Source organism: Aquimarina amphilecti, assembly GCF_900109375.1.
Classification (GTDB): Bacteria; Bacteroidota; Bacteroidia; order Flavobacteriales; family Flavobacteriaceae; genus Aquimarina; species Aquimarina amphilecti.
Map to the genome: position 1 here is coordinate 173,015 of NZ_FOAB01000007.1, position 57,671 is coordinate 230,685.

The window sequence follows — 57,671 nt, forward strand, 5'->3', positions numbered from 1 at the left end:
CTGCTTACAGCATCAAATCTAGCATGAGCATCATCCCTCACCAAACTCACTTTTTTTACCGCAATTTCTTTTGGAAGAAGAGAATTAAGCTTATATTTAAATTGAGTGGCATCCACCTCGCATTCACTATCAAAATGAGCCATTATTTGTTTTGCATGAACTCCTGCATCTGTTCTACCAGCTCCTACTACATCTATTTTAGATTTTAACAATAATGACAAGGAATCTTCCAAAACTTCTTGTACGGAAATTGCATTAGGCTGTCGTTGCCATCCATGATAAGGTGTTCCATTATATGAAAGTTCTAAAAAATATCTCAAAGCTTTATTATATTTTTGTTCTAAATTTAATCGCAAATATACTTTATAATATAGAGATGAATTATACAGTATCACTTCGGTTTATTTATTACATTATAAATCTTTCTTATTCAATAATTTGAAAAAAATACTTTTACTAAGCGACACACATAGTTATATTGACGATCGTATTTTACATTACGTCCATGAAGCAGACGAAGTTTGGCATGCTGGAGACATTGGTGATTTAAAAGTTACTGATAAAATCGAAGCAATTAAACCACTTCGTGCTGTATATGGCAACATAGATGATGATAAAGCTAGAGTTTGTTTTCCTTTGCACCAACGGTTCTCTTGCGAAGAAGTTTCTGTCTGGATTACTCACATAGGAGGATATCCTCCAAAATATAATCGCAACACGATCGAGGAAATAAAAACTAATCCCCCACAATTATTTATTTGTGGACATTCACATATTTTAAAAGTAATTCCTGATAAAAATAATAATGTATTACATATGAATCCAGGAGCTGCAGGAAAACATGGATTTCACAAAGTAAGAACAATGCTAAGATTTACATTAAGTAAAGGAAAAATAGAAAACTTAGAAGTAATTGAACTTGGTAAAAAATAAGACCCGAAGTTGGCATACTCCGGGTCTTAACGCACTAATACTACTAAGATTTTAGGTTTATCGTAATCGATCTACAGATTTTACGAGATTTTCATCCTTTTTTATAGCCTTATTGGCTATAACTAATAAAACGATAGAAATAACAGGAATCAACATCCCAATACCTTTCTCCGAAACCAAAGTTTCTCCAGATAATGTTAGTGACCAATAAACAAATACTCCTAGTAAAATAAAGTTTAATAAGATATTGATACGCCCCAAAACGAATTGAAGCTGTCTATTTTTAAACAAAAAAATACTCACTAAAGCCAAGATAGCGGATCCACTGAACATTCCCAAAACCAAAAAATTATCTTGAGGCAATAAATCGTCTCCATTTTGATTAAGTCCATATGGCAGTACATTAGATAAACCACCGGATATCAAAACTACTAAAAACAAATAAATTGATTGGATTCTTTGTATCATTCCCCCTTGTTCTTTTGGAAAAGCAAAAATAGGAGTTTCTTTTTATAATTATATGTAAAAATCAAAAATAAAGTCGTATACTTGCATCACAATTTATGTAACCCATTCTATTTAGGTTACTTACCTTCAAAATAAAATTTTCCTAGAATTCTTCTTTAGAAAATTTAATACCAGAACCTTAAATTATATAACAAATTTAAATGTTAGAGATTTCTGAATTAAAAGCGAAAAAGCTTCCTGAGCTACAGGAAATTGCGAAAAGTTTAAACGTACCTAAATTTCGCACCATGAAAAAATTAGACTTGGTATACCAAATACTTGATTACCAAGCTGCAAACCCTAACAAGGTGAAAGAGGTTATTATAGAAGATTCTTCTGCTAAGACAGAAAAGAAAACTGAAAAACCTCAGTCAAAACAAGCGCCAAGACAAAGAAGACCGCGCAAAACAACTAACACTCAAAACCCTCAGGCTAAAAAAGACACAAATCCTCCTGCAGAAAAAAGCAACCCTGCCAAACAAGAACCAAAGGAGAATACTCAACCTGTAAAAGAGGTCAAAGAAAATAAGAGACCTCAAAAAAAGCAAGAGGACAAAAAAGAGGATCGTAAGGACGATAGAAAAGAAAATCGTAATAGAAACAACGATAAACCCCAGAACAAAAACCGTAATAACAACAATAAAAAAGATAATAACGGAAACAGGGATAACGGAAACAGAGACAATAGAAATCGATACAAAGAACCTGATTACGAATTTGATGCAATTATCCAAAGTGAAGGAGTACTTGACATCATGCAAGATGGTTATGGATTTTTAAGATCAAGTGACTATAATTACCTTTCTTCTCCTGATGACATATATGTTTCACAATCGCAAATAAGATTATTTGGACTTAAAACAGGAGATACAGTTCTTGGACAAGTAAGACCTCCAAAAGAAGGAGAAAAATATTTTCCTTTAATAAAAGTAAATAAGATCAACGGTCTAGATCCCCAAGTAGTAAGAGACAGGGTTTCTTTTGAACACCTTACACCACTTTTCCCTCAAGAAAAATTTAAGTTAGCAGAAAGACAAAGCACTATATCCACAAGAATAATGGACTTGTTTTCTCCTATCGGTAAAGGACAACGTGGTATGATTGTGTCTCAACCAAAAACAGGAAAGACAATGTTACTTAAGGATGTAGCAAACGCAATCGCCGCTAATCATCCCGAAGTATACCAAATGATCCTCTTAATTGACGAACGTCCTGAAGAGGTTACGGATATGCAACGTAATGTTCGAGGAGAAGTTATTGCTTCCACATTTGACAAAGAAGCTCATGAGCACGTTAAAATAGCCAATATAGTTTTAGAAAAAGCAAAAAGATTAGTAGAATGCGGTCATGATGTAGTAATATTACTAGACTCTATTACCCGTCTAGCAAGAGCATACAACACCGTACAACCTGCTTCTGGTAAAATTCTTAGTGGTGGTGTTGATGCAAATGCATTACACAAACCAAAACGTTTCTTTGGAGCAGCACGTAATATAGAAAATGGAGGATCCCTTACTATTATCGCTACAGCCTTAACAGAAACCGGCTCTAAGATGGACGAAGTTATTTTTGAAGAGTTCAAAGGAACAGGTAACATGGAATTACAATTAGATCGTAAAATATCCAATCGTAGAATTTTCCCTGCAATCGACCTTACATCTTCAAGTACACGTCGTGATGATATCTTATTGGACGAAAACACAATACAAAGAATGTGGGTAATGAGAAAATACCTAGCAGATATGAATCCTGTTGAAGCTATGGAGTTTATCAACGAACGTTTCAAACAAACAAGAAATAATGATGAATTCTTGATTTCTATGAACGGATAACCAAACACCTTATATATAAGGACTAACAAAAAGGCTGTCAAAAAAATGACAGCCTTTTTGTTATTTAAAGTTTTTTTAAGAATCGTCTTTATAATATCTAAGTAATTTTGAAATAAAAACCACACCGTGAAAGGTTTAACAACAAACAAAGACTACTACAAAAAAACTTTTTTTATGAAAACCATTATATACAGCTTACTTATCATTCTTATTTCACTAACAAGTTGTCAAGGAAATAGTCAAACTAACAACAAAAAAAACGAAACCTCCCAAAACCAAAATATAACTCCAATCCAGACTGAACCAATTAACGGAATGGAACGAGCATATTTTGCCAGTGGTTGTTTTTGGTGTGTAGAAGCTGTATATGAGAGTGTAACAGGAGTGCAAGAAGTAATCTCTGGATACTCGGGAGGCCACACAGAAAACCCAACCTATGAATCAAGCAATACAGGTCGTACAGGTCACGCAGAAGCGGTAGAAGTTTTATACGATCCGAAAACAATCTCCTTTGCCTCATTAGTTGACGTATATTTCGGATCACAAAACCCTACACAAATAAATGGACAAGGACCTGATCAAGGGTCACAATACAGATCTATTATATTTTATCAAAATGAAAATCAAAAAAACATTATTCTAAAAAAGAAAGATTTTCTTAGTAAAAGTTTAAACAGAAGAATTGCTGCAGAGGTAACTCCATTTCAAAAATTCTGGAAAGCAGAAGACTATCATCAAGATTACGAAAAAAGAAACCCTTATAACAGATATATTCAAAATGTATCAATCCCAAGATTAAAGCGTTTTCAGAAAAAATTCCCTGAACTAATCAAAAACAATCACTAAATCGTTTTCTCGATACCCACGAACAGATTCTCTCAAATAATAATCATATTCTCAATATAATCTTACACTAAAAAAACGGTCAGCTATTTCTGACGGAAGTAAAAACCACACTCAAAACTCAAGAAAAAAAAGAGAACCTTATCTTAAATATCTAACTTATTTTAAGAAAAAAACACTCCACAAAACACTTAAGCAAATATTCCTATTTTCAAAAAATACAGAAAACACAAAAAATATAAACACCTTAATATCAAAAGAATATACAAGAACTTGTAAGAAGCAATCTATTGAAAGATTAAAAAAATACTATGCATGCATAATTAAAAATGTTAAAGTATTGTGAAAAATAAGAGGTTACAATAAAAATTTAGTCTTGACAAAATGCCAAATTTAAATCCATTACAACTTAAAAAATTCACACCGACTTAAAGCCCAATAAACACAGTGTAAATCAGTTGTAATACACAAAATAATCGTTGAAAAACACAAATTGATTAAAAAAAAAGTAGATTTTTATACAAATAAAGTCGAAACAAGTTGTGTTTTTCATATTAATAACTTACTTTTGTTTATAGTTTAAGAGTTTTCAACTCAGCTGATTAATAAATAAGTTTAAACTTGTACTCAAGGAAAACATGTTTAAAAAGCTGAAAAACAACGAATTAAGCTTAAAAAAAGTTCTTTAAAAATCTGAATTCTTAACAATAAATAAACTTTTGTTAATAATTTAAAAACGTCAACAGAAATAGTTTGGCATGTTTTTTGAGAACGACATTTTGAACAATAACTTTTAAAAATTATTTAAAAGAGTATAAAAAAAGCAACTAAAGATTAACATCTTAGATTAAAGAACCCTAATCTGCTTTATTTTTGAATTTTAATTATGTAAACACAGAAAGATTATGAAATCAATTTTTACATTTATTTTGCTATTGGTGATGACTTCCTCGACTTTCGCTCAAATAAAGTCGCTGGATCGTTATTTAATGTCCACCGCCAAATTAGAACTAAGAACTGGACCAGGAGCTAACTTTGATATTATCGGTGAAATCCCACAAGGAACACAAGTATATGTTATTAGTTCTGGTTATGGAGACTGGAGTACAGTTCAATACAAAAACGGAAACGGTTTTGTACTAACAAAATTACTAGCAGAAGATAGTAGTATTGCAGAAGCTGAAAGAGCTGCAAAAGCTGCTGAAGCTAGAAGAAACGCTGCTAGACTTGCTGCTGAAGAAGCTATCAGGAAAGCTGAACAAGCAAAAATTGCTGCTGCTGAGGCTGCAAGAAAAGCAATTGCTGAGGCAGAAAGATTAACAAGACAAGCTGAAGCTGATGCTGCTGCTGCAGAAGCTGCTGCTGCTGCTGCGAAACAAAATCAGACCGCTGCAGAAAGAAGAAGATTAGCTGAATTAGCTGAAACTCAAAAAGCAGTGGAAGCAGCTAACAGAAGAACATTAGGTAGCACAGAAACCGCATACACACCAATAGAGTCAAAAACGGCTTCTGGTGGCAGTAATGCAAGTACCTCAAGAACTGCTGCTGCTCCAACAAAGGTAACAAGAGAAAATAAATACTCTAGTTGGGAAAAGAAGACTTATAAATCAGGTGCTACTCCTAAGTCATTTAACTTCAAAGGGAAATTTGAATATAAGTTAGATAATTACTTAAAAGTAGAAGTGGGTAAAAACACTGAAGTTGTAGTTAAGCTTGTGAAAATGGGTAAAACTGCTAATGATGATGAAACAATTAGAATTGTATACATCAACAGTAATCAAACTCAGTTCATTAGAAATATTCCTGAAGGAGAATACTACTGTGTTATCGCTTACGGAAAAGAATGGAAAGAATCTCCTAGTAAGAACGGAAAGAAACAAGGTACTTTTACTAAAAATGCTTTGTATGAAAAAGGACAAGATATCTTAGATTTTAACACAATCAAGACTGATGAAGGAATTAATGTACCATCTTATAGTCTTTCTTTAGACCTTCAAGCTAATGGAACATTATACAATGATGTAGAGGATCAAGACAATATTGATTCTGGTGCATTCAACTCTTTTTAATAGAAAAGTAAACTATTAAAATAAACAAAATACATATTTTATTATCACCAATAATAAATGTAAAATAATAAAAGCGCCTTATTCAAGGCGCTTTTGTTGTATTTATACTAACCAAAGAATCATCAAGCATATTCACTCAACTCCAAGTACAAAGTAGATAAAATAGATCCCGCTTTTTTTGCTTTAGAAAAACATTTCTCCACAAATAAAAGCATCAACTCACACATACACACCTAACACATCAGTTATACAACAAAAAAACCTTGGATTTTAGTCCAAGGCTTCAATATATATATGATTATACTATAAATTAAATTTCACTTACAAAATAGAGATGAAACCTAGCCATTATTGCGATGTCTCTCTCTAGCAAGTAATGTATTTTTAAGAAGCATAGCAATCGTCATTGGACCAACTCCACCTGGAACTGGTGTAATAAATGAAGCTTTCTTACTAACATTTTCAAAATCTACATCTCCTACAATCCTATATCCCCTTTCTCTAGAGTCATCAACTACTCTAGTAATACCAACATCAATAATAACCGCATCATCTTTTACCATTTCAGCTTTAAGAAAATTAGGTACACCCAAAGCGGATATAACGATATCAGCTTGAGAAATAATTTGCGTAATATTTTTTGTATGGCTATGCGTTAATGTTACTGTAGAGTTACCTGGCCACCCTTTTCTACCCATCAAAATACTCATTGGTCTACCAACTATATGACTTCTTCCTATAACTACAGTATGTTTCCCCTTTGTATCAACATTATACCGCTCTAAAAGCTCTAAAATCCCAAATGGTGTTGCAGGAATAAAGGTAGACATATCCAAAGCCATTTTTCCAAAATTCATTGGATGAAACCCATCTACATCCTTATCTGGATCCACAGCCAATAAAACTTTTTGGGTATCAATTTGTGGAGGTAAGGGTAATTGAACTATAAATCCATCAATATTAGAATCTTCGTTCAACTCTTTAATTTTAGCTAACAGCTCAACTTCGCTGGTAGTACTTGGCATTTTTACCAAGGTAGATTCGAAACCTATTCTTTCGCACGCTTTTACTTTACTACCAACATAAGTAAGACTTGCTCCATCATTACCAACTAATACAGCTGCTAGGTGTGGAACTTTCTCGCCACGATCTTTCATTTTTTGAACCTCGTCAGCGATTTCATTTTTAATGTCGTTACTTACTTTTTTTCCGTCTAAAACTTCCATATTGAGCCCCTACTCTATTTTTTATTATATATTAGTAATACAAATTTATTTCATTTTACCCATCATTTGCATCATACGCTTTCCACCGCCACCTTGCATCATTTTCATCATCTTGCTCATCTGATCAAATTGTTTAAGCAATTGATTAACCTGCTGCACCGAAGTACCAGATCCTTTACCAATACGCTTTTTTCGACTTGCATTTATAATTTGCGGTTTTGTGCGCTCTGCGGGTGTCATAGAATGAATTATCGCTTCTATATGTTTAAAAGCATCATCATCTATATCTACGTTCTTCATCATTTTACCAGCTCCAGGAATCATCCCCACTAAATCCTTCATATTACCCATCTTCTTAACCTGCTGAATTTGCTTTAAGAAGTCATCAAAACCAAATTGATTTTTGGCAATTTTTTTCTGTAATTTTCGTGCTTCTTCTTCATCAAACTGTTCCTGAGCTCTCTCCACAAGGGATACTACATCTCCCATTCCCAAAATACGATCCGCCATACGAGATGGATAGAAAACGTCAATCGCTTCCATCTTCTCTCCAGTACCAATAAATTTTATTGGTTTATTGACAACAGATTTTATAGATATTGCAGCTCCACCTCTAGTATCTCCATCTAATTTAGTTAGAATAACACCGTCAAAATTCAACACATCGTTAAATGCCTTAGCAGTATTAACCGCATCCTGACCTGTCATAGAATCTACAACAAATAATGTTTCACTCGGAGTAACTGCCTTATGGATATTGGCTATCTCAGTCATCATTACCTCATCAACTGCTAAACGACCGGCTGTATCTATAATAACTACATTAAATCCATTCGCTTTAGCATGAGCAACACCTGCCTTAGCAATAGCAACCGGATCATTATTTCCTCTATCACTAAAAACTTCAACGCTAATTTGCTCTCCAACTACGTGCAACTGATCTATCGCAGCAGGTCTATAAACATCACAAGCTACTAATAGAGGTTTTTTAGTCTTTTTATTCTTTAGAAAGTTTGCTAATTTTCCAGAAAAAGTAGTTTTACCCGAACCCTGTAGTCCTGACATTAGTACAACTGAAGGGTTCCCAGATAAATTAACTCCAGCAACCTCTCCACCCATCAATTCTGTTAACTCGTCTTTTACAAGTTTAACCATTAATTGACCAGGCTTAAGACTCTTAAGTACATTTTGACCTAATGCTTTTTCTTTTACAGTAGCCGTAAAATCTTTAGCAATTTTATAATTAACATCGGCATCAACTAATGCTCTACGAACTTCCTTAAGTGTCTCAGCGACATTTACTTCAGTAATCTGGCCATGGCCTTTTAGAATATGTAACGCTTTATCTAACTTATCACTTAAATTATCAAACATATGCTTTCTTCAGGTTTTGAAAAAATCTGCTTTTTTAGCAGATAAGTGCAAATTTAATGATTTGAAGTGTATTAATAAAGAATGGCTAAGACAGAATTCTAAATATTGTAAGAGAAATTTATTTTAAATAAAAAAGCTATTAGAAAGAGCATACATTATCTTACTAATAGCTTTTTTAGACATCATAATCTTGGCTAATTCAAATCGATGTCCGTTATAGTGATGGAGGTATTAATACCCCATTAATTACATGAATGATACCATTAGATGCTTCAATATTTGCAATATCCACTCTAATAATTTCATTTATAAATACTTGCCCGTCAATCATTTCAATAGTTATCTCATCTCCCTGAACAGTTGTAACTGTTTGACCAGCTAATAAATCATCCGCTGTAAATTTCCCTGAAGCCACATGATATAGGAGTACTTCTGTTAATGCGTTTCCACCGGGTATAGCATCCAAAGCAGCAAATGCATCGTTTGTAGGAGCAAATACTGTAAAAGGACCTTCTCCATTTAAAGTTTCTACTAAATCAGCTGCTTGTAATGCTCCTACCAATGTAGAAAGCTCTGGAGTTCCAACCGCTATCTCAACAATTGATTGTAAATCGGCAGGTGGAAGCAAAACCCCATCAATTACGTGAACAATACCATTAGATGCTTCAATATCGGCTAACAATACTTTTATAGAACCATTTAATAAAACTTCGCCATCAATCATTTCTACAGTTACCTCATCTCCTTGAACTGTAGTGACTGTCTGACCTGCTATCAAATCTTCTGCTGTAAATTTACCAACTGCAACATGGTATAAAAGCACTTCTTTTAATGCGTCTCCACCAGGGATAGCATCCAAAGCAGCAAATGCATCATTTGTAGGAGCAAATACTGTAAAAGGACCTTCTCCATTTAAAGTTTCTACTAAATCAGCTGCTTGTAATGCCCCTACCAATGTAGAAAGCTCTGGGGTTGCAACAGCTATCTCAACAATTGATTGTAAATCGGCAGGTGGAAGCAAAACTCCATCAATTACGTGAACAATACCATTAGATGCTTCAATATCCGCTATTAACACTTTTATAGAACCATTTAATAAAACTTCGCCATCAATCATTTCTACAGTTACCTCATCTCCTTGAACTGTAGTGACTGTCTGACCTGCTATCAAATCTTCTGCTGTAAATTTACCAGCTGCAACATGGTATAAAAGCACTTCAGTTAATGCATCTCCACTAGGGATAGCATCCAAAGCAGCAAATGCATCATTTGTAGGAGCAAATACTGTAAAAGGACCTTCACCACTTAGAGTTTCTACTAAATCAGCTGCTTGTAATGCTCCTACCAATGTAGAAAGTTCTGGGGTTGCAACAGCTATTTCAACTATGGATGGTAATGGCTGAAAAGATGGTGGTATTAGCACTGCATCTATAATTTGGATTACTCCATTAGAACCTCCAATATTTGCTGAAAGCAACTTAACCATATCATTAATGACAATTTCATTATTCTCATCAAGACTCACTTTGATATCTTCGCCTTGTAATGTTTCTATCATTTCCTCTCTCAACAATCTTGGTGTATTAAATCTTCCGCTTGCTACATGATATAACAAAACTTGTTTCAATACTTCTAACTCGGGAACCTCATCCAAAGCTGCGAAAGCTTCATCTGTAGGAGCAAAAACTGTAAATGGTCCTTCTCCAGACAAAGGAGCTACTAAATCAGTTGCTTGTAATGCTCCTACTAAAGATGTAAATCTTTCATCTTCAACAATTAAATCTACGACAGTTTTATCAGGAAAAATAGTTTTAACCAATTCGGCATTCCAATCTCCAAGTCCTATTCCATTACCAAAAATTCTAAAATGTCCTTGCAAATCACCATTTTCATCTACTCTTCCAATTCCAAAAATCAAATTCCTACCTGGAGGATTGATTATCAAATAGACGATTCCATCACTTATGATAGCTCCTCTAGTTCTAGCTTTAGTTCCATCGGGCAACACTAAGTTTCCTCTAACAATTGTAAAACTTGCATGATACAAGGTGAAATTTAATCGAAGTTTTCCAGTAATATCGGTACCTGCTCCTGATCCACTATTTACTGTAGCGGAAAAATCGTATACTCTTCGTTCTCTACTAATATCAAGCCTAGAATCCTTCGAGCTACCAAAGGCTCCATCTTCATTCACTGGCTCTAACAGCTCACCATCAATAATATTCTGAGTCATTTCTTCAACTTCATCAAAGCTTATAATCTTTGACTCTTCGAATTCAATTTGTTCAGGGTTTTCAGGGTCTAATTCATTATTATCATTTTGACAAGAGATAATAAAATTCGTTAAAAAAAGGCACAAAAATGGCACCGTTAATCTTTTGATTAGCGTTTTCATGAGTTTTAATTTAAATTAGTTAATACTTAAGATATGTGTAAGAAAAAAGGGCATTTAGTCCTGAATTAATAGGGGGATTCAATATCTAAATGCCCTTTCGGGGGAATTATTATCTAGGCGAAAGAGATTATATTTCTTAATCTATTGCAGCCCAATTTATTTATTATAGTTCAGGAAGAATTACTTTATCAATTGCGTGGATCACACCATTCGCAGCTTGGACATTGGTAACAATAATATTACTTACTCTATCATTAGCATCTGTTAATGTTGCATTTGTTGCATCTGCAGTAATATCTCCTCCAAGTGTTGTTACCGTACCTGTCATTAAATTTTCTTCTCTAACATTTGCTTCTGCTACCACGTGAAGATTCAATGTAGCTGTTAATGTTGCTTCTGCTATATCTGCCAACGAGGCTGCTCCAAGTTCAGTTAAGAGACTTGCAAAAGCATCATCTGTAGGAGCAAATACAGTAAAAGGTGCCGGAGATGTTCCATTTTCCGTACTTAAGGTAGCTACATAATTTTCATCTAATTGATCATCTCTAGTAAGGGCAGCAACAAGGTTACTAAAAGTTGCATCAGCTGTGGCAAAAGTAACAACTGTTGGTAAAGTAATTACAGCGTTCACCTTATGAATCACTCCATTAGAGGCCACAATATCTGCTTCGCTAACTTCAGATATGCCATTGAAAGAAACCCCGCTATCAGTGTTAATGTAAATACTTAAGTTATCCATTGTATCTCCGTAAGTAGCTAGTGTGTTATTATAACTGGTAGTAAGGGAAGTAGAAATATTAGTTCCAGCGATTACATGATTTAACAATACTTGTTCCAACGCAGCCGTTGATAATCCAGAAATATCTCCTAAAGCAGTAAACGCATCATTATCAGGAGCCAATAATGTTAAGTTACTGTCTTCTCCACTCAAAACCGCTACAAAATCTGTATCAAAACCAGAAGTGGTTGCAGCTCCAGCAAGAGAAGAAAAATTACTATCAGCAGTAACAAAAGTTAGCATAGTCGGTAACGGAATTACTTTATCAACTGCATGAATAATACCATTATCTGTCATTATATCTGGAGTTGTTACAGTTGCTTCTCCATTAATTACTACACCATTAGTTGTATTAATATACATACTGATATTAGTACTAGAATTGGACTCTGTAGCCAAATTTTTCACATAACCTGTTGTCAGACTAGTGGATGCTTGCGTAGTTCCTAAAACGTGATTTAATAAAATTTGTTCTAGTGTTTCTACTGGAACATCCTCTAATGGAGTTCCACCTAAAAACTCTGTAAACGCTGCATTATTGGGTGCGAATACGGTAAAAGTACCGTTTCCATTTAATGTTACATCTAAATTTGTTCTTTCTAATGCTGCTAATAAAGAACTATAATCAGCATTATCTGCAACAAAATCAGCTATTGTCATTGCATCGGGAATAAATGTAGTATCGTCATCATCACTACAAGAAGCGATCGAAATAATACATAATGCTAAAAAGGCTTTTTTGAAGAAATTTTTCATGTTATTGGTTTTTATTTTTAATTTATTGTTCGTTGATGAAACAACTGATAAAGTAAAAGTGCTACCTCAAAAAATGATTTTAATATTTTTTTAACTTTTTGTTTAACGTTTTAACATTAACAATAAACAAAAAATTATCCATCATTCTCATCACAGGATGTTTCAAACGTAAGTATTTCGGACAACAACTCATTATTATGTGTTACTTCTATACTTGTTCCGTCACTCAGTAATAACCTTAGAGGATAATTGATGGCAACTAATGTAGTTTCGTCAAGATCATCCATAAACCCATATACCTGCGCATCATGAATTACTTCAACGGTGTTAATTATATTGTTAGATGAATTATATGTTGCAAATCTAAAAGGATATACAAAATCAATACACTCTATATCCTCATCTTGTAACTCGCAACTATTAGCCAAAACTTCTAATTCCGAATCACTTTCAATCATTTCTTCAATATGATCATCCTTTGTAATTGTAATTGGAAATTGAATCTGTATAATATCTGATTCACTTAATAGATCGTAATCCGATATTTGATCAATAACTATTTCATCTATACCATTGCGAAGTATGGTATAAGGAAAATTTATGCTATAACAATTACCTCCATCGACCAGATCATCAAAGGATCCATCATGAGTAACAATCCCCCTCATTAATTGAGCAAGCTGAGAACCTTGAGGGATAGTATTATCTAATGTAGGGTCAATAAGTTCTCGTTCTTCTTCTTGACAAGAAATAGTCAATAAAACAAAACTAAACAACAAGATGATTGTACAATTTCTCGTTTTTTTCATAATACTTTTCTTCATTTATTCACTATTATAACAATTTAAGTACTCAAATTCCCACTAGCTTAAGTTTTTTTTTAATTTTGAAAAAAACTAAAAATGCCAAAAACCCTCTTCAAAGATATTTGTGAAGAAAGATTGTTTTCAGAATTATTTAAGAAACATTCTAAAAATCTTCACGACTTCATCTATTATAAATACGGTTCGCATATAAATCCTAAAGATCAAGTTCAGGAAGCTTTTATAAAACTATGGGATAATTGTAATAAAGTTTCAATAGAAAAAGCAAAAAGTTTTTTGTTCACTGTTGCTAATAATCTTACTCTAAATCAAATAAAACATGATAAAGTAAAATTAAACTATAAATTAACAGAAACAAAAAGTAGCACTAATGAAAGTCCTCAATTCATTCTAGAGGAAAAAGAATATCTTATAAAATACCAAAATGCACTTTCTAATCTGACAGAATCTCAACGAGTAGCATTTCTTATGAACAGAACGGAAGGTAAAAAACATAAAGAAATTGCAGATTTATTAGGGATTTCTAGAAAAGCTGTGGAGAAAAGAATTTATGGTGCTTTGGAGAAATTAAGAAAAGATATTGATGGAATTTAAAAAAAATAAAAATGAAGGTAGGAATTTAATCCTATCAGTTGTTATAATATTAAGAAACTTGTTATGAAAAAGGAGGATCTTATTAATAAGTGGTTGAACAATGATCAACTCACTAAGCAGGAATCAGAGGCGTTTGAGAAATTAGACGTCTATGATTCTTATGTAAAGATATCTGAAACTGCCAAAAAATTTAGCGCTGCTGATTACGACACTGCAAGTAATCTAAAAAACCTTACTAAAGTATTATCTAATAGAAAAAAGATGCCACAAAATAAATCGTATATAAAAATATTAACAAGTGTTGCCGCAGTCTTTGTAATTGGGATTGGACTATATTTTTCATTCTTTAAAGATTATGATACTACGATTAAAACAATCAGTGATAAATCAACTTTTAATTTACCTGATAGTTCTATGGTACGATTGAATGCAACTTCAACTTTGACGTACAACAAGAAAAATTGGGAAAATGAACGTAAGGTTTCATTACAAGGTGAAGCATATTTTAAAGTAGCTAAAGGTAAAAAGTTTGATGTCCATACCCCATCTGGATTGATAAGTGTAATAGGCACTAGATTTAATATCAAACAAAGAGAAAATTTATTTGAAGTAGTTTGTTATGAAGGAGTTGTTAGTGTCACTATTGGAGATGAAATAAAATATTTGAGAGCAGGAGACGCATTAGAATATAACTCGAATACAATTAAAGATAAAACAGTTGCGGACAAGGAACCTAAATGGTATTATAACAAAAGTTACTTTTTCAAAACGCCATTTTCTAGAGTTATTAAAGAATTAGAATGGCAATATGGGGTTACGTTAGAAACAAAAAATATAGATCCTGCTATTCTTTTTACAGGTAATTTTGTACATTCAGATATTGAAATTGCACTAAAATCTATTACGATTCCCATGCGATTGAAATATGTAATTAATGACAAAACCGTAACGTTATATAAAGAGTGATTAAACCCAAAATCCTCGTTTCCACTATATTAATATTATTTTTTCTTTTTAAGGTAAACTCTCAAACTCAAAAAGATAAGTCTTCTCTTATAACTATTTTAAACACTATTCAGAAGAAATTCGGTTATGACTTTTCTTATATAAATACGGAATTAGAAGGTATATATATTACCAAGCCTTCTAACTCTGTTACGTTTGAAGAAACTATTACCTATTTAGAAAACAACACACCTTTTGATTATACCATATTAAAGAACAATTCTGTAGCCGTCAGTTTTGAATTTTCGGAGATTTGCGGTGTTTTATATGATGTTAATAGTCAAATTATACCTGATGCATCTATCCTAGGAGTAAGCAATGCTACAATTAGTAATAGGTCAGGTAAATTTGTACTTAAAGTAAATTCACCTAATGAAAAAATAAAAATCAGTTATTTAGGCTACCTACCTATTACGGTTTCAGCGATTGACTTCTTTAATAAGCCTTGCAAAAAAATAATCTTAACACAACAACTTGAATATATTAATGAAATCATTCTGAATGACTATCTAATTAAAGGAATAGACAAACAGCTTGATGGTTCTATTCAAATTGATTATAATAACTTCGGAATATTACCTGGTCTTACAGAACCTGATTTATTACAGACAATACAGGCGCTCCCTGGTGTTCTTAGTGTGAATGAAACTGTTTCGGATATTAATGTAAGAGGTGGTACTAATGATCAAAACCTAATTCTTTGGGACGGCATTAAAATGTATCAATCCAGCCATTTTTTTGGACTTATTTCTGCATTTAATCCTTATCTAATCAAAAATGTACAGGTATATAAAAATGGTTCTAGTGCAAAATATGGTGATGGAGTTTCAAGCGTAATCGCAATGAATACTACCAACAAAATTAATAATGAATTAGATGCTAGTATTGGCTTAAATTTAATTAGTGCGGATACTTATATAGATTCCCCTATCAGCAAAAAATCATCTATCCAATTAGCAATAAGGCATTCTATTAATGATATTTTAGAAACCCCCACTTACAACCAATATTTTGATAAAGCATTTCAGAATTCTGAAGTATCAAGTATCGATAATTCAGGAGAACGATTTTCTTTCTACGATATAAGTTTGAGATGGCTATATCAATTATCTCCAAAAGATCTTATAAAAGTCAATGCACTTTTAATGCGAAACAATCTTGTTTTCCAAGAGAATTCATTGGATAACCAAATTAACAGTTCTAGAGAAAGTAGTGCTAAACAAAATAATATCGTGGGAGGTATTCTCTACCAGAGAAATTGGAATAAACTTTTTCAGAGTGAATTACTATTATACGGAACAAATTACGCACTTGAAACAAATAATTCAGATATTCCTAACAACCAAAGACTTTTGCAAAAAAATGACGTCTTAGAAAATGGTTTAAAATTAAACACAATTCTTAAAACTGATTTAAATATAAACTTAAAAAATGGTTATCAATTTAATGAAACTGGCATATCGTATTTACAAGAGCTAAACAATCCAACATTCCGAGATCTTACAAAAGAAGTAATCCGCACACATAGCATATTTTCTGAAATAGAATATAATTCTCATAACAGTTCTATTTATGCCAATTTAGGAGGTCGTCTCAATTATTTAGAAAAGTTTAATACTTATATTCTTGAGCCAAGAATTAATTTTTATAAAAGATTTAATAACCATTTTACTTTAGAGGTTTTAGGAGAAGTTAAAAGCCAAACAACTTCACAAGTTATAGATCTCCAAAATGATTTTTTAGGTATTGAAAACAGAAGATGGGTTTTATCTAATGATGAAAACATTCCTATTTTAAAGAGTAAACAAGCTTCTGTCGGCCTTAGTTACAATCATAATAATTGGCTTATAACCACCGATATTTATTATAAAGACGTAAAAGGGATTATTACCAGAAGTCAAGGATTTCAGAATCAATTCGAATTTATAAATGATCACGGTTCATATTCAGTACTGGGTATCGATTTTTTGATTAATAAAAGGTTCAAAAACTTCAGCACCTGGCTTAGTTATTCTTATGCTGATAATGAATACACCTTTTCTAATTTGGCCCCATCTAATTTCGCTAACAACATCGATATTAAACACAACTTAAACTTTGCAGCTGCATATAATAATAAAGACTTAAAAATATCCGCAGGTATTAATTGGCACAGTGGAAAACCAACTACACTTCCTAATACTATAAATAGTATTGCAAACGATGCCGTAAACTATCAAAATCCTAATAGCACTAGATTAAATAATTATATGAGAATTGATCTTTCTTCTACCTACACCTTTAAAATTACAAAAAACATAAAAGGACTTGCAGGATTTTCTATTTGGAACCTCTTAGATGAAGAGAATATTTTTAATCAATATTTTACAATAAAAGATCAAACTGAAATTGAAACTGTACAAGAGTTTGGTTTAGGGATTACTCCTAATGTTGTTCTACGTTTAAATTTTTAACGAAGGTTCTTTATACCATTATAACCAATTACATCTTCTCCCCCTGCAACTTTTTCTATATTTTTAATTATTTCAAAATCATTTTTTTTAAAAAAACTCTTTGTATTAGAATTAATCTGAGTGCTTAGTGTTAAGATATTTGCATCCTTTGCTACTTCCTCTAGCGTCTGATAGAGTTTTTTTGCTATACCCCTGCCTTGATAATTCTGATGCACAAAAATATATTCTATTTCACCATTCTTACTAAGGGAGAATGAACCTATAACCTCTCCATTAAGTTTTGCATTATATACATAGTCATCAACAAACTTTGTTTTCCAATGGTTTTTGTCTAATGCCAATCTAGAAAATATTTTCACTTCTTCTTTGGTAAAAATCTTGGCACCATAAATAGTAACCGTTTGATAAAATAGTCGTTGCATTAATGGTAAGTCACTGTCAGTAGCTTTGGATATTTGATAATTCATTTAGTAAGGCAGAAGAACACTTCTTTTGTTATGGGGTAAAACAACATTTCCTATAAAAATAAAAAAAATGATGTAAGAATGAAATTTTTAGTTAAAAAAAACATAAAACTAGCTAGAAATATCGTAATTTTTAAGGGCCCTAAATTATTTTTATGAAACATACCTATTATTACTTCACTCTTTTACTGCTATTTACTAGTAGTATTGGATTATCTCAACAAAAAAAACTGGATAGTATTATTCAGGCAACAAAATCCATATCGGATTCCTTAAATATTAATCTTGCTGCAGATTTAATCTATGAATTAAACTTAAATGAACAATTTAAAGAAGGTTTAAAATACTCTGATAGTATTATACGAATCTCGAAAAAAATCAAGTACGATAAAGGTGTAGGGCAAATACATAACGAAAAAGCGGCAATTTATAATCATACTGATGACTTATATGAAGCTTTAAAATGTTTTGATCAAGCAGCTTTATACTATGGAAGGATAAATTATACAAGAGGGCTAGCAATAATTCAAAACAATAAAGCGGTAATCGAACAACGTTTAGGAAATCCTGAAAAAAGTATCACCCATCTTTTGGAGGCCAATCAATATTATGAGAAACTAAAAGATAGCGCTAGTTTATCTACTACTATTAACAACATTGGAAATGTTTATGGGGATATAAATGAGTTTGAATCTGCTAAAAAATATTATTATCAATCACTAAAACTAAAACAAAATACAGATTCAAAAACAATAGGCTCCACCCTTAATAACCTAGCTTTAATTTACATAAAAGAAAAAAAATTAGATAGCGCGCTAGTGTTATTAAATAAATCGTTAACAATCAATAAGGAAGAGAGTGATAGTCACGGGATTGCAGAGGCCTATAGTGCTCTTGGTAGAATATCTTACATTAAACAAGAGTATCAACAGGCTAAGAAATACTATGAATCTGCTCTTTTTATAGGCGGTAAGATAGCATATAAGGAAAGACTAATACGTACCAAGCTTTCTCTAGGAGAAGTAGCTATAAAGACCAAAAAATTTGAAGATGCTGAAAACTATATCACCGCAGCTACTAACGAATCAGAAAAGCTTAATTCCACTCCTCTATTGCTTAATTGCTATGATTTATCTTCAACTCTAGATTCTGCAAAAGGCCAGTACTATGATGCATATACTTGGCAAAAAAAATACAATAACCTATTCAATGCGCATACACTTAAAGAAACTAGTCAAAAAATAGAGCTTATTAAAAGAAGACTTGAAGACGAAAAAAAGCAACAGATAATTATAGACGAGCAAAAAAGAAGCGAGCAATTAGCTAAAGAAGAGTTATTCAAACAAAAAATCTATACTTATGTAGCAATCGCTGCTTTCGCAGTTGCATTTATTTTTATTATTGGAATAGTAAAAAGTAGATTAGAAAGAGCAAAATATATAAAAGAATTAAATGAATCCAATCAAGTAAAAAATAAATTATTTTCCATTGTATCTCATGATTTAAAAAATGAAATACACGGTTTAGACAACACTCTTAACTTATTAAGAGATGATGTAATTTCCGAAAAAGAATTTAAAGAAATTATTCCTTTGCTTTCCAACAGTGCTCATCAAACATCATTATTATTAACTAATCTATTAAACTGGTCTAAGTCTCAGATGAATGAGCTTAAAGCAAATCCTAATATCTTTGATTTTACAGAAATTATACGAGAAAAAATCATCTTTTTTTCATCAAAAGCTTCTCAAAAAGAAATTAAAATCATTAATAATTTAAGGGATACTACACAAATATATGCCGACAAAGATATGTGCACAATTGTGACTCAAAATCTCATTGCTAATGCTATAAAATTTTGTAATCCTGGAGATACAATTACCTTATTTAAAGAGGAAGAAAGTAATACTATAAAAATTTATTTTAATGATACCGGAATTGGAATTTCTGAAGAGAATTTAAAGAAAATCTTTTCTGAAGAAACTTTAACTACAAAAGGAACCAATAATGAAGTTGGAACAGGGTTAGGCTTAAATATCTGTAAAGAATTGATCAATCTTAATCAAGGAACTTTAACTGTTAAAAGCACACTTGGAAAAGGAAGTTCTTTTTGTATTAGCTATCCCAAACCTTAAATTTTTATAATAATTACATACGCTCCGGAACCTGAATCCCCAGTAAACTAAATGCGGATTTTATAGTTTTTCCTACTATTCCAGAAAGTTGAACTCTAAAAACCTTTTCGTTTTCTGAATTCGCTCCAAATATTGATACATTCTGAAAAAACGAATTGTACGCCTTCACTAAATCATATGTGTAATTAGCAATAACTGCTGGACTTAAATCCTTAGCCGCACTCTGTATAATATCAGGATATAACTCTAGTAATTTAATCAACTCCTTTTCTTTCCCGTCCAATGCAATGTCATTTACAGAAGTACTCCAATCAAAATCTGCTTTGCGCAAAATAGCTTGAATTCTCGCATATGTATATTGAATAAAAGGTCCTGTGTTTCCCTGAAAATCAACTGATTCTGAAGGGTTAAAAAGTATCCTTTTCTTAGGATCTACCTTTAATATAAAGTATTTTAATGCTCCTAAACCTATAGTTTTATATACTGAATTCTTTTCTTCTTCAGAATATCCGTCTAATTTCCCTAATTCTTTTGAAATTTCTCCTGCAGTTGTTGCCATTTCAACAATAAGATCATCAGCATCAACAACAGTTCCTTCTCTACTCTTCATCTTACCGCTTGGTAAATCTACCATTCCATAACTTAAATGATTTAGATTTTTAGACCAATCATAACCTAACTTTTTAAGTATCAGAAAAAGAACTTTAAAATGATAATCTTGCTCATTACCTACAGTATAGATCATCCCACCAATATCAGGATTATCCTTCACACGCTGGATAGCAGTACCTATATCTTGAGTCATATATACTGCTGTACCATCACTACGTAGTACCAGTTTTTCATCTAAACCTTCATCAGTAAGATCGCACCAAACAGATCCATCTTCTTTTTTGAAAAACACACCATTCGTCAGACCTTCTTCAATAATATCTTTTCCTAAAAGGTATGTATTACTTTCATAAAGGCAACTATCAAAATCTACACCTAACGATTTGTATGTTTGATCAAATCCAGCATAAACCCAATTGTTCATAGTTTTCCACAGATTTACAACATCTGTATCTCCTGCTTCCCAACTTCTAAGCATCTCTTGAGCTTCAATCAAAATAGGAGCTTCTTTCTTTGCTTCGTCTTCTGTTTTTCCTGATGCTATTAATTCTGATATCTGACTTTTATATTCTTTATCAAATCTCACATAATAATTACCTACTAATTTATCTCCTTTAAGACCAGTAGATTCAGGTGTTTCTCCCTTTCCAAATTTTTGCCAAGCAACCATACTTTTACAAATATGTATTCCTCTATCATTAATTATCTGAGTCTTATATACTTTTTTACCACTTGCCTTTATTATTTCCGCTACAGCATATCCTAATAAGTTATTTCGGATATGTCCTAAATGCAAAGGCTTATTTGTATTCGGAGAAGAATATTCTACCATAACTGCTTTATCATCTTCTGATGAATCCGCAAAACCATAATTCTCGGTATCTTTTACTTTTGCAAAAAAATCTAAGTAATACTGATCTTCTATTACCAGATTAAGAAACCCCTTAACTACATTAAAAGAAGTAACTTCTTTCATCCGCTCTTCTAAATATGCTCCTATAGCCTCTCCTATCTGAACTGGATTTCCTTTTATCGTTCGCAACATTGGAAAAACCACTACAGTAATATCTCCTTCAAACTCCTTACGAGTACCTTGCAACTCTACAGATTCTAAATCCGCACTATATAATTCTTTTATTGCCGCTTTTACCTGTTCTGTAATGGTTTGCTGTAATGTCATTTTATGAATTGTATTTGATATAAAAATCAGGCAGCAAAGATAATAGAAATATAATCTTTCGCCACCTCTATTGACATCAATTCGTATCTTGTGATAAAAGAAAAAGATGCTTGTTAATAATACATATAGAGACCCAGAACTCAAAAAGAAACTTATAGAACAAGTAGGGAAACCACTTACTTTAATGGAACGAATAAAATTAGGAAGAATTGGCTCTCCCAAACTTCATATTGTAGGATCTAGTGTAGAAATCAACAATTTATTGATGCTAGATAATAAAACACATACTTGTAATATAGAGTTGAGACCAAAAGGTATTTTAATTGGTTTTAGTGTTCGCTTAAAAACATATCTTTTAGTTATTCCTTTTTATAAGTTAATCATTTATAAAGGAAAAGCAGAAGAGTATTGTATTTATAAGGATAATTATTAAATTAAAATAAAAGCTAAAAACACGGATGTTCCTATACATAAATACATTAAGAAAATACTTAATTATAAAGCAGATAATAGCCCTACAAGTATCGAAGATTTATAAATTATGATTTTAGTTACTAAAAAGCTTAAGTAATCTTTTTTTTGACAAAATACAATTAATTTCTTCGTATCTTATACCTAAAAAGATGCGGATATTACTCACAGGTGCTAATGGCTATATTGGCATGAGGCTACTTCCATTATTACTAGATGCAGGCCACGATATCATTTGCTGTGTAAGAGACAAAGACAGGCTTTCTATAGATCATGAAATGATTAAAAAAGTATCTATCATAGAAATAGACTTTTTAGAAGATCCTAATACCACAATACTACCTAATGATATTGATATAGCATACTATCTTATACATTCTATGAGTTCCTCTACTTCTGATTTTGATAAAAAAGAAGAGGTTTCCGCTCAAAATTTCAATGTTTATGTAGCTCAAACTAATATAAAACAGGTAATCTATTTGAGCGGTATTGTAAACGAGAAAAATTTATCTAAGCACTTATGGTCTAGAAAAAATGTCGAAGAAACATTATATAAAGGAGATTTTAATCTTACCGTTTTACGCTCAGGAATTATTGTTGGATCTGGGAGCTCCTCTTTCGAAATAATTAGAGACTTATGCGAAAAACTACCCGTTATGCTGACGCCAAGATGGGTAAATACTAAAACTCACCCTATAGCTATTCGAGATGTCTTAAGTTTTATGACGGGAGTATTAGGTAATGCTAAATGTTACAATCAATCATTTGATATCAGCGGACCAAATGTTATTACTTACAAACAAATGCTTTTATTATATGCTAAAGTGCGCGGAATTAGGCTACTTATTCTAACACTTCCAGTTATGACTCCTAAACTTTCTTCATACTGGTTATATTTTGTAACCTCTACATCATATAAACTTGCGTTGAATCTGGTAGATAGTATGAGTATTCCAGTAATTGCTAATGATAATCGATTACAAAAACTATTGGGTATTGAACCTATGACGTATACAAAAGCATTAGAATTAGCTTTTATCAAAATAGAACAAAATCAAGTAGTATCAAGCTGGAAAGATTCTATGATTAGTGGTCGTTTTGACAAGGATATTCAAAAATATGTGACAGTACCTAAAAAGGGATGTCTTAGAGATAATAAAAAAATTAAAATAGACGACCCTAATCGAGTAATTGAAAAAATATGGGCCATAGGAGGTGAAACCGGCTGGTACTATGGAGATTGGATGTGGAAAATACGAGGCCATATTGATAAATTCTTTGGAGGTGTTGGGTTAAGAAGAGGAAGAACTAATCCTGATAAAATTAACTCAGGAGATGCTTTGGATTTTTGGAGAGTTCTAGTCGCGGATAAAAATGAAAAGCGTCTACTCTTATTTGCAGAAATGAAGGTTCCTGGTGAAGCTTGGCTAGAATTTGACATCGACAAAAACAACATACTTCATCAAACTGCGACATTCAGACCAAGAGGTCTTTGGGGTAGGTTGTATTGGTATCTCATGGTACCTTTTCACTATTTCATATTTGGAGGAATGATACGTAACATCACATCTGATAAAATCAAAAAAGTCAGACAAAAAGCAAATTAAATCGATAAATAACGCTTTTTTGATCTAATATTAGTATTTTTACCAAAAAAATAAATGCCGAAAGTTTTTCTGCTTATTATTCTATTAATACTCACTTATGGTTGCGACACCAAAAAAAGCAGTGATCCTGAATTAGATAATTTCGCGCAGCTATTAACGGGGAAATTTTCTTCAAAAAAACAATCCAAACAAGAATTAGATTATTCTGCAGTAAGCCTTGTTAATGCTCCAATCTGGAAAAACAGAGCTGAACACTGGTTCTATCAAGAATTATATGACGAAAAAAACAACGCTGCTATATATAACCAAAGAATTTTAAGAATCCGAAGAGTAGATAGCCTTACAATTAGTAGTACAAGCTACGTTATTCCTAATCGAAAAAAGTATGTAAATGCTTGGAAAGATGTCTCTATTTTTAATCTTTTATCTATTGATAGCTTAAAGATTAGAGAAGGCTGTGATGTTTTTTTTAAGAAAAAAACCTCCACTATTTATCAAGGAAAAACAAAAAAAGGAACTTGTTCTAGTAGTTTTAGCAAAAAAATATCTTTTACAACTAGTAATATCGTAATTAGTAGAAATAAAATTTCTTCTTGGGATCGGGGTTACGATAATAAAGGGAAACAGGTATGGGGTAAAATTCAGGGACCTTATAATTTCATAAGGGTTTTAGAAGACTAAACTTAATCCATAAAATCTCCTAAAGTCTTATTTTCTAGGACTTTTAAGGTATTATCTCTAACCTCTATCATTAATTCATGTACTGTACAGGCATCCTCATCGGGGCAATCATCACATTTCTCATAAAAATTAAGACTGACACAAGGTAGCATAGCTATTGGTCCTTCTAACACTCTGATTACTGATGCCATTGAAATTTCTTTAGGTTCTTTTATTAAATAATAACCTCCACCTTTTCCTTTTTTAGATCCTAAGAAGCCATTTTTACGAAGCGTAAGTAATATACTTTCTAAGAATTTTTGAGAAATATTTTCGCTTTTAGCGATCTCCGATATCAAAACGGGGTGTTCACATTTTTTTCTTGCGATATAAGTAAGCGCTTTTAATCCGTATTTTGTTTTCTTCGAAAGCATTTTTTAAAATTGAATATAATCAAAAATAGTTAAAAGATATAACTTGGTGTTTCAATCATACCTTTTAACTATTTCCATACTTAGAGAAATTCCGAAAACCAACTATTTTCTAGGAAGAAAAACCTCTGCCATCATACATCTAGCACTTCCACCACCTAATTTTTCTATAGTACCTAAATCACTATGAAGAATATCACAATGCTTTTTTATTTTCGATATTTGATCTTGATTCAAACTATTGTATGCTGCAGATGACATTACCAAATATCTTTTCTCATCTGCTCCAATAACCTGAAGCATATTCCCTGCAAAATTATTTACTTGGGCTTCTGTAATAGAAATGATTTCTTTACCATCCTTTTTTAAGTGATTCAAAAGATTTTTACGTTCTTTTTTGTCATCAATACAATCTACACATACCACTGCAAAAGTTTCTCCTAACCCCATCATAACGTTTGTATGGTAAATTGCTAATCGTTCTCCTTTCACCGTTTGGTAGGCTGTAAAAATTACCGGAGTATATTCAAAATCCTCACAAAATTCGATTAGTAGTTCCTCATCAGCACGTGGAGATAATGCGCAATATGCCTTCCTATTCACTCTATCTAATACAAGACTACCAGTACCTTCAAGAAAAACATCATCTTCTTCAGCAGCTGTATAATCAACGACATTTTTTATTTCAAAACCAGCATTCTCTACAATATCCAATACTTCTGGCCTACGTTCTCTTCTCCTATTAACTGCAAACATGGGATACAAACCAATATCTCCATTTTCATGAAAGGAAACCCAATTATTTGGAAAGATAGAATCCGGAGTGTCATTTTCTTCTTTATCATCAATAATTACGACATTCACTCCAATAGATTTTAGTTTATCAATAAAACCATCGAATTCATTTTGTGCTTTGATATTTACATCTTCTGCACTACTCTTTGCACTGTTCTGATAATAGTTATTTACAGCCGTTTGTTCATTCATCCTAAACTGAACAGGACGAATCATCACTATAGTGTTTGTAATTTGTTTCATTATTTAATCTCTTATCAATGGCATTGTAGAACAACGCAATAAACCTTCTTGCTTTGCGATTTCAGTATAAGGAACTTCTTCTACCGTTATATTTAAATTACGTAACCAAACATTTAATCTAGTAAACCCTTTTTCAGAAATTACAACGTCTTCAGATATTGAAAATATATTTGAATTCATGTAGTACATTTCATCCCTATCAATATGAAATAAGTTTTCGTTTCCAAAAAAATCAACTAAGTACTTATAATCATCTAAATTCCTAAATCCTTCTTTATGAATTATAGCTTTATTTTTTCCTACAGGTTGAAAACAACAATCCAAATGCAAAGCATTATCCTTAGGATCTTGCATTGATTTACGCAAATCAAATTCTTTAACGGTCTTATTAGGGAAAAGAGATTTAATATATGCTACTCCCTTCATATTAGTCCTAGCAACAATGCAATCACTATAATCATCACCTTTATAGGTACCTATAAAAATATGATCATTATGAACAATAATATCACCACCTTCAAAATGAATATCTTCTGAAGGTGCTTTATTAACTTTTTTAGGCTCAATCTGATCAATTACATATTGAATAGCTTTAATTTCTTTTTCTCTATCAGGAAGTATATTTGATTTAATAAAAACATCATCTATTACCAACGCTATATCCCTAGCGAAAATTTGATTATAATTTTCTATTATTTCGGGTCTGTAAACTTTTACATTATATTTTTCAAATATACTAGCAACAGCTTGCATTTCAGCAACCATATCTTCCTCTTTAGGGTAAGTCCCAGCTTTAATATGCTCTATAGATTTTGGATCATAAGCTTCTTCAATTTTAGGCACTGGACCATTACTGGTGGCTGTACCTAAAACTACTGCTCTAAGTCTAGAAGTTTCATTTTTAATATTTAATTTCAATGGTCTGATTTTAAGATAAAACTATTGTTTACAACTAACTTTTCTTCTTGAACAAATATAGTAAGAGGTATTATGTAGATGCTAATTTTATTCAAAAAAAATATCGACTTTTTATCAAATTCTAAAATTCAACCTCTAATTGATCACTATATTATTAATTCCATAAAAAAAGGGATGTAGTTTTACTTCTACATCCCTTTTTAATATTTTGAGTTTTTTTATCTTTCAGAAACCGACTTAAAAGCTCTAAAATTTTCGCCAGTATATATCTGTCTTGGTCTTCCTATTGGTTCTTTACGAAGTCTCATTTCTCTCCATTGCGCAATCCAACCAGGAAGTCTTCCTAAAGCAAACATTACAGTGAACATTTCAGTAGGGATACCTAGAGCTCTATATATAATTCCTGAATAAAAATCTACATTAGGATATAACTTTCTCTTTACGAAATACTCATCTTCTAAAGCAACTTTAGCAAGGCCTTTGGCAATATCAAGAACTGGATCTTCTATTCCTAAATCTCCTAAAACTTCTTCTGCTGATACTTTTATAATCTTAGCTCTTGGGTCGAAGTTTTTATATACTCTATGTCCGAATCCCATTAAACGGAAAGGATCTTCTTTATCTTTAGCTTTATCAATATATTTTGCTGTATCTCCTCCATCCGCTTTTATTGCTTCAAGCATTTCAATTACTGCTTGATTTGCACCTCCATGCAATGGACCCCACAGAGCCGAAATTCCCGCCGATAAAGATGCGAAAAGACCTGCATGTGAAGAACCAACAATTCGTACAGTAGATGTAGAACAATTTTGCTCATGATCAGCGTGTAATATTAATAGCTTATCCAGAGCTTCATTTACAATTTTATTAGCTTCATAAGATTTGTTTGGTCTAGAGAACATCATTTTATGTAAATTCTCTACATATCCCAATGAACTATCACCATAATCTAAAGGAAGGCTTTTACGCTTTCTCATGGTCCAAGCAGCAAGAACAGGAAACTTAGCCATTATTTTCACAATAGCATTGTACATAGCTTCTTCAGAATCTACATCTACAGAACCAGGATTAAAAGCTATTAATGCACTTGTTAGAGACGAAAGTACTCCCATTGGATGAGCACTTTTAGGGAACCCATCAAGGATTCTCTTCATATCTTCATCTACGTGAGACTCTTCTTTAATATCTTTATCAAACTTATCTAGTTGCTCAGCAGTTGGTAGTTCGCCAAAAATTAATAAGTAAGCTACCTCTAAAAAATCAGCTTTTTCTGCTAACTCTTCTATAGAATATCCTCGGTATCTTAGAATTCCTTTTTCTCCATCTAGAAAAGTGATTCCACTCTCACAACTTCCTGTGTTTTTAAATCCTGGATCAATAGTTGTTATACCACCAGTGACACCTCTGAGAGTCTTGATATCAATTCCTAATTCTTTTTCAGTTCCTTCTATTATGGGGAACTCATATTTGTTACCGTCTATTTCTAAAGTAGCTTTTTTTGACATTGTGATTATTTAGAATTTTGCTGTTATAATAAGGGTTGCTAAATTACAAAATATAGTGTTAATATATTATTAATCGCACCATCTATTTTAGAATAGGAACATCACTTTATGGTTATAGCTAAAAAAAGAGGATTCGTTATGAATCCTCTTTTAAAAACGTATCTTTTTCGAAAAGCCTAGCCAATTAAATATAACTCCAATTTTGTCATATTAAACTGTAAAGCTCTTCTCTTAGTAAAAAACTTATTATATCAAAAGTTTTTACTATTCTATCTTAATTTACTTTTTGATCTTAAAAGCTTTTTCTTTTGGATAATAAGCAACAATACCTAATTCTTCTTCTATACGAAGAAGCTGGTTATACTTAGCCATTCTATCACTACGAGATGCAGAACCTGTTTTTATTTGACCAGTATTTAAGGCTACTGCTAAATCAGCGATCGTATTATCTTCAGTTTCACCAGAACGATGAGACATCACAGATGTATAACCTGCATTGTGAGCCATATTAACTGCTGCAATAGTTTCTGTTAAGGTTCCTATCTGATTAACCTTAATTAGAATTGAATTCGCAATTCCATTTTCAATTCCTCTAGATAATCTTTCTACATTAGTAACAAATAAATCATCCCCTACCAATTGCACTTTATGACCAACTTTATCTGTTAAATATTTCCAACCATCCCAATCATTTTCGTCCATTCCATCTTCAATAGATATGATAGGATATTTAGACGCCAATTCAGCTAGATAATCTGCTTGTTCTTCACTAGTTCTGATTACACCAGTATCGCCTTCGAATTTCGTATAATCATATTTACCATCTACAAAAAACTCAGCAGCAGCACAATCTAAAGCTACCATAACTTCATCTCCAAACTTATATCCTGCTTTTTCTACTGCCAAAGCAATAGAATCTAACGCGTCTTCTGTTCCATCTAATGTAGGTGCAAAACCACCTTCATCACCAACAGCTGTACTTAAACCCCTATCGTGAAGTACTTTCTTTAAATTATGAAAAATTTCAGTTCCCATTTGCATTGCATGAGTAAAATCTTTTGCCTTAACTGGCATAACCATAAACTCTTGAAACGCTATTGGAGCATCACTATGAGATCCTCCATTAATAATATTCATCATTGGAACAGGAAGTGTATTTGCACTTACTCCTCCAACATACCTATATAGCGGCATATTAAGTTCATTTGCCGCTGCTTTTGCAGCTGCTAATGAAACTCCCAATATGGCATTTGCTCCTAATTTTGATTTATTAGGGGTCCCATCTATTTCTATCATAGTTTGATCTAATAAATTTTGATCAAACACAGAATATCCTAATAACTCTTCTGCGATTATCGTATTTACATTTTCAACCGCTTTTTTAACCCCTTTACCCATATAATCACTACCACCATCTCTTAGCTCTACTGCTTCGTGTTCTCCTGTAGAAGCTCCTGAAGGAACAGCAGCTCTTCCTAAAACACCATTTTCGGTAATCACGTCAACTTCTACTGTTGGGTTACCACGTGAATCTAAAATTTGTCTGGCGTGAATATTTATAATTACACTCATTTTGATTTGTTTTTGTTGGATAATTTTAATTCTTCGCAATATACAAAACCGGTAAATTTAAATACCTCATAAAATATCTTAATTTATTGCTTAAACCCTAGTAAACACAACAAGTTATCAACTATAACGTTATAGATCAACCTATTATTTAAACAATAGAATATTTACAATAAATTTCGCATTCTAAGCTTCTACCTTTGTATTTTTAATATTATTTATAAATTCATCAAATAGATAAATTGAGTCATTTGGACCAGGACTAGCTTCTGGGTGATATTGTACCGAAAAACAGTTCTTACTTTTCATCCTCATACCGGCAACCGTATTATCATTTAGATGAACATGTGTTATTTCAACATCTGGATTACTTTCTGCATCTTCTCTATTTATAGCAAACCCATGGTTTTGTGATGTTATCTCTCCTTTTCCTGTAATTAAGTTTTTAACAGGATGATTTATACCTCTATGACCATGATGCATCTTGTACGTACTAATACCATTAGCTAATGCAATTACTTGATGACCTAAACAGATTCCGAATAGCGGTAAATCATTTTTAATAATCTCTTTAGCTGTTTCTATAGCTTGAGATAATGGTTCAGGATCTCCAGGGCCATTTGATAAAAAATAACCATCTGGGTTCCATTCACTCATCTCATCAAAGGTAGCATTGTAAGGAAACACTTTTACATAGGCATCTCTTTCTGCAAGATTACGCAGTATATTCTTTTTTACTCCAATATCCAACGCAGAAATTTTATAAGTTGCATTTGGATTACCATAAAAATAAGGTTCTTTAGTAGACACTTTGGATGCTAGCTCTAATCCATTCATATCAGGAACAGCCGCCAGTTGTTTTTTCAATAAATCGATATCATCAATATCTGTAGAAATCAAGGCATTCATAGCTCCGTTATCCCTAATATAACTTACTAACGCTCTAGTATCCACATCAGATATCGCTAACAAATTATTCTTTTCTAAAAAATCCTGCAAAGAACTATCAGCAAGATCACGAGAAAATTCATAACTAAAATTTTTCACAATCAACCCAGCTATTTTTATTGAATCGGATTCTACCTCTTCACTATTAGTCCCATAATTACCAATATGTGCATTAGTAGCCACCATCAATTGTCCAAAATAAGATGGATCTGTAAAAATCTCTTGATATCCTGTCATTCCAGTATTAAAACACACTTCACCAAATGCGGTCCCTTCCTTTCCTACAGCTTTGCCATAAAAAATAGTACCGTCTGCTAATAAAACAATTGCTTTCTTTCGAGATTGATATTTCATCCTTTATACTTTTTAATATTAAAATTCCCTTTCAAGGATCTAGACTTTTTTATATAAAAATTCAAAAAAAAAGGATAAACGACGAACGTTTATCCTTTATAATTATGTGTAAATCACATTTTTCATTTATTCTTCTTCAGAACTAGGAGTTTCAACTACTGGTGCAGTTTCTGTTTTCTTAGTTCGACCTCTACGAGTAGATTTCTTTTTAGCTGGCTTACCTGCATTATAAAGTTCGTTATAATCAACCAACTCTATCATTGCCATATCAGCGTTATCACCAAGACGATTACCTAATTTGATAATTCTTGTATAACCACCAGGTCTATCACCTACTTTAGCAGCAACATCTCTAAACAATTCTGCAACCGCATATTTGTTTCGTAGTTTACTAAAAACGATACGTCTGTTATGCGTTGTATCTTCTTTAGACTTTGTTACTAATGGTTCAACAAATTGCTTAAGCGCTTTTGCTTTTGCTACTGTGGTATTTATTCTCTTATGTTCTATAAGGGAACAAGCCATATTAGCTAGCATAGCTTTACGATGTGCTGTTTTTCTACCTAAGTGGTTTACTTTTTTTCCGTGTCTCATGACATTAAAATTTAAACACCATCTTGCTCAATCTACCCCGTGTAGAGAGCAAAATATGATGTGTTAGTCTTTATCTAATTTGTATTTAGAAAGATCCATACCGAAATTAAGACCTTTAACATTTACAAGCTCTTCTAGCTCAGTTAAAGATTTCTTACCAAAGTTACGGAACTTCATTAAATCGTTTTTGTTGTATGATACTAAATCTCCTAATGTATCTACCTCCGCAGCCTTTAAACAATTAAGTGCTCTTACAGAAAGATCCATATCGATCAATTTAGTTTTCAATAACTGTCTCATATGTAATGATTCCTCATCATATGTTTCTGTCTGCGCTATCTCATCTGCTTCTAATGTAATACGCTCATCAGAGAATAACATAAAGTGGTGAATTAGAATTTTAGCAGCTTCAGTTAATGCATCTTTAGGATGAATTGAACCATCTGTAACAATTTCAAAAACTAATTTTTCATAATCAGTCTTTTGTTCCACACGATAATTCTCTATACTATACTTAACGTTTTTGATAGGTGTATAAATAGAATCTGTAAAGATTGTACCTATCGGAGCATTGGCTTTCTTATTTTCTTCTGCAGGAACGTATCCTCTTCCTTTTTCAATAGTAATCTCTAAATTAAGAGCTACTTTTTTATCCATATTACAGATAACCAAATCCGGGTTAAGAACCTGAAAACCTGAAATGAATTTTTGGAAGTCTCCAGCAGTTAATTGCTCTTGACCAGAAATTGAAATTGTAACAGATTCATTATCGATATCTTCAATCTGACGTTTAAAACGTACTTGTTTCAGATTAAGAATAATCTCTGTTACATCTTCTACAACTCCAGAAATAGTAGAAAATTCGTGATCTACTCCTTCAATTCTTAAGGAAGTTATAGCGAATCCCTCTAAAGAAGATAGCAAAACTCTTCGCAAAGCGTTACCAACTGTCAATCCGTACCCAGGTTCTAATGGTCTAAATTCAAATTTACCATCAAACTCACTGGAGTCGATCATGATAACTTTATCGGGCTTCTGAAAATTTAATATTGCCATATTATTGTTTCTTCTAAGAGTTATTACTTCGAATATAATTCGACGATGAATTGTTCGTTGATGTTTTCCGGAATCTGAATTCTTCCCGGAACCGATACGAAAGTACCTTCTTTTGTATCGTTATTAAAAGTAATCCACTCATAAACCTTACTATTATTAGCAAGAGAGTTTTGGATAACCTCTAATGATTTTGATTTTTCTCTTACTCCTACTACATCTCCAGGTTTCAATTGGTAAGATGGAATATTAACCAATTCTCCATTAACAGTTATATGTCTGTGAGAAACTAATTGTCTAGCACCTCTACGAGAATTTGATAGTCCCATTCTAAAAGCTACATTATCCAAACGTGATTCACATAATTGAAGTAAAACCTCACCTGTAATTCCAGTAGATCTTGTTGCTTTTTCGAACATATTTCTGAACTGACGTTCTAATACTCCGTATGTATATTTAGCTTTTTGCTTCTCCATTAATTGGATTGCATACTCACTCTTCTTTCCTCTTCGTCTGTTGTTTCCATGTTGACCAGGAGGATAATTTCTCTTATCGAATGACTTATCGTCACCGAATATCGCTTCACCAAACTTACGAGCGATTTTAGTTTTTGGACCAGTATATCTTGCCATTTTCTTATTAATTTAATTGTTGAGGAGGATATGAATTAAGGTCACTGTCCTTCGAAAATCCTTTATTCCCCATTTGACTTACTTTATTATAAATTTAAAACATAAAAGATCCCGAAAACATTCGGGATACAATTACTTATACTCTACGTCTTTTTGGAGGACGGCATCCGTTATGAGGCATTGGAGTTACATCAATAATTTCTGAAACTTCAATTCCTGAATTATGAAGGGAACGTATTGCAGATTCTCTTCCATTTCCAGGTCCTTTTACATATACCTTTACTTTCTTAAGACCAGCTTCGATAGCTACTTTAGAAGCATCTTCTGCAGCTAATTGTGCAGCATATGGTGTGTTCTTTTTAGAACCTCTGAATCCCATTTTTCCAGCTGAAGACCAAGAAATTACGTCTCCTTTTTTATTTGTTAACGATACAATAATGTTGTTAAAAGATGCTGTTACGTGTGCTTCTCCTACTGACTCAACAATTACTTTACGTTTTTTTGAAGTTGACTTTGCCATACTACTTATTATTTAGTTGCTTTTTTCTTGTTAGCAACTGTTTTTCTTCTTCCTTTACGCGTTCTAGAATTATTCTTAGTACGTTGACCTCTAAGTGGTAAACCTGCTCTGTGACGAATACCTCTGTAACATCCTATATCCATAAGACGTTTGATATTCAACTGTACTTCAGAACGTAATTCTCCTTCAATGGTATAGGCCCCTACAGCTTCACGAATACGACCGATCTGGTCATCATCCCAATCAGAAACTTTAATACTTTCATCTACTTTGGCAATGTCTAAAACTTCTTTAGCTCTACTTCTACCAATTCCGAAGATATAGGTTAATGCTATAACTCCTCGCTTTTGTTTAGGTATATCTACCCCTGCAATTCTTGCCATAATTACCCTTGTCTTTGTTTAAATCTAGGATTCTTTTTATTAATTACGTAAAGTCGGCCTTTTCTACGCACAATCTTGCACTCGGCACTTCTCTTTTTTATTGATGCTCTAACTTTCATCTCTTTGTGTTTAAATCCTGAAAATACATATTAAGCATTTCAGAAGGTCTCGTTAACAAGATTTTCAGCCCGCAAAAGTACGCAAAAAATCTTAATTAACTAATATTCTTAAAATTATTAGTATCTGTATGTTATACGAGCCTTAGATAAATCATAAGGACTCATTTCTAACTTCACCTTATCTCCAGGTAACAACTTGATATAATGCATACGCATTTTACCTGAGATATGAGCCGTCACTACGTGACCATTTTCTAGTTCTACTCGAAACATAGCATTAGACAATGCTTCGATTATACTTCCATCCTGTTCTATTGCCGGTTGTTTTGCCATTTTATGCTACTGCTTTTCGGTTTTTACCAGTTTTCATCAATCCATCATAATGTCTATTCAATAAATATGAATTGACTTGCTGCATTGTATCTATAGCAACCCCTACCATAATAAGTAATGAAGTTCCTCCGAAAAACAATGCCCAACCTTGTTGAACACCAAGAAGCTTTACAGCAATAGCTGGGAAAACAGCAATTAATGCTAAGAAAATAGAACCCGGTAACGTTATCTGCGACATGATCTTATCTAAATATTCTGCTGTCTCACTACCAGGTCTGATTCCTGGAATAAAACCACCACTTCTTTTTAAGTCATCAGCCATTTTATTAGTTGGAACTGTAATAGCCGTGTAGAAGTAAGTAAATATTATGATTAATAACCCAAATAATAAATTATACCATAATCCAAAAATATCACTAAATGCCGCAGCTATACCTTGCGAAGTTTCAGACTCTGAAAGACCTGCTACAGCAGCTGGTATAAACATAATAGCTTGAGCAAATATAATTGGCATTACTCCAGAAGCATTTAACTTCAATGGAATATATTGACGGGAACCAAAAACATTCTTTTCATATCCTCCACTAGCGGTTCTTCTAGCATACTGTACTGGAATTTGACGAACCGCCATAACCAATAACACAGAAGCTAATATAATTACAAACCAAATAACCAGTTCAATCAATACCATTATGATATCTCCACCTTCTCCAGAAGTTCTAGAAATAAAATTCTGTACAAAAGATTGCGGTAACGTAGCTATAATTCCTACCATAATTAATAATGAAATACCATTACCAATACCTTTATCAGTAATCTTTTCACCTAACCACATAGCAAAAATACATCCGGTGGTTAATATAATTACAGATGATACAACGAAAACAGTTTGACTTATCTCTGTACTAAAAGCAGCTGGAGGAAGCGTTGCGAACAAATTATAAATATAACCAGGTCCTTGAACCAAAGTGATAGCAATTGTCAACCAACGCGTAATCTGATTAATTTTCTTTCTTCCACTTTCTCCTTCTTTTTGTAGTTTTTGAAGATAAGGTATAGCTATCCCCATCAACTGAACAACAATCGAAGCGGATATATAAGGCATGATTCCTAAGGCAAAAACAGAAGCATTAGCAAACGCTCCTCCCGTAAATGCATTAAGTAGTCCTAACAAACCATCTTGGGTTTGAGTACCCAAATTAGCTAATTCTGCCGCATCAACTCCAGGTAATACAACCTGTGCTCCAAATCGATAAACTAAAAGTAATCCTAGTGTAACTAGAATTCTATTTTTCAATTCTTCGATTTTCCAAATGTTTTTTATTGTATCAATAAATTTCATGAAATGTCTTTTATAAGGTTACTGCTTCACCACCTGCTGCTTCTATAGCTGCCTTTGCAGTGGCTGTAAATTTATGAGCTGTGACTTTTAATTTCGCCTTTAACTCACCTCTTCCCAGTATCTTAACTAAATCATTCTTTCCTGCAAGACGTGTACTTAATAACACGTCAAGATCAACCGTATCAGTTATTTTACCAGCATCCACTAAATTCTGTAGCGTATCTAGATTGATCCCCTGATACTCTTTTCTATTGATATTAGTGAAACCAAATTTTGGAACACGTCTTTGAAGAGGCATCTGCCCTCCTTCAAATCCTATCTTTCTAGAATATCCAGAACGAGATTTTGCTCCTTTATGACCACGAGCAGCTGTTCCACCTTTTCCGGAACCCTGACCACGACCTAATCGCTTACTGTTATTTTTTACTGAACCTGCAGCAGGTTTTAAGTTACTTAAATCCATGTGCTTATATTATTTTGTTTCTAAAGAAACTAAATGTTTAACTTTATTTACCATCCCAAGGATATTAGGAGTGTCATCATGCTCAACAACCTGACCGATCTTTTTAAGACCTAAAGCCTCCAGAGTTCTTTTTTGTCTCTGTGTACGGTTAATCGCGCTTTTTACTTTAGTTATTTTAATCTTTGCCATCGTTCCTATATTTATCCTTTAAACACTTTCTCTAGTGAAACACCACGTTGTTTTGCTACTTGCTCTGCACTACGCATTTGCAATAAGGCATCAAACGTTGCTTTCACCACATTGTGTGGGTTAGACGATCCTTGATTTTTAGAAAGTACATCATGAACTCCTACAGCTTCTAGTACTGCACGGATAGCTCCACCAGCAATAACTCCTGTACCAGTTGCAGCAGGCATTAATAATACTCTTGCTCCACCATACTTTCCTTTTTGTTCATGTGGTAATGTTCCTTTAGTTAACGGTATACGAACTAAATTCTTCTTAGCGTCTTCTACTGCTTTTGCAATAGCTTCAGCAACTTCCTTAGACTTACCTAAACCTTGGCCTACAACACCGTTTTCATCTCCTACAACTACAATAGCAGAGAATCCAAATGCTCTACCACCCTTGGTTACTTTAGTAACACGCTGTACTCCAACTAAACGATCCTTTAATTCAAGTCCACTTGGTTTTACTAATTCTGCGTTTTTATATTTTTGATACATAATTTCTTAGAATTTAAGTCCTGCTTCTCTAGCTCCTTCAGCTAATGATTTTACTCTACCATGATATAAATATCCACCCCTATCAAATGACACAGTATCTATACCAGCCTTCTTAGCCTTATCAGCAAGGGCTTTACCAACCAAGCTTGCCTTTTCTGCCTTATTACCTGATGCAGCAGCAATATCTTTATCTCTTGAAGAAGCTGAACCAATAGTCTTACCGGTAACATCATCTATGATTTGTGCATAGATTTCTTTATTACTTCTATAAACAGATAATCTAGGACGTTGTTCTGTTCCGCTTACTTTACCGCGGATTCGCTTTCTGATTTTTAATCTTCTTAAATCTTTTGAGAATGCCATAACTTCGTTATTATGCAGATTTACCTGCTTTTCTTCTTAATTGTTCTCCTACGAATTTAACTCCTTTACCTTTGTAAGGTTCTGGCTTACGGAAACCTCTAATTTTAGCTGCAACCTGTCCCACTAATTGTTTGTCGTGAGAAGTTAATTTTACGATCGGGTTTTTACCTTTTTCTGATATAGTCTCTACTTTAACCTCTGGAGCAATATCTAAAACGATATTGTGAGAGAAACCTAAAGCTAAATCTAATTTTTGTCCTTGATTAGAAGCTCTATAACCAACTCCTACCAATTCTAATTCTTTAGTAAAACCTTCAGAAACACCTTGAACCATATTATTAATCAAAGCCCTATATAATCCATGCTTTGCTTTATGATCTTTAGCTTCACTAGGTCTTTCTAGAACAACCTGACCTTCCTCTACTTTCACATTGATAGCATCTAGCTCCTGTGTAAGCTCTCCTAATTTTCCTTTAACAGTAACAACATTACCTGTCACTTCTACAGTGACACCAGACGGAATAGTTACTGGATTTTTTCCTATTCTTGACATTTCTTTTGTCTTTTATACTGTTAATATACGTAACAAAGTACTTCTCCACCTACGTTCTCTTGCTTTGCCTGTTTTCCAGTCATTACGCCATGAGAAGTAGAAACAATTGCGATACCTAATCCGTTAAGAATCCTTGGTATTTCGCTTGAACCTGCATATTTACGTAAACCAGGCTTACTGATTCTTTGTAATTCCTTAATTACAGGCTCTTTTGTCAACTTGTTGTACTTAAGAGCTATCTTAATACTACCTTGCGTTGTATTATCTTCAAATTTATAACTCAAAATATATCCTTGATCGAATAATATTTTAGTGATCTCTTTTTTAACCTTAGATGCAGGGATCTCAACAACTCTGTGTTGAGCACTATTTGCATTACGAATTCTGGTTAAATAATCTGCTATAGGATCTGTATTCATTATATTTAATTTATGACCTTGGTTTTCAACTAATATAGTCGAACCTTAGACCAATTAATTTTTATTATTACCAACTAGCTTTAGTTACTCCTGGAATTAACCCTTGATTAGCCATCTCTCTAAATGTAACACGTGAAATCCCAAACTGACGCATATATCCTTTTGGTCTTCCTGTTAGTTTACAACGATTATGCATACGGATTGGAGATGCATTTTTTGGCAGTTTCTGTAATGCCTCATAGTCTCCAGCCTCTTTTAAAGCTTTACGTTTTTCAGCATATTTAGCAACTGTTTTTGCTCTCTTCACCTCACGGGCTTTCATTGATTCTTTAGCCATAATTAATTCTTTTTAAAAGGTAACCCTAGTTCTGTTAACAATGATTTTGCTTCTTTATCTGTTCCTGCAGAAGTTTCAAAAGTAATATTCATTCCTGAAATCTTATTCACTTTATCAATATCTATTTCAGGAAATATAATTTGCTCAGTAATTCCTAATGAGTAATTACCTCTACCATCGAAACCAGTAGCATTAATTCCATTAAAATCTCGTACACGAGGTAACGCTGAAGTAATCAAACGATCTAAAAACTCATACATTCTTTCTCCTCTTAACGTAACTTTCGCACCTATTGGCATTCCTTTACGTAACTTGAAAGTTGCAACATCCTTTTTAGATATCGTAGCAACAGCCTTTTGACCTGTTATCATTGTTAATTCGTCCACAGCGTAGTCAATTAACTTCTTATCTGCCACAGCTGCACCAACACCTCTACTTAAAACAATTTTTTTAAGCCTAGGCACTTCCATTACATTACTATAACTGAATTCTTCTGTAAGAGTAGACATTACTCTGTCCTTATACTCTTGTTTTAGTCTTGGGATATAAGCCATAACTATATTACTTCATTAGATTTTTTAGAAAATCTCACTTTCTTATCTCCTTCTACTCTATATCCAACTCTTGTCTCATCTCCATTAGAAGTTAACAATGTTAAGTTAGAAATATGAATAGCCGCTTCTTGCTTCACTATACCACCTTGTGGATTAGCAGCACTAGGCTTTTGGTGTTTAGACACAAGGTTAACACCTTCTACAATTGCCTTGTTCTTATCCTTCAATACTTTCTGTACGGTTCCCTGTTGACCTTTATTGTCTCCAGCGATAACCTTTACAGTATCTCCTGATTTAATTTTTAGCTTTGTCATCTTTGCTATACTATTAAAGCACTTCTGGCGCTAGTGATACAATCTTCATGAACTGCTTGTCACGAAGCTCTCTTGCAACAGGACCAAAAACACGAGTTCCTCTCATTTCTCCTGCAGGGTTCAAAAGAACACATGCATTATCATCAAAACGAATATAAGAACCATCTGGTCTGCGCACTTCTTTTTTGGTACGAACTACAACTGCAGTTGAAACTGCTCCCTTTTTAATGTTTCCATTAGGAGTTGCTTCTTTAACACTGACAACGATCTTGTCTCCTACAGAGGCGTATCTTCTTTTTGTACCACCTAAAACACGGATAACTAAAACTTCTTTACCACCTGTGTTGTCTGCTACTTTTAATCTAGACTCTTGTTGTACCATAATTACTTCGCTCTTTCAATTACTTCTACTAATCTCCAGCATTTGGTTCTACTCATAGGTCTTGTTTCCATGATCTTTACAGTATCACCAATATTGCAGTCATTTTTCTCGTCGTGTGCAACGTATTTTTTCGTTTTTAACACGAACTTTCCGTACATCGGGTGTTTTACTTTTTTCACTTCAGCAACAACAATTGATTTCTGCATCTTGTTACTAGTAACTACACCTATACGCTCTTTTCTTAAGTTTCTTTTTTCCATCTTTCAGCAGAATTAACCGTTTAATTCTCTTTTAGTTAGCTCAGTTGCCATTCTTGCAATAGATCTTCTCACTTTACGTAATTGTAAAGGATTTTCTAATGGAGACATAGCGTGAGCCATTTTTAAATCTGAATACTCTTTACGAGATTTACCAAGTTCTTCTTGTAATTCAGCTGTAGACGATTCTTTTACTTGTGATTGTTTCATAGTCTCTTTTGAATTTTAACCTTGATAGGTTCTTGATACAATAAACTTAGTTCTTACCGGAAGCTTCTGTGCAGCAAGACGTAAAGCCTCTTTTGCTACATCATATGGCACACCGCTAATCTCAAATAATATTCTTCCTGGTTTTACCACTGCCGCCCAATATTCTACAGCTCCTTTTCCTTTACCCATACGTACTTCAAGAGGTTTCTTTGTAATAGGCTTGTCTGGGAAAATTTTAATCCACAGAGCACCTTCTCTTTTCATATAACGAGTAGCAGAAATACGTGCTGCTTCTATTTGTCTAGCAGTAACAAAACTTGAATCCAATGATTTTATTCCGAAAGTACCGTTAGAAAGTGTGTGTCCTCTTTGAGAAAGACCTTTCATACGTCCTTTTTGTTGTTTACGGAATTTTGTTCTTTTAGGCTGTAACATTGTTAATTTACTTTAAAAAATTACTTTCTACGACGTGATTTATTGTTTCCACCTCGTCCGGCTCTATCGCCTCCTTTTCCTTGTTTCTTAGAAAGACCAACTAAAGGAGAAAGCTCTCTCTTACCATATACTTCGCCTTTCATAATCCATACTTTTACACCTAATCTACCATAAGTAGTATGTGCCTCAACTAAAGCATAATCTATGTCAGCTCTAAACGTTGATAAAGGAATACGACCATCTTTATAAGACTCTGAACGTGCCATCTCTGCACCATTCAAACGTCCTGAAATCTGAATCTTGATACCCTCAGCATTCATTCTCATTGCAGCCGCAATAGCCATCTTAATCGCACGACGGTAAGAGATACGACTCTCAATTTGTCTTGCAACACTAGATCCAACTAAAAATGCATCAAGCTCAGGTCTCTTAATTTCAAAGATATTTATCTGAACCTCTTTATCTGTAATTTTCTTAAGCTCTTCTTTTAACTTGTCTACCTCTTGACCACCTTTTCCGATAATAATACCAGGTCTAGCAGTAGTGATAGTAACGGTTACAAGTTTAAGCGTGCGCTCAATAATTACTCTAGATACACTAGCTTTAGATAAACGTGCGTGTACGTACTTTCTAATCTTATCGTCTTCGGCAAGTTTATCACCGTAGTCATTACCTCCATACCAGTTGGATTCCCATCCTCTGATGATACCAAGGCGATTTCCGATTGGATTTGTCTTCTGTCCCATACTATTTATATTAGCTTTGTGTATTATTTTTTGCTGCAACCACGATTGTTACGTGATTAGAGCGTTTTCTTATTCTGTGTGCGCGACCTTGTGGAGCAGGACGTAGTCTTTTCAACATACTTCCTCCATCTACACGAATCTCTTTTACAAAAAGATCTGCATCTTCAATATTCGCCTCTTCATTCTTCGCTTGCCAGTTAGCTATTGCAGAAAGCAATAACTTTTCTAAACGACGCGATGCTTCTTTAGGGTTAAATCTAAGAATATGAAGCGCTCTTTCCACTTTCTCACCACGAACTAAATCCGCTACTAAGCGCATCTTACGAGGTGAAGTAGGACAGTTATTAAGCTTAGCAAAAGCAATCTGCTTTTTCTCCTCCTTAATCCTATCTGCCATTTCTCTTTTACGAACTCCCATAGCTTAAATTATTTTTTACCTTTATTTTTAGCACCAGCGTGCCCTCTAAAAGAACGTGTTGGCGAAAATTCTCCTAACTTATGACCTACCATGTTTTCTGTAATATATACAGGAACAAATTGGCGACCATTATGCACTGCTATTGTTTGACCAACAAAATCTGGTGATATCATTGATGCTCTAGACCAAGTCTTTATAACAGTCTTTTTATTAGCCTCTACATTCGCTGCAACTTTTTTCTCTAACTTATAATGAATGTAAGGTCCTTTTTTTAATGAACGTGCCATATCTTATTATTTCTTTCTACGTTCTACAATATACTTATTACTCGCTTTCGTCTTAGAACGGGTTCTGTATCCTTTAGCAGGAAGACCTTTTCTAGAACGTGGATGACCTCCTGAAGACTTACCTTCACCACCACCCATTGGGTGATCGACTGGATTCATCACTACAGGACGTGTACGTGGACGACGACCTAACCAACGACTTCTACCAGCTTTACCACCAACTAGTAATTGATGATCACTATTAGAAACAGCACCTATAGTTGCCATACAATTCATCAATATCAATCTTACTTCTCCAGAAGGTAATTTTACCGTAGCAAATTTACCATCACGAGCCATAAGTTGCGCAAATGAACCTGCACTACGCGCCATAACAGCACCTTGACCAGGACGTAATTCAATACAAGATATGATTGTACCTAAAGGGATATCACTTAGTGGCATTGCATTTCCAATTTCTGGAGCAACATTACTACCAGAAACTATGTTCTGACCCACTTGCAGACCGTTTTGAGCTATAACATAACGCTTCTCACCATCTTGATAGTTTAGAAGCGCAATAAAAGCAGTTCTATTCGGATCGTATTCTATTGTTGCAACGGTAGCAGGAATCCCTTGCTTATCACGTTTAAAATCAATAATACGATATCTTTTCTTATGACCACCACCTTTGTAGCGCATGGTCATTTTTCCTTGATTGTTTCTACCTCCAGATCTTTTTTTCGGAGCTAATAAACTCTTCTCCGGCTTATCAGTAGTAATGGCATCATATCCATTAACTACTCTAAAACGCTGACCTGGGGTAATTGGTTTCAATTTTCTTACTGACATTTCTTAGTCTTAAAGATTACTATATAAATCAATTACTTCACCTTCCGCCACCTGTACAATTGCCTTTTTAACAGCTTTTGTTTTACCAGTGACCATTCCCGTTTTTGTATAACGAGTTTTACGATCTGGACGGACATTAATTGTACGAACTTTAGTAACAGATACTCCATAAGCAGCTTCAACTGCTTTTTTGATCTCCACCTTATTCGCTTTCTTATCTACTACAAAACCATAGCGGTTATACACCTCACTATCAGCAGTAGCCTTTTCCGTAATAATAGGTTTTATTAAGATACTCATGGCTTCTATTTACTTAAATTCGTTTCAATTCCTTTCAAAGAACCTTCTAAAAGCACAACACTCTTTGCATTAAGTATTTTATAAGTACTTAATTCTGAGGATGTTACAACTTCAGAGCTTTTTAAATTGCGTGACGACAAATATACATTTTTATTCGACTCTCCCAACACAAATAAAGATTTTTTATCCTCCAGCCCTAAAGACTTTAAAACTGCAGTAAAATTCTTTGTTTTAATTGTATCAAAAGTAAAGTCTTCTACAACCGTAATTGCTTTGTCATTTGCCTTAATACTTAGCGCAGATTTACGTGCTAATCTTTTCAAATTCTTATTTAATTTAAAAGAATAACTACGTGGTCTAGGTCCAAATATTCTACCTCCACCTTTAAAGATTGGAGATTTAATACTACCCGCTCTCGCTGTACCAGTTCCTTTTTGTTTCTTTATTTTTCTTGTACTACCAACAATCTCCGCACGCTCCTTAGCCTTGTGAGTTCCTTGGCGTTGATTAGCCAAATACTGCTTCACATCTAAGTACACAGCATGATCATTAGGCTCTATACCAAAAACAGCGTCAGAAAGGTCTACCTTTCTTCCTGTTTCTTTTCCGTTAATATCGATTACTGCTACCTTCATTACTTCTGAATCGTTACGTAAGCATTTTTATGTCCAGGAACACACCCTTTCACAACAAGTAAGTTCTTTTCAGTAACCACTTTTAACACTTTTAAGTTTTGAATTTTTACTTGATCTCCACCCATTCTTCCGGCCATTCGCATTCCTTTGAATACTCTAGCAGGGTAAGATGCTGCACCTATCGAACCTGGAGCTCTTAAACGGTTGTGCTGACCGTGAGTTGCTTGTCCAACACCACCAAAGCCGTGTCTTTTAACAACTCCCTGAAAACCTTTACCTTTAGAAGTTGCTGAAACATCAACAAATTCTCCTTCAGCAAAATGCTCTACAGTTACTGTATCTCCTAATTTGTACTCCTCCTCAAAACCTTGAAATTCGACAACTTTACGTTTAGCAACAGTTCCTGCTTTCTTAAAGTGACCTAAAGCCGCTTTAGTAGCATTTTTGTCTGCTTTGTCATCGAAACCTAGCTGAATAGCTTTATAACCATCAACTTCTTCAGTTCTGACTTGGGTAACCACACATGGGCCAGCTTCTATTACCGTACATGGAATATTCTTTCCATTTTCGTCGAAGATGCTAGTCATGCCGATCTTTTTTCCTATTAACCCAGACATATTTATTAATTATTAATTAGTATTCTACTTATTATTTTGCAAAAAAACAGGGTCAAAATACTTCAACCCTGAATGTATTTTTTTTGCCGTTTTTCCCTTGCACGCAGCTTGGGACATTTATCGTAAGACTTTCTTACTTAGAAGCTCTATCAAACTTTGATTTCAACCTCTACTCCACTCGGTAATTCTAGCTTCATCAACGCATCAATCGTTTTTGAAGATGAGCTATAAATATCCAAAAGTCTTTTATAAGAACTTAATTGAAATTGCTCTCTAGATTTTTTATTAACGTGCGGAGAACGTAATACTGTAAAAATCTTCTTATGTGTTGGTAATGGAATTGGGCCAGTAACCACAGCTCCAGTACTCTTAACGGTCTTAACAATCTTCTCAGCAGATTTATCTACCAAGTTATGATCGTAAGATTTTAGTTTTATTCTAATTTTTTGACTCATTTCTGTAAGATTAAGCGTTAACTCCTTTTGCTGCTGCAATTACTTCTTCTGAAATATTAGAAGGAGTTTCAGCATAGTGAGAAAATTCCATAGTAGATGTTGCTCTACCAGATGACAATGTTCTTAATGTAGTAACATATCCAAACATCTCAGAAAGTGGCACAGTAGCTTTCACAGTTTTTGCACCTGCTCTATCTCCCATATCACTAACCTGTCCTCTACGTCTATTAAGGTCACCTACGATATCACCCATATTTTCTTCTGGAGTAATAACTTCTAGTTTCATAATAGGCTCCATAATAACAGCTTTCGCAGCTTTTGCTGAATTCTTAAATCCTAACTTAGCTGCCAATTCGAATGATAATTGATCCGAATCCACATCATGATAAGAACCATCTTTCAATGTTACTTTCATAGCATCTACTTCATAACCTGCTAATGGACCATTTACCATAGCCATTTTAAATCCTTTTTCAATTGAAGGGATAAATTCTTTAGGAACGTTACCACCCTTAATAGTAGACTCAAACTGAAGACCAACTTCACCCTCTGCAGCTGGTTCAATTGTAAACACAATATCCGCAAATTTACCACGACCACCAGATTGTTTCTTATAAACCTCTCTATGATCAGCCGCCTGAGTAATAGCTTCTTTATATTCTACCTGAGGTTGACCCTGATTAACCTCTACTTTGAATTCGCGCTTTAAACGATCTACAATCACATCCAAGTGAAGTTCACCCATTCCTGAAATTATAGTCTGTCCTGAAGCTTCATCTGAACGCACAGTAAATGTAGGATCCTCTTCCGCTAACTTAGCTAATCCCATACCTAATTTATCAACATCAGCTTTCGTTTTAGGCTCAACAGCAATACCAATTACTGGATCTGGAAAGTCCATAGATTCTAAAACTATAGGATGCTTCTCTGCTGTAAGTGTATCTCCTGTCTTAATGGATTTAAATCCAACAGCTGCTCCTATATCTCCAGCTTCTATGTATTCAATAGCATTTTGCTTATTCGCATGCATTTGGTAGATACGTGAAATACGTTCTTTTTTACCAGAACGATTATTTAACACATAAGAACCAGCATCTAAACGACCTGAATATGCACGGAAAAATGCTAAACGTCCCACAAATGGATCCGTAGCAATTTTAAATGCTAAAGCCGCAAACGGCTCCTTTACATCTGGCTTACGAATCTCCTCTTCATCAGTATTAGGATTCATCCCTACAATACCTTCTTTATCTGTTGGAGAAGGTAAGTAACGACACACAGCATCTAATAAAAACTGAACACCTTTATTCTTAAACGCAGATCCACAGATCATCGGAATGATAGACATATCCATCACAGCAGCCCTAAGTGCAGCGTGCACTTCTTCTTCCGTAATAGAATCCTCATCTTCCATAAATTTCTCTAGGAGGTCTTCGTCATAAGCAGCAACCTCTTCTATAAGCTTACCACGAAGTATTTTTGCTTCTTCTTTAAGATCTTCAGGAATATCTACAACATCAAACGTAGAACCCATTCCTTCTTCATGCCATATGATAGCACGATTCTTAACTAAATCTACAATACCTTTAAAATCTTCTTCGTCACCAATATTCAATACAATAGGAACTGCATTAGATCCTAACATATCTTTCACTTGCTGACAAACTTCCATAAAATTAGATCCTTGACGATCCATTTTATTCACAAACCCTATTCTTGGAACTTTGTAATTATCCGCAAGCCTCCAGTTAGTTTCTGACTGTGGCTCAACACCATCAACAGCACTAAACAAGAACACTAACCCATCAAGTACACGCAACGAACGATTCACTTCTACCGTAAAATCTACGTGACCCGGAGTATCAATAATATTAAAGTGATATCCCTTGGTATCATCCAAAGGTTGACCATTTTCTGTTGGAAAACTCCACTCACATGTTGTTGCAGCTGAAGTAATAGTAATACCTCTTTCTTGCTCTTGCTCCATCCAGTCCATAGTAGCAGCACCATCATGAACCTCACCAATCTTGTGACTTACACCGGTATAATAAAGAATACGCTCTGTTGTCGTTGTCTTTCCTGCGTCAATATGCGCAGCAATACCTATATTTCTTGTATATTTTAAATCTCTAGCCATTTCTGTTTATTGATTAAAATCTAAAGTGTGAGAATGCCTTATTTGCTTCAGCCATCTTATGAGTATCCACTCTCTTCTTAACCGCTGCTCCTTCTTCTTTTTCTGCAGCAATAATCTCTGCAGCAAGTTTTTGAGCCATAGACTTCTCGTTTCTTTTACGTGAAAAAGTAATCAACCACTTCATAGCGGTAGATATTTTTCTATCAGGTCTAATTGGGTTAGGTATCTGGAAGGTAGCCCCTCCAACACGACGGCTTCTTACTTCTACGTGCGGCATTACGTTAGACAACGCATCTTTCCACATTTCCAAAGCAGTTTTTTCTTCGTTTTGTTTTTTCTCTTCTACGATATCAATAGCATCATAGAAAATTTTGAAAGCAACCGATTTCTTTCCGTCCCACATCATCATATTTACAAAACGAGTCACTAATTGATCGTTAAAACGAGGATCCGGCAAAATAGGTCTTTTTTTAGCCTTTCTTTTTCTCATGTCTTCTTCTTAAAGTTTTTTAATTACTTCTTAGGGCGTTTTGCACCATACTTAGATCTACGTTGCGTTCTACCTTCTACACCTGCGGTGTCTAAAGCTCCACGTACAATGTGATATCTAACTCCTGGTAAATCTTTTACCCTTCCACCTCTAACTAATACTATCGAGTGCTCCTGTAGATTGTGACCCTCACCTCCGATGTATGCGTTTACTTCCTTACCATTTGTTAACCTAACACGAGCTACTTTACGCATAGCTGAATTTGGTTTTTTTGGTGTAGTAGTATAAACACGCGTACAAACACCGCGGCGTTGCGGGCAAGAATCTAAAGCAGCCGATTTACTCTTCTTAGTTATTTTGGCTCTACCTTTTCTTACTAATTGTGAAATTGTTGGCATAATTTGCTTTACACTATTATTAAAATAATTTTTAATTACCTCTTTTATGAGGGCTGCAAAGGTATAAATATTTTTCGTCAATTCAAATCCTAACGCATTAATTTTCAAATAGATTTAAAATGATATTATTTAACCGTAACAAATCCCTGTATTTTCCGTTATTTTAGCACTATTAAAAACAAAATTGAAAACTCCTACATCATACATCTTTCTCCTTTTCATAGCTATACATTCATTTTGCAATGCGCAAAACACCATTCTTAATCTAACCATCCAAGGAATAGACTCTACCGAAACTAGCAAAATAGATAGTACCGAATACACAAAAACCTTTAAAAATTTTATAGACTTAAAAACTGAGGTAGTAAAAACCCAAAAAACACTACTTCAATTAGGATATCTCGACTCACAACTACTGGAGCTAAAAAAAACATCCGACTCTTCCTTTGTAAGCACCTTTGAGCTTAACAAAAAATACAAAAACATAACAATCCACTACAACAAAAACTCAATTCCAATTAGAGCACTAAAACAAATATCCACAAAAGTAACTGACAAGCACTTTTCTATACCATTAAAAAGAACCGAAGAAGTATTACAATTTCTAACAAACTTCTTTGTCGACCAAGGAAACACATTCAGCAATTTATCGCTAACAGATATTAAAAAAGATAATGATAACATTATTGCTAAGCTCATAAACTCAACAAGCAACAAAAGAACAATTGATGACATTATTATAAAAGGATACAGTAAATTCCCATACTCTTATCTCAAATACAATAGCAGAATACGAAAAGGAGCTACGTTTAACAAGAATGACATTTTAAAAAAATCACTCACCATTGACAATTTAGGTTTTGCAAAAAGCATCAAAGCTCCTGAGGTTTTGTTTGGAAAAGACTCAACCAAAGTATATTTATACCTTAAAAAGAAAACAGCAAATAGCTTTGATGGTTTTCTTGGATTTTCCACAGATACAGAATCTGGAAATCTAGAACTTAACGGATATCTAGACCTTAAACTTATAAATAATTTGAATTTTGGAGAAAAACTAAACCTAATCTACAAAAGCGATGGCAATGAGCAACAAAGATTTCAAGCTAATATTTCGTTACCTTATATTTTAAAGACCCCCATTGGTATTGAAGCAGGTATAGAGATATTCAAAAAGGACTCTAGCTTCTTAATTACAGAACAAAACATCGACATTAACTACTTAATTAATAACAAAGATAAAATCTCAGTAGGATACTCTTCAATCTCTTCTAACAACCTTCTAGACAACCCCCAACCCCTACTTAACATTAACGATTACAATTCATCATTCTTTACACTAAGCTTCAACCACACTTTAAGGCAAAACAAAAACCTGTTCCCAATAAAAAATTCTTATTCCCTTAGAACAGAATTAGGCTCAAGAAACACTGAAAACAACAAAACAACTCAAATAAAAAGCAATTTAAGCTTAAGCTACATATTTGAACTAAATCAAAGAAATTCTATATCACTTAAAAACAGTGCTGCTATTATTTTTTCCGACGACTTATTTGTCAACGAACTTTTTCGATTTGGCGGAATCAACTCAATTCGCGGTTTTGAAGAAAATAGCATCAACGCATCACTATTCAACGTGCTAAATACAGAATACCAATACACACTATCACCTAATTTATATATTCACTCCATAATAGATTACTCCTATTTTGAAGACGAAACCAACAAAATATCAGACAATCTCACCAGTTTCGGCATAGGCATCGGACTAAACACTCAAACAGGCCTATTTCGAATTATTTTTGCAAATGGAAAAAACAGTGATTCTAACTTCAAGTTCTCCAACACAAAGGTTCATATAAGTCTAAATGCAATATTTTGACCCACCTGTTCAACTCAAACAACAACAAAACAACAACAAAACAACAACAAAACAACAACAAAAACAAAGGCTGTAAAACAGCTAATTTCGCAAAATCAAAACTCCAATCAGTTTTACCATTAAACAAGTAACAAAACCAACAAAACAACAAAACCCTTGCCATCAACAACAATTACTAAGCAGCCTTAATATTCTCAAAACAAAAGAATTACATCTAAACAAAAAAAACAAGCCGATATTTCTTACAATCAAAAAGCAAACCTTAAAACATTGTTAAAAAACAAGCGTAAAAAAGCACAACCATAGCACTATAACGTTATAGTAGGTTTTCACATTATATTAACCAGAGGTGAACAATAATTTAATTTTTAACTAAATAAAAGTTGTTTAATTAAGATATTATTATGATTTTTGGCATTGGCTAATTCAAATAAATTATAAAATGAGAACAAAGTTTAGAGGAATTCTAACGCTATTGCTGGCGTTTGTAGTGCAACTAACGTTTGCACAAGAAAAAACGATCTCAGGTAATGTGACCGACAATAGTGGGTTACCTCTACCAGGGGTAAATATCGTTGTAAAGGGTACTAGTAAGGGTACGCAATCTGATTTCGATGGTAATTATACCATTCAAGTAAACAGAGGAGCAGTACTTTCATTTAGTTATCTTGGATTTACAACAAAAGAAGTTGTTGTTGGAGACAACGACGCTATAAGTGTTCAGCTGACAGAAGATGCTGCTACCTTAGAAGAGGTTGTTGTAACTGCTCAGGGTATTAAAAGAGAGAGAAAATCACTTGGTTATGCAATATCTACAGTAGCTTCTGATGATATTCAAGAACAATCTAGTGCTGATCTTGGTAGAATTTTATCTGGTGAAGCTGCTGGTTTAAATATCACAGCAACCAACGGTACTGCAGGTTCAGGTACTAATATTATTATTCGTGGTTTATCTACAGTATCTGGTAGTAACCAGCCTTTATTCATTGTAGACGGTGTTCCTTTTAGTAACAACACAAACCAACAGAACGCATTTTTTGATAACGTAACAGAGTCAAGTAGATTTTTGGATATAGATCCAAACAACATCGAAAGCGTAAATGTTCTTAAAGGTCTTAGTGCTTCTGTACTTTATGGACAAGAAGGTAGAAATGGAGTAATCCTTATTACTACTAAAACTGGTTCAGGTAAAACATCAAACAAAAAGTTTGAAGTTACTTTTTCACAATCACTTTTTGCTGAAGAAGCTGTTTTACCAGATTATCAAGATGAATATGGTGGTGGTTTCCACCAGAACTTCGGATTCTTTTTTAGTAACTGGGGACCTAGTTTTAACAGAGACATAAGTGGTAATTCCTTATATAGAAGTGGAGGTCCTGGAAATACTTTTGTTGCCAATCCATTATCTCAGCTAGCTGATCAAACGTTAGTTACTGGATTTGAAGATCTTGCAGCTTCAGAATATGCTTACAGACCATACGATAGTGTAGATCAATTTTTCAAAACTGGATTTATCTCTAACACTTCTATAGGAATGACTGGAGGTAACGAAAATGCTTCTTTTAGTGCTAACTATAGTTATTTTGACCAAGATAGTTTCACTCCAGGAAATCAATTAACTAGAAACAATATTGGATTTGGTGGTAAAGCAAAATTAAGTAACAAACTTACTTTTCAAGGAACGGCAAATTATACTATTTCTCGTTTAAAAACCCCTCCTATTTCTGCATCAGCAGGTAGTGGTACTATAGGTGGTGGTAGTTCTGTATTTGGTGATGTCCTTTACACGCCAAGAAGTGTTGATTTATTTGGACTTCCTTTCCAAGCTCAAGATGGAAGAAGTGTATACTATAGATCTGGTAACGATATACAGAATCCATTATGGACTATAGCTAATGCAAAAGTTACTCAAGAGACAGATAATATATTTGGGTCTGCAAGTTTAACTTATAATTTTAACGACAATTATTCATTAACTTATAGAGCAGGTTTGAATACCTATACTGAATTTAACACTAACGGTCAAAACAAAGGTGGTGTTGATGGTGATGTAACAGGTTTTTACAGAACTATTCAAGTAAGAAACAGTATTTTTGACAATAGTTTAATTCTTAATGGATATGAGCAGTTAAGTGAAAGTTTAGGGTTAACATTTATTGGAGGTCTTAATACGAGGAGAAATACTTACCAGCAAGAGGGTACTTATAGTACTCAACAGTTGGCTTTTGGTGTACTTAGACATTATAACTTTGTTAATCAATCTACCGTTGATGTTAACGGACAAAATATTGATTTCGAGACAGAGGATAATACTATCGGTGTTTACGCTGACCTAAGCTTGGATTATAAAAATTATTTATTCTTTAATGGTACAGTAAGAAATGATTGGTTCTCTACGTTAGAACAAGAGAACAATTCTATTTTCTATCCAGGAGCAAGTGTTTCTTTAATCGCTACTGATGCGATCCCTGGTTTGCAAGGCGATATGTTTAATTATTTAAAAGCTAGAGTTGCTTACGGAGAATCAGCTGGTGCTCCAGGTGCTTTTAGTACTAGAAACTCTTTAGCATTAAACTCAAGAGCTTTTGTAGATGCACAAGGAAATGTTATTTCTAGTAATTCTGTATCAAACAGATTAGGTAACCAAGATTTAAAACCAGAAAGATTCCAAGAATTTGAAGTTGGTATCGAAACTCGTTTCATAAATAACAGAGTTGGTCTTAACGTGAGTTTATTTAAAAGAAATACTGAAGATTTAATTACTGATCAAGCATTAGATCCTGGGAATGGTTTTACTGTTAAACGTGTAAATGCTGGTAAATCTGAAAACGAAGGTATTGAAGTTGATTTTGATATCACTCCTTGGAAAACTGAAAATTTCAAATGGTTAATTAACGGTAACTTTTACGCTGACGAAAACGTAATAACTGAACTTCCTACTGATCAAATTGCTCTTACAGCTTCAATTGGTGGTAGACCTGCTAACTACGCAATAGCTGGTGAAGCTTTTGGTATTCTTCAAGGTACCGCTGTGCAAAGAGATGCTGATGGAAATCCTATTGTAGGTAGTGATGGTTTATACTTAGCTACTACTGACATCGAAATTATAGGAGACCCTAATCCAGACTGGACAGGTACAATTAAAAACACCTTCTCTTACAAAGGACTTAAGTTCTCTTTTGATTTCCAATATAGACATGGAGGTGATATCTTCTCTCAAACTGCTGCTACATTAGTAGGAAGAGGAGTAGTAGATTCGGATAATCCTATCGATCGTCGTGGTACTTATATTTTACCAGGTGTATTGCAGGATGGAACTCCTAACAATATTCCAATTACTTCAACTAATGTATTCTTTAATAATTTTGGTTTTGGACCAAATGAACCACAAGTATTTGATGGTACTACTTTAAGGTTAAATGAAGTTAGTCTTAGTTATGATTTCAAAAAGGAATTTTTAAGTAACACTCCTTTTGGTTCTCTATCAATAACTTTACTTGGATCTAATCTATGGTATAAAGCGTTTAACTTTCCAGATGACGTGAATTTTGACACTAACACTCTTAGTACAGGAGTTGGAAATGGACAAGGTATTGACTTTATAACAGGTCCTAGTTCTAGAAGATATGGTCTTAGCTTTAGAGCTACGTTCTAATTTTATTTAATACAAAAATGATAAATATGAAAAATAATATATACAAAATTTTATTCCTTTTCGCTTTAGCCTTAGGATTAAATTCTTGTGAAACAAAAGAACTAGAGATTCTGGAAAGTCCTAATGCACTTACACCAGATCAAGCAGATATAGATTTTTTCCTCAATGCTATTCAAATTAGTGGTTCCACTTTCTTTGAAGGTATTACGGAAGAAGGAATGGAAGTAACACGTATACTTCATCAATTTGGACCTACTTACGATAATGGATATGGTCCTGGACAATTAAATGCACCTTATACTACAGCTTATGCCGGTATTGTAGCTGATAATAGAGCTATGGAACCTTTAGCAACTGAATTAGGCCTTTATACTCATATTGCTATTGGTCAAATTATGGAAGCATATGCTATAACGACGTTAGTAGATTATTTAGGAGATGTTCCTTATAGTGAAGCAGGTTTAGGTTTAGAAAATGAAAACCCTAACCTTGATGATGGTCAAGCAGTTTATGAAGCTATGCAAACCTTATTAGATAGTGCAATCGCAAATCTTAATTTAACTGCTTCTGCTGAACCATCAATTGATCTTTATTATAATGGAGATAAGGATAATTGGATTCGTTTTGCAAACACTTTAAAACTTAAGTTGTACCTACAAACACGTTTGGTAAGTGCTGCAGCATCTACAGTAGGAATTAATAATATTCTTGCTAGTGGTGATTATATACAATCTGCAGATCAAGATTTTGTATTTAGATACTCTTCTGTAGACGCTAATCCAGATAGTAGACATCCAATTTTCGCAAGAAACTTTGATAATGGAGTAACTGATTATCAATCGAACTCATATATGGATTTATTACTTAATGACAAATCACTTACTGATCCAAGAATTAGATATTATTTCTATAGAAATAGAGCAAATAGAACTACAGATGCAAATGCACTACAATGTATAACAGAAACAGCACCTACACATTACCCTGCCGGTGAAGTGTTCTGTACAGCAGATCAAGGATACAATGGTAGAGATCATCATGATAATGCAGGTATTCCACCAGATGAAAATGACAGATGTGACTGGGGTGTATATCCTATTGGAGCAAGATTTGATGATAATAGTTTTGATGGTACAAACGATAGAACCGTTGGTGCCCAAGGAGCTGGTATATCCCCAATCATGTTAAGTTCTTACGTCGATTTTATGCTTGCTGAATCTGCTTTAGAATTAGGAACAACTGGTGATGCTAGAACATACCTTGCTAATGGAATGACTAAATCATTTGATAAAGTAATAAACTTTAGAGCCGATTTAACGGATGCTTCCGTAGCTCCAACAGCAGCTGATGTTACAGATTATATCGATGAAGTACTTGCTAATTATGATGCTGCAGCTGACAATGATGCTCGATTAGAAATCATTGTTACAGAATATTTCATTGCATTATTTGGTAACGGTGTAGAAGCTTATAATACATATAGAAGAACTGGGAAACCAGAAAATTTACAACCTTCTTTATTAGCTAATCCTGGAGTTTTCATTAGATCTTTCTTATATCCAAGTAATTTAGTTGACAGAAATTCTAACGTTGAGCAAAAACCTAATCAAGCCATCCCTGTTTTTTGGGACACGAACCCAGAAGGATTTGTTGATTAATAAAAAATTAAAATTTTTATAAAATGAAAAATTTATTTAAAATATTCCTAGTAGTTCTAACTACTACGATGTTTCTCTCTTGTGAAGATGATGAGAAAAATCAAATAACAGATACTATTGAGGCTCCTTTCGCTTATTTCGGTGAAATAAGTTCTCCAGTTATTAACGTAACAGATCTAGAAGGATCAGCATTTGAAGCAGAAGTTGTCGCTCCTTTTGGTAATATTACGTCTTATGACATAAGAGTAAATAGAAATAATGTAGAAGATGCAGATGGGAATTTAGTATATGTACCTCTTACTAATATAACGGAACAATTTCCTCTTGATTTAAGAATAAGTGCCACTGATCTTGCTGCAGCTTTTGGTATTACATTAGCAGATTTACAAGCTGGTGATCAATATAACTTTTTAGCTACTACAACTGGATCTGATGGTATCACCATTGACCCAGGAGATGGTACACAGTTTTTAGGAGCAATCACAAATCCTGGTTTAGAACAAGCATTAAGTTTCACTACTTTCATTTCTTGTCCTTTTAATCAGTCAGATGCAATTGGTACATACACAAAACAGACTGATGCTTTTGGACTTGCTGCTTCTACATTTGAAGTTATTGCTGGACCTGATGAAAATTCATTAACTGTTGTTGATTTATTCTCAGCTGGAGCAAATTTTGATATTCAAATAAATCCTGATACTGGTATAGCAACGATAGCTAGACAACCTGTTGCACCATCGTTCTTTGGATATTCTGGTGGAAATATTAATACATCAGGAACTAGTTTTGTCTTTTCATGTACAGGAGCTTTTGTATTCAATCTTCAATATACGGTTGATTTAGGAAGTTTTGGTAGCTTTGATTTTTCCGCTGTGAAAAACTAAAACGTTATTTAAACTTCACAACTAATTAAATAAAGCCATCAATAGTATTGATGGCTTTATCTATAAAATATACTATAATGAATCTTCGTAACAAACAAAATTTTCAATTATTAAAATTTATCTTATGTTTCTTTTTCTTATTATCGTCTTGTAATAATGATGATACCGTTATAACTGAAGAAGAAAATCAAGAAGAAAATGAGGATGAAAACCCAGTATCAGAAAACAATCCAATAATAGGAGAAACTGGGAAAATAACTATCCTTGATAGTTCCAAAGTTGAAAAAGGTTATATTTTAGTAAATGACGTAACTGAAGCTAAAGTATATTTAATGGATAAATTAAATGCCGATATAGTACAGGAGTGGGTTTTAGATTCTAGGTTAGGTAATGATGTATTTCTACTTAATAATGGAAAACTTTTAGCTTCTCTAAAAGCAGATAACCCATCTTTTGATATCGGTGGATATGGAGGAAAAGTTCAAATCATAAACCCAGATAATTCAATTTTTTGGGAGTTTACCTATTCAAATGAAAGTCATTTATCTCATCATGATATCGAAATGCTCCCGAATGGAAATATCTTGATATTAGCTTGGAAAGCTAAAAATATTCAAGAAGCAGAAAATGCCGGATACAATATTAATCTTCCAAACGAAAAACTACTTATAGAAGCCCTAATAGAAGTAAACCCTGTAACTAATCAAATTGTATGGGAATGGAGTTCTTGGGATCACTTAATTCAGGATTTTGATTCTACCAAGGACAACTATGGTAATGTAAACGAGAACCCACAATTAATAGATCTAAAT

Annotated in this window: 63 protein-coding genes (2 of these 63 running past the window's edge); 16 read left to right on the forward strand and 47 right to left on the reverse strand. The window is 33.5% G+C overall.

Annotation, left to right across the window (positions count from 1 at the left end; translation table 11 throughout):
• Positions 1–320, reverse strand: the start of a protein-coding gene (truA, locus tag BMY33_RS18380) for a tRNA pseudouridine(38-40) synthase TruA (protein ID WP_091411599.1). The gene continues 430 nt to the left of window position 1, outside the view; 320 of the gene's 750 nt are visible here — the first part of the coding sequence; it begins with the start codon at positions 318–320; its stop codon lies beyond the left edge, outside the window.
• Positions 321–438: 118 nt separating this feature from the next.
• On the opposite strand from truA, the gene BMY33_RS18385 reads away from it, so the two are divergent.
• The gene (locus BMY33_RS18385; RefSeq protein ID WP_091411272.1) at positions 439–933 is read left to right on the forward strand and encodes a metallophosphoesterase family protein; all 495 of its coding nucleotides are present in this window, start codon (positions 439–441) and stop codon (positions 931–933) included.
• A gap of 57 nt (positions 934–990) precedes the next feature.
• On the opposite strand, the gene BMY33_RS18390 is transcribed toward BMY33_RS18385, so the two are convergent.
• Positions 991–1,401 (reverse strand): DUF4293 domain-containing protein, encoded by a 411-nt coding sequence (locus BMY33_RS18390; protein WP_091411274.1) that lies wholly within the window; start codon positions 1,399–1,401, stop codon positions 991–993.
• A gap of 200 nt (positions 1,402–1,601) precedes the next feature.
• Between BMY33_RS18390 and rho the strand changes: the two genes are divergently transcribed.
• From rho to BMY33_RS18405, 3 genes are all read left to right on the forward strand, one after another.
• Entirely contained in the window at positions 1,602–3,272 is a 1,671-nt protein-coding gene (gene rho / locus BMY33_RS18395; protein ID WP_091411276.1) for a transcription termination factor Rho, read from the forward strand.
• Positions 3,273–3,446: 174 nt separating this feature from the next.
• Positions 3,447–4,118 carry a peptide-methionine (S)-S-oxide reductase MsrA gene (gene msrA / locus BMY33_RS18400; protein ID WP_091411278.1) on the forward strand — a complete coding sequence of 224 codons (672 nt, stop codon included), beginning with the start codon at positions 3,447–3,449 and terminating at the stop codon, positions 4,116–4,118.
• Between the two features lie 902 nt (positions 4,119–5,020).
• Complete coding sequence (locus BMY33_RS18405; protein ID WP_139195696.1) at positions 5,021–6,184, forward strand: SH3 domain-containing protein; 1,164 nt, start codon at positions 5,021–5,023, stop codon at positions 6,182–6,184.
• Between the two features lie 341 nt (positions 6,185–6,525).
• On the opposite strand, the gene BMY33_RS18410 is transcribed toward BMY33_RS18405, so the two are convergent.
• From BMY33_RS18410 to BMY33_RS18430, 5 genes are all read right to left on the reverse strand, one after another.
• Positions 6,526–7,410 (reverse strand): bifunctional 5,10-methylenetetrahydrofolate dehydrogenase/5,10-methenyltetrahydrofolate cyclohydrolase, encoded by an 885-nt coding sequence (locus BMY33_RS18410; RefSeq protein ID WP_091411283.1) that lies wholly within the window; start codon positions 7,408–7,410, stop codon positions 6,526–6,528.
• Between the two features lie 45 nt (positions 7,411–7,455).
• Complete coding sequence (gene ffh / locus BMY33_RS18415; protein WP_091411285.1) at positions 7,456–8,784, reverse strand: signal recognition particle protein; 1,329 nt, start codon at positions 8,782–8,784, stop codon at positions 7,456–7,458.
• 214 nt (positions 8,785–8,998) lie between these two features.
• Positions 8,999–11,179, reverse strand: a complete 2,181-nt coding sequence (locus BMY33_RS18420) for a fasciclin domain-containing protein (protein WP_091411286.1) — start codon at positions 11,177–11,179, stop codon at positions 8,999–9,001.
• Between the two features lie 163 nt (positions 11,180–11,342).
• Positions 11,343–12,713: a fasciclin domain-containing protein gene (locus BMY33_RS18425; protein WP_091411288.1), complete on the reverse strand. Its 1,371-nt coding sequence runs from the start codon at positions 12,711–12,713 to the stop codon at positions 11,343–11,345.
• Between the two features lie 134 nt (positions 12,714–12,847).
• Entirely contained in the window at positions 12,848–13,537 is a 690-nt protein-coding gene (locus tag BMY33_RS18430; protein WP_091411290.1) for a hypothetical protein, read from the reverse strand.
• Between the two features lie 78 nt (positions 13,538–13,615).
• Here BMY33_RS18430 and BMY33_RS18435 point away from each other — a divergent pair, with 78 nt between their 5' ends.
• The 3 genes from BMY33_RS18435 (at position 13,616) to BMY33_RS18445 (ending at position 17,589) form a co-directional block, all read left to right on the forward strand.
• Entirely contained in the window at positions 13,616–14,131 is a 516-nt protein-coding gene (locus tag BMY33_RS18435) for an RNA polymerase sigma factor (RefSeq protein WP_091411291.1), read from the forward strand.
• 63 nt (positions 14,132–14,194) lie between these two features.
• Positions 14,195–15,097 carry a FecR family protein gene (locus BMY33_RS18440; RefSeq protein ID WP_091411293.1) on the forward strand — a complete coding sequence of 301 codons (903 nt, stop codon included), beginning with the start codon at positions 14,195–14,197 and terminating at the stop codon, positions 15,095–15,097.
• On the forward strand, positions 15,094–17,589 hold the full coding sequence (locus tag BMY33_RS18445) for a TonB-dependent receptor plug domain-containing protein (protein WP_091411295.1): 2,496 nt from the start codon (positions 15,094–15,096) through the stop codon (positions 17,587–17,589). The genes BMY33_RS18440 and BMY33_RS18445 overlap by 4 nt, the downstream gene beginning before the upstream one ends.
• Here BMY33_RS18445 and BMY33_RS18450 read toward each other — a convergent pair.
• Positions 17,586–18,056 carry a GNAT family N-acetyltransferase gene (locus tag BMY33_RS18450; RefSeq protein WP_091411296.1) on the reverse strand — a complete coding sequence of 157 codons (471 nt, stop codon included), beginning with the start codon at positions 18,054–18,056 and terminating at the stop codon, positions 17,586–17,588. The two genes, BMY33_RS18445 and BMY33_RS18450, sit on opposite strands and share 4 nt — an antisense overlap.
• Before the next feature lie 152 nt (positions 18,057–18,208).
• Between BMY33_RS18450 and BMY33_RS18455 the strand changes: the two genes are divergently transcribed.
• Positions 18,209–20,188, forward strand: coding sequence for a tetratricopeptide repeat-containing sensor histidine kinase (locus BMY33_RS18455; RefSeq protein WP_091411298.1), 1,980 nt, complete (start codon positions 18,209–18,211; stop codon positions 20,186–20,188).
• Between the two features lie 13 nt (positions 20,189–20,201).
• Here the strand turns inward: BMY33_RS18455 and argS are convergent, their stop codons facing one another.
• On the reverse strand, positions 20,202–21,980 hold the full coding sequence (argS, locus tag BMY33_RS18460; protein ID WP_091411300.1) for an arginine--tRNA ligase: 1,779 nt from the start codon (positions 21,978–21,980) through the stop codon (positions 20,202–20,204).
• 106 nt (positions 21,981–22,086) lie between these two features.
• Between argS and BMY33_RS18465 the strand changes: the two genes are divergently transcribed.
• The 3 genes from BMY33_RS18465 (at position 22,087) to BMY33_RS18475 (ending at position 24,739) form a co-directional block, all read left to right on the forward strand.
• On the forward strand, positions 22,087–22,413 hold the full coding sequence (locus tag BMY33_RS18465) for a hypothetical protein (protein ID WP_342028442.1): 327 nt from the start codon (positions 22,087–22,089) through the stop codon (positions 22,411–22,413).
• Positions 22,414–22,603: 190 nt separating this feature from the next.
• Positions 22,604–24,058 carry an SDR family oxidoreductase gene (locus BMY33_RS18470; protein ID WP_091411301.1) on the forward strand — a complete coding sequence of 485 codons (1,455 nt, stop codon included), beginning with the start codon at positions 22,604–22,606 and terminating at the stop codon, positions 24,056–24,058.
• Positions 24,059–24,112: 54 nt separating this feature from the next.
• Positions 24,113–24,739, forward strand: a complete 627-nt coding sequence (locus BMY33_RS18475) for a chromophore lyase CpcT/CpeT (protein ID WP_091411303.1) — start codon at positions 24,113–24,115, stop codon at positions 24,737–24,739.
• Positions 24,740–24,741: 2 nt separating this feature from the next.
• Here BMY33_RS18475 and BMY33_RS18480 read toward each other — a convergent pair whose 3' ends face one another.
• From BMY33_RS18480 to rpsL, 38 genes are all read right to left on the reverse strand, one after another.
• Positions 24,742–25,152, reverse strand: a complete 411-nt coding sequence (locus BMY33_RS18480) for an RrF2 family transcriptional regulator (RefSeq protein ID WP_027392523.1) — start codon at positions 25,150–25,152, stop codon at positions 24,742–24,744.
• Positions 25,153–25,254: 102 nt separating this feature from the next.
• Entirely contained in the window at positions 25,255–26,187 is a 933-nt protein-coding gene (ctlX, locus tag BMY33_RS18485; RefSeq protein WP_091411304.1) for a citrulline utilization hydrolase CtlX, read from the reverse strand.
• A 3-nt stretch (positions 26,188–26,190) separates the two neighbouring features.
• Entirely contained in the window at positions 26,191–27,105 is a 915-nt protein-coding gene (locus tag BMY33_RS18490) for a dimethylarginine dimethylaminohydrolase family protein (protein WP_170837123.1), read from the reverse strand.
• A gap of 218 nt (positions 27,106–27,323) precedes the next feature.
• Positions 27,324–28,610 carry a citrate synthase gene (locus BMY33_RS18495; RefSeq protein ID WP_091411308.1) on the reverse strand — a complete coding sequence of 429 codons (1,287 nt, stop codon included), beginning with the start codon at positions 28,608–28,610 and terminating at the stop codon, positions 27,324–27,326.
• A gap of 279 nt (positions 28,611–28,889) precedes the next feature.
• Positions 28,890–30,182 carry a phosphopyruvate hydratase gene (gene eno, locus BMY33_RS18500; RefSeq protein ID WP_091411309.1) on the reverse strand — a complete coding sequence of 431 codons (1,293 nt, stop codon included), beginning with the start codon at positions 30,180–30,182 and terminating at the stop codon, positions 28,890–28,892.
• A gap of 183 nt (positions 30,183–30,365) precedes the next feature.
• The gene (gene carA, locus BMY33_RS18505; protein WP_091411311.1) at positions 30,366–31,481 is read right to left on the reverse strand and encodes a glutamine-hydrolyzing carbamoyl-phosphate synthase small subunit; all 1,116 of its coding nucleotides are present in this window, start codon (positions 31,479–31,481) and stop codon (positions 30,366–30,368) included.
• Between the two features lie 126 nt (positions 31,482–31,607).
• Positions 31,608–32,075, reverse strand: coding sequence for a 50S ribosomal protein L17 (gene rplQ / locus BMY33_RS18510; RefSeq protein ID WP_091411313.1), 468 nt, complete (start codon positions 32,073–32,075; stop codon positions 31,608–31,610).
• 63 nt (positions 32,076–32,138) lie between these two features.
• Entirely contained in the window at positions 32,139–33,131 is a 993-nt protein-coding gene (locus tag BMY33_RS18515; protein ID WP_027392530.1) for a DNA-directed RNA polymerase subunit alpha, read from the reverse strand.
• Positions 33,132–33,154: 23 nt separating this feature from the next.
• Entirely contained in the window at positions 33,155–33,760 is a 606-nt protein-coding gene (gene rpsD / locus BMY33_RS18520) for a 30S ribosomal protein S4 (protein ID WP_091411315.1), read from the reverse strand.
• 136 nt (positions 33,761–33,896) lie between these two features.
• Positions 33,897–34,280, reverse strand: a complete 384-nt coding sequence (rpsK, locus tag BMY33_RS18525) for a 30S ribosomal protein S11 (protein ID WP_091411316.1) — start codon at positions 34,278–34,280, stop codon at positions 33,897–33,899.
• 8 nt (positions 34,281–34,288) lie between these two features.
• On the reverse strand, positions 34,289–34,663 hold the full coding sequence (gene rpsM / locus BMY33_RS18530) for a 30S ribosomal protein S13 (protein ID WP_091411318.1): 375 nt from the start codon (positions 34,661–34,663) through the stop codon (positions 34,289–34,291).
• Between the two features lie 2 nt (positions 34,664–34,665).
• Positions 34,666–34,782 carry a type B 50S ribosomal protein L36 gene (ykgO, locus tag BMY33_RS18535; RefSeq protein ID WP_013621733.1) on the reverse strand — a complete coding sequence of 39 codons (117 nt, stop codon included), beginning with the start codon at positions 34,780–34,782 and terminating at the stop codon, positions 34,666–34,668.
• 117 nt (positions 34,783–34,899) lie between these two features.
• Positions 34,900–35,115: a translation initiation factor IF-1 gene (gene infA, locus BMY33_RS18540; protein WP_010181908.1), complete on the reverse strand. Its 216-nt coding sequence runs from the start codon at positions 35,113–35,115 to the stop codon at positions 34,900–34,902.
• A gap of 1 nt (position 35,116) precedes the next feature.
• The gene (secY, locus tag BMY33_RS18545; RefSeq protein ID WP_027392534.1) at positions 35,117–36,457 is read right to left on the reverse strand and encodes a preprotein translocase subunit SecY; all 1,341 of its coding nucleotides are present in this window, start codon (positions 36,455–36,457) and stop codon (positions 35,117–35,119) included.
• A gap of 10 nt (positions 36,458–36,467) precedes the next feature.
• Positions 36,468–36,920, reverse strand: coding sequence for a 50S ribosomal protein L15 (rplO, locus tag BMY33_RS18550; RefSeq protein WP_091411319.1), 453 nt, complete (start codon positions 36,918–36,920; stop codon positions 36,468–36,470).
• A gap of 9 nt (positions 36,921–36,929) precedes the next feature.
• The gene (gene rpmD / locus BMY33_RS18555; RefSeq protein WP_091411321.1) at positions 36,930–37,109 is read right to left on the reverse strand and encodes a 50S ribosomal protein L30; all 180 of its coding nucleotides are present in this window, start codon (positions 37,107–37,109) and stop codon (positions 36,930–36,932) included.
• An 11-nt stretch (positions 37,110–37,120) separates the two neighbouring features.
• The gene (gene rpsE, locus BMY33_RS18560) at positions 37,121–37,645 is read right to left on the reverse strand and encodes a 30S ribosomal protein S5 (RefSeq protein WP_091411323.1); all 525 of its coding nucleotides are present in this window, start codon (positions 37,643–37,645) and stop codon (positions 37,121–37,123) included.
• 6 nt (positions 37,646–37,651) lie between these two features.
• A complete protein-coding gene (gene rplR, locus BMY33_RS18565; protein ID WP_091411325.1) occupies positions 37,652–38,008 on the reverse strand; it encodes a 50S ribosomal protein L18 in 357 nt (118 codons plus the stop codon).
• Positions 38,009–38,018: 10 nt separating this feature from the next.
• Positions 38,019–38,561, reverse strand: a complete 543-nt coding sequence (gene rplF, locus BMY33_RS18570) for a 50S ribosomal protein L6 (RefSeq protein WP_091411327.1) — start codon at positions 38,559–38,561, stop codon at positions 38,019–38,021.
• A gap of 20 nt (positions 38,562–38,581) precedes the next feature.
• Positions 38,582–38,980, reverse strand: a complete 399-nt coding sequence (rpsH, locus tag BMY33_RS18575; protein ID WP_091411328.1) for a 30S ribosomal protein S8 — start codon at positions 38,978–38,980, stop codon at positions 38,582–38,584.
• Between the two features lie 67 nt (positions 38,981–39,047).
• A complete protein-coding gene (rpsN, locus tag BMY33_RS18580) occupies positions 39,048–39,317 on the reverse strand; it encodes a 30S ribosomal protein S14 (RefSeq protein ID WP_010181917.1) in 270 nt (89 codons plus the stop codon).
• 2 nt (positions 39,318–39,319) lie between these two features.
• The gene (gene rplE / locus BMY33_RS18585) at positions 39,320–39,871 is read right to left on the reverse strand and encodes a 50S ribosomal protein L5 (protein ID WP_091411330.1); all 552 of its coding nucleotides are present in this window, start codon (positions 39,869–39,871) and stop codon (positions 39,320–39,322) included.
• A 2-nt stretch (positions 39,872–39,873) separates the two neighbouring features.
• Complete coding sequence (gene rplX / locus BMY33_RS18590; RefSeq protein WP_091411332.1) at positions 39,874–40,185, reverse strand: 50S ribosomal protein L24; 312 nt, start codon at positions 40,183–40,185, stop codon at positions 39,874–39,876.
• Positions 40,186–40,198: 13 nt separating this feature from the next.
• Positions 40,199–40,567 (reverse strand): 50S ribosomal protein L14, encoded by a 369-nt coding sequence (rplN, locus tag BMY33_RS18595; RefSeq protein ID WP_027392543.1) that lies wholly within the window; start codon positions 40,565–40,567, stop codon positions 40,199–40,201.
• A gap of 2 nt (positions 40,568–40,569) precedes the next feature.
• A complete protein-coding gene (gene rpsQ / locus BMY33_RS18600; protein WP_027392544.1) occupies positions 40,570–40,827 on the reverse strand; it encodes a 30S ribosomal protein S17 in 258 nt (85 codons plus the stop codon).
• Positions 40,828–40,839: 12 nt separating this feature from the next.
• Positions 40,840–41,034, reverse strand: a complete 195-nt coding sequence (rpmC, locus tag BMY33_RS18605; RefSeq protein ID WP_027392545.1) for a 50S ribosomal protein L29 — start codon at positions 41,032–41,034, stop codon at positions 40,840–40,842.
• 15 nt (positions 41,035–41,049) lie between these two features.
• Positions 41,050–41,469 (reverse strand): 50S ribosomal protein L16, encoded by a 420-nt coding sequence (gene rplP, locus BMY33_RS18610; RefSeq protein WP_091411334.1) that lies wholly within the window; start codon positions 41,467–41,469, stop codon positions 41,050–41,052.
• Between the two features lie 20 nt (positions 41,470–41,489).
• Positions 41,490–42,215, reverse strand: coding sequence for a 30S ribosomal protein S3 (rpsC, locus tag BMY33_RS18615; protein WP_091411336.1), 726 nt, complete (start codon positions 42,213–42,215; stop codon positions 41,490–41,492).
• Positions 42,216–42,225: 10 nt separating this feature from the next.
• Positions 42,226–42,633, reverse strand: coding sequence for a 50S ribosomal protein L22 (rplV, locus tag BMY33_RS18620; protein ID WP_091411338.1), 408 nt, complete (start codon positions 42,631–42,633; stop codon positions 42,226–42,228).
• Positions 42,634–42,641: 8 nt separating this feature from the next.
• Positions 42,642–42,920, reverse strand: a complete 279-nt coding sequence (rpsS, locus tag BMY33_RS18625) for a 30S ribosomal protein S19 (RefSeq protein ID WP_027392549.1) — start codon at positions 42,918–42,920, stop codon at positions 42,642–42,644.
• Between the two features lie 6 nt (positions 42,921–42,926).
• A complete protein-coding gene (rplB, locus tag BMY33_RS18630; protein ID WP_091411340.1) occupies positions 42,927–43,751 on the reverse strand; it encodes a 50S ribosomal protein L2 in 825 nt (274 codons plus the stop codon).
• A 9-nt stretch (positions 43,752–43,760) separates the two neighbouring features.
• The gene (gene rplW / locus BMY33_RS18635; RefSeq protein WP_091411342.1) at positions 43,761–44,051 is read right to left on the reverse strand and encodes a 50S ribosomal protein L23; all 291 of its coding nucleotides are present in this window, start codon (positions 44,049–44,051) and stop codon (positions 43,761–43,763) included.
• Positions 44,052–44,056: 5 nt separating this feature from the next.
• On the reverse strand, positions 44,057–44,686 hold the full coding sequence (rplD, locus tag BMY33_RS18640; protein WP_091411344.1) for a 50S ribosomal protein L4: 630 nt from the start codon (positions 44,684–44,686) through the stop codon (positions 44,057–44,059).
• Positions 44,686–45,303, reverse strand: coding sequence for a 50S ribosomal protein L3 (rplC, locus tag BMY33_RS18645; protein WP_091411345.1), 618 nt, complete (start codon positions 45,301–45,303; stop codon positions 44,686–44,688). Before rplC ends, rplD begins: the two co-directional genes overlap by 1 nt.
• A 149-nt stretch (positions 45,304–45,452) precedes the next feature.
• Complete coding sequence (gene rpsJ / locus BMY33_RS18650) at positions 45,453–45,758, reverse strand: 30S ribosomal protein S10 (RefSeq protein ID WP_010181931.1); 306 nt, start codon at positions 45,756–45,758, stop codon at positions 45,453–45,455.
• A 10-nt stretch (positions 45,759–45,768) separates the two neighbouring features.
• Complete coding sequence (gene fusA / locus BMY33_RS18655; protein ID WP_091411347.1) at positions 45,769–47,895, reverse strand: elongation factor G; 2,127 nt, start codon at positions 47,893–47,895, stop codon at positions 45,769–45,771.
• 13 nt (positions 47,896–47,908) lie between these two features.
• Positions 47,909–48,385, reverse strand: a complete 477-nt coding sequence (gene rpsG / locus BMY33_RS18660) for a 30S ribosomal protein S7 (RefSeq protein ID WP_091411348.1) — start codon at positions 48,383–48,385, stop codon at positions 47,909–47,911.
• 23 nt (positions 48,386–48,408) lie between these two features.
• The gene (gene rpsL / locus BMY33_RS18665) at positions 48,409–48,783 is read right to left on the reverse strand and encodes a 30S ribosomal protein S12 (protein ID WP_024770883.1); all 375 of its coding nucleotides are present in this window, start codon (positions 48,781–48,783) and stop codon (positions 48,409–48,411) included.
• A gap of 184 nt (positions 48,784–48,967) precedes the next feature.
• Between rpsL and BMY33_RS18670 the strand changes: the two genes are divergently transcribed.
• The 5 genes from BMY33_RS18670 to BMY33_RS18690 form a co-directional block, all read left to right on the forward strand.
• Positions 48,968–50,662 (forward strand): ShlB/FhaC/HecB family hemolysin secretion/activation protein, encoded by a 1,695-nt coding sequence (locus BMY33_RS18670; RefSeq protein WP_091411350.1) that lies wholly within the window; start codon positions 48,968–48,970, stop codon positions 50,660–50,662.
• Positions 50,663–51,104: 442 nt separating this feature from the next.
• Positions 51,105–54,317, forward strand: a complete 3,213-nt coding sequence (locus BMY33_RS18675; protein ID WP_091411352.1) for a SusC/RagA family TonB-linked outer membrane protein — start codon at positions 51,105–51,107, stop codon at positions 54,315–54,317.
• Positions 54,318–54,343: 26 nt separating this feature from the next.
• Positions 54,344–55,975: a SusD/RagB family nutrient-binding outer membrane lipoprotein gene (locus tag BMY33_RS18680; protein WP_170837124.1), complete on the forward strand. Its 1,632-nt coding sequence runs from the start codon at positions 54,344–54,346 to the stop codon at positions 55,973–55,975.
• 23 nt (positions 55,976–55,998) lie between these two features.
• Positions 55,999–56,859 (forward strand): hypothetical protein, encoded by an 861-nt coding sequence (locus BMY33_RS18685; protein WP_091411355.1) that lies wholly within the window; start codon positions 55,999–56,001, stop codon positions 56,857–56,859.
• A gap of 77 nt (positions 56,860–56,936) precedes the next feature.
• Positions 56,937–57,671 carry the 5' portion of an arylsulfotransferase family protein gene (locus BMY33_RS18690; RefSeq protein ID WP_091411600.1) on the forward strand. It continues 624 nt past the right edge of the window, so 735 of the gene's 1,359 nt are visible here — the first part of the coding sequence; its start codon is at positions 56,937–56,939; its stop codon lies off the right edge, out of view.

What these genes read in the sequence shown, in the direction of transcription:
- BMY33_RS18390 (WP_091411274.1), bottom strand. Translation starts at nt 1,401, where the DNA reads ATGATACAAAGAATCCAATCAATTTATTTGTTTTTAGTAGTTTTGATA.
- rho (WP_091411276.1), top strand. Translation starts at nt 1,602, where the DNA reads ATGTTAGAGATTTCTGAATTAAAAGCGAAAAAGCTTCCTGAGCTACAG.
- msrA (WP_091411278.1), top strand. Translation starts at nt 3,447, where the DNA reads ATGAAAACCATTATATACAGCTTACTTATCATTCTTATTTCACTAACA.
- BMY33_RS18405 (WP_139195696.1), top strand. Translation starts at nt 5,021, where the DNA reads ATGAAATCAATTTTTACATTTATTTTGCTATTGGTGATGACTTCCTCG.
- BMY33_RS18410 (WP_091411283.1), bottom strand. Translation starts at nt 7,410, where the DNA reads ATGGAAGTTTTAGACGGAAAAAAAGTAAGTAACGACATTAAAAATGAA.
- ffh (WP_091411285.1), bottom strand. Translation starts at nt 8,784, where the DNA reads ATGTTTGATAATTTAAGTGATAAGTTAGATAAAGCGTTACATATTCTA.
- BMY33_RS18420 (WP_091411286.1), bottom strand. Translation starts at nt 11,179, where the DNA reads ATGAAAACGCTAATCAAAAGATTAACGGTGCCATTTTTGTGCCTTTTT.
- BMY33_RS18425 (WP_091411288.1), bottom strand. Translation starts at nt 12,713, where the DNA reads ATGAAAAATTTCTTCAAAAAAGCCTTTTTAGCATTATGTATTATTTCG.
- BMY33_RS18430 (WP_091411290.1), bottom strand. Translation starts at nt 13,537, where the DNA reads ATGAAGAAAAGTATTATGAAAAAAACGAGAAATTGTACAATCATCTTG.
- BMY33_RS18435 (WP_091411291.1), top strand. Translation starts at nt 13,616, where the DNA reads ATGCCAAAAACCCTCTTCAAAGATATTTGTGAAGAAAGATTGTTTTCA.
- BMY33_RS18440 (WP_091411293.1), top strand. Translation starts at nt 14,195, where the DNA reads ATGAAAAAGGAGGATCTTATTAATAAGTGGTTGAACAATGATCAACTC.
- BMY33_RS18450 (WP_091411296.1), bottom strand. Translation starts at nt 18,056, where the DNA reads ATGAATTATCAAATATCCAAAGCTACTGACAGTGACTTACCATTAATG.
- BMY33_RS18455 (WP_091411298.1), top strand. Translation starts at nt 18,209, where the DNA reads ATGAAACATACCTATTATTACTTCACTCTTTTACTGCTATTTACTAGT.
- argS (WP_091411300.1), bottom strand. Translation starts at nt 21,980, where the DNA reads ATGACATTACAGCAAACCATTACAGAACAGGTAAAAGCGGCAATAAAA.
- BMY33_RS18465 (WP_342028442.1), top strand. Translation starts at nt 22,087, where the DNA reads ATGCTTGTTAATAATACATATAGAGACCCAGAACTCAAAAAGAAACTT.
- BMY33_RS18470 (WP_091411301.1), top strand. Translation starts at nt 22,604, where the DNA reads ATGCGGATATTACTCACAGGTGCTAATGGCTATATTGGCATGAGGCTA.
- BMY33_RS18475 (WP_091411303.1), top strand. Translation starts at nt 24,113, where the DNA reads ATGCCGAAAGTTTTTCTGCTTATTATTCTATTAATACTCACTTATGGT.
- BMY33_RS18480 (WP_027392523.1), bottom strand. Translation starts at nt 25,152, where the DNA reads ATGCTTTCGAAGAAAACAAAATACGGATTAAAAGCGCTTACTTATATC.
- ctlX (WP_091411304.1), bottom strand. Translation starts at nt 26,187, where the DNA reads ATGAAACAAATTACAAACACTATAGTGATGATTCGTCCTGTTCAGTTT.
- BMY33_RS18495 (WP_091411308.1), bottom strand. Translation starts at nt 28,610, where the DNA reads ATGTCAAAAAAAGCTACTTTAGAAATAGACGGTAACAAATATGAGTTC.
- eno (WP_091411309.1), bottom strand. Translation starts at nt 30,182, where the DNA reads ATGAGTGTAATTATAAATATTCACGCCAGACAAATTTTAGATTCACGT.
- carA (WP_091411311.1), bottom strand. Translation starts at nt 31,481, where the DNA reads ATGAAATATCAATCTCGAAAGAAAGCAATTGTTTTATTAGCAGACGGT.
- rplQ (WP_091411313.1), bottom strand. Translation starts at nt 32,075, where the DNA reads ATGAGACACGGAAAAAAAGTAAACCACTTAGGTAGAAAAACAGCACAT.
- BMY33_RS18515 (WP_027392530.1), bottom strand. Translation starts at nt 33,131, where the DNA reads ATGGCAATATTAAATTTTCAGAAGCCCGATAAAGTTATCATGATCGAC.
- rpsD (WP_091411315.1), bottom strand. Translation starts at nt 33,760, where the DNA reads ATGGCAAGATATACTGGTCCAAAAACTAAAATCGCTCGTAAGTTTGGT.
- rpsK (WP_091411316.1), bottom strand. Translation starts at nt 34,280, where the DNA reads ATGGCAAAGTCAACTTCAAAAAAACGTAAAGTAATTGTTGAGTCAGTA.
- rpsM (WP_091411318.1), bottom strand. Translation starts at nt 34,663, where the DNA reads ATGGCAAGAATTGCAGGGGTAGATATACCTAAACAAAAGCGAGGAGTT.
- ykgO (WP_013621733.1), bottom strand. Translation starts at nt 34,782, where the DNA reads ATGAAAGTTAGAGCATCAATAAAAAAGAGAAGTGCCGAGTGCAAGATT.
- infA (WP_010181908.1), bottom strand. Translation starts at nt 35,115, where the DNA reads ATGGCAAAACAACCGGCAATAGAACAGGATGGAAGTATAATCGAAGCA.
- secY (WP_027392534.1), bottom strand. Translation starts at nt 36,457, where the DNA reads ATGAAATTTATTGATACAATAAAAAACATTTGGAAAATCGAAGAATTG.
- rplO (WP_091411319.1), bottom strand. Translation starts at nt 36,920, where the DNA reads ATGGATTTAAGTAACTTAAAACCTGCTGCAGGTTCAGTAAAAAATAAC.
- rpmD (WP_091411321.1), bottom strand. Translation starts at nt 37,109, where the DNA reads ATGGCAAAGATTAAAATAACTAAAGTAAAAAGCGCGATTAACCGTACA.
- rpsE (WP_091411323.1), bottom strand. Translation starts at nt 37,645, where the DNA reads ATGTATCAAAAATATAAAAACGCAGAATTAGTAAAACCAAGTGGACTT.
- rplR (WP_091411325.1), bottom strand. Translation starts at nt 38,008, where the DNA reads ATGGCATTCTCAAAAGATTTAAGAAGATTAAAAATCAGAAAGCGAATC.
- rplF (WP_091411327.1), bottom strand. Translation starts at nt 38,561, where the DNA reads ATGTCAAGAATAGGAAAAAATCCAGTAACTATTCCGTCTGGTGTCACT.
- rpsH (WP_091411328.1), bottom strand. Translation starts at nt 38,980, where the DNA reads ATGAATACAGATCCTATAGCAGATTATTTAACCAGAATTCGTAATGCA.
- rpsN (WP_010181917.1), bottom strand. Translation starts at nt 39,317, where the DNA reads ATGGCTAAAGAATCAATGAAAGCCCGTGAGGTGAAGAGAGCAAAAACA.
- rplE (WP_091411330.1), bottom strand. Translation starts at nt 39,871, where the DNA reads ATGGCTTATATCCCAAGACTAAAACAAGAGTATAAGGACAGAGTAATG.
- rplX (WP_091411332.1), bottom strand. Translation starts at nt 40,185, where the DNA reads ATGACAAAGCTAAAAATTAAATCAGGAGATACTGTAAAGGTTATCGCT.
- rplN (WP_027392543.1), bottom strand. Translation starts at nt 40,567, where the DNA reads ATGGTACAACAAGAGTCTAGATTAAAAGTAGCAGACAACACAGGTGGT.
- rpsQ (WP_027392544.1), bottom strand. Translation starts at nt 40,827, where the DNA reads ATGGAAAAAAGAAACTTAAGAAAAGAGCGTATAGGTGTAGTTACTAGT.
- rpmC (WP_027392545.1), bottom strand. Translation starts at nt 41,034, where the DNA reads ATGAAACAATCACAAGTAAAAGAATCGTCTACAGCTGAATTACAAGAA.
- rplP (WP_091411334.1), bottom strand. Translation starts at nt 41,469, where the DNA reads ATGTTACAGCCTAAAAGAACAAAATTCCGTAAACAACAAAAAGGACGT.
- rpsC (WP_091411336.1), bottom strand. Translation starts at nt 42,215, where the DNA reads ATGGGACAGAAGACAAATCCAATCGGAAATCGCCTTGGTATCATCAGA.
- rplV (WP_091411338.1), bottom strand. Translation starts at nt 42,633, where the DNA reads ATGGGAGTTCGTAAAAGAGAAATGGCAGATAGGATTAAGGAGGAGAAA.
- rpsS (WP_027392549.1), bottom strand. Translation starts at nt 42,920, where the DNA reads ATGGCACGTTCATTAAAAAAAGGACCTTACATTCATTATAAGTTAGAG.
- rplB (WP_091411340.1), bottom strand. Translation starts at nt 43,751, where the DNA reads ATGTCAGTAAGAAAATTGAAACCAATTACCCCAGGTCAGCGTTTTAGA.
- rplW (WP_091411342.1), bottom strand. Translation starts at nt 44,051, where the DNA reads ATGAGTATCTTAATAAAACCTATTATTACGGAAAAGGCTACTGCTGAT.
- rplD (WP_091411344.1), bottom strand. Translation starts at nt 44,686, where the DNA reads ATGAAGGTAGCAGTAATCGATATTAACGGAAAAGAAACAGGAAGAAAG.
- rplC (WP_091411345.1), bottom strand. Translation starts at nt 45,303, where the DNA reads ATGTCTGGGTTAATAGGAAAAAAGATCGGCATGACTAGCATCTTCGAC.
- rpsJ (WP_010181931.1), bottom strand. Translation starts at nt 45,758, where the DNA reads ATGAGTCAAAAAATTAGAATAAAACTAAAATCTTACGATCATAACTTG.
- fusA (WP_091411347.1), bottom strand. Translation starts at nt 47,895, where the DNA reads ATGGCTAGAGATTTAAAATATACAAGAAATATAGGTATTGCTGCGCAT.
- rpsG (WP_091411348.1), bottom strand. Translation starts at nt 48,385, where the DNA reads ATGAGAAAAAGAAAGGCTAAAAAAAGACCTATTTTGCCGGATCCTCGT.
- rpsL (WP_024770883.1), bottom strand. Translation starts at nt 48,783, where the DNA reads ATGCCAACAATTTCACAATTAGTAAGAAAAGGTAGAGCCAAAATAACT.
- BMY33_RS18675 (WP_091411352.1), top strand. Translation starts at nt 51,105, where the DNA reads ATGAGAACAAAGTTTAGAGGAATTCTAACGCTATTGCTGGCGTTTGTA.
- BMY33_RS18680 (WP_170837124.1), top strand. Translation starts at nt 54,344, where the DNA reads ATGAAAAATAATATATACAAAATTTTATTCCTTTTCGCTTTAGCCTTA.
- BMY33_RS18685 (WP_091411355.1), top strand. Translation starts at nt 55,999, where the DNA reads ATGAAAAATTTATTTAAAATATTCCTAGTAGTTCTAACTACTACGATG.